Here is a 57,671-nt window from a genome sequence, read left to right on the forward strand (position 1 = left end):
GGCCCGGGGGTGCGAGTCGGCTGACGCTCGGCGGAAGGCCCAGGGCGTGGCGGCTTCGCGGACGCGGCAGGCAGGGGGCGGGGCGGCTGACGCCGGCCGGAGTGCGCGGGGGGGGGCGGCGGGTTGGCTGCCGCCAGGCGGAAGGCCCGGGGGTGCGAGTCGGCTGACGCTCGGCGGAAGGCCCAGGGCGTGGCGGCTTCGCGGACGCGGCAGGCAGGGGGCGGGTCGGCTGACGCCTGGCGGAACGCCGGGGGCCGGCGAGGCCGATGACGCGGGGCGGTTGAGGAAGATACGCCGGATGACTGCCCCTGGGCGGAACACCTGAGGGCGGGCGACCTCTCAGACGCAGCGACCGGGGACGGCAGGGCGGCAGGCGGAACACCCCAGGGGGCAGACGAGGCCGATGACGCAAGGCAGCTGAGCGAGATACGCCGGACGACTGCCCCTGGGCGGAGGACCTGAGGGTCGGGCGACTTCGCAGACGCAGCGGGCGGGGACAGCAAGCGGAACGCCGGGCAGGCGAGGTGAAGGCGGCTGCGCCGGACGGCTGGCGTCATGCGGCACGCTGGACAGCGGCGAGGTGCGCAACGCCGGTGACGGCTGGGCAAGTTGGCTCGCATCGGCCGCCCGACCACAGCTGGGCGAGTTGAACAGCATCGGCCGCCCGACCACAGCTGGACAAGTTGGCCCGCATCGGATACCCGGCCGCAGCTGGGTGAGTTGGCCCGCGCCGGCCGCCCCGCAGCTCGGGGTTCAGCCCTCGACCTCCCGGGGCTTCACCTGCACCTCGCGCAGCGCGTCGTCGCGTGTCTCGGCTCTGGCCTCTGTGCGGTGGCCGCGTTGGATGTAGTCGCGGACGACGAGTTCGACGGCGTCCTGCGGGTTGCCCACGCCCGCGAGCACCATGACTTCCACGACGAGCGCTGCGTCGAGCGAGACGGTCACCTTGGCCATGCGCGGGACGCTAGCACCCACCGGCGCACGCCCGATATCCGTTCGCCGCCCCGAGCCCACCCACCTACCCTCGACCGCATGAGCAAGCCTCTCGTCGCCATCCTCAGCGGTGCCGGTATCTCCACCGACTCCGGCATCCCCGACTACCGCGGCCCCAACGGCCTCTGGCGTCGCGACCCCGAGGCCGAGAAGCTCGTGACGTACGAGTACTACATGGGCGACCCGGAGATCCGGCGCCGGTCCTGGCAGATGCGGCGGAAGAACCACACCCTCCAGGCCGAGCCGAACGCCGCGCACCGGGCCGTCGTCGAGCTGGAGACGTCCGGCGTGCCCGTGCGGGTCATCACGCAGAACGTCGACGGGCTGCACCAACTCGCCGGGTTGCCCGCCCGCAAGGTGCTCGAACTGCACGGCACCGCACGGGAGTTCAGGTGCACCGGGTGCCATGCGCGCGGGCCGATGGAAGATGCCATCGCCCGAGTCGAGGCCGGGGAGGACGATCCCGCCTGCCTGGAGTGCGGCGGGATTCTGAAGTCGGCGACCGTCTTCTTCGGCGAGCGGCTCGACCCCGTCGTCCTCGGCGAGGCCGCCGCCATCACCAAGGCCTGCCAGGTGTTCATCGCCGTCGGCACCAGTCTCCAGGTCCACCCCGCCGCCGGGCTCGCCGGTGTCGCCGCCGATCACGGAGCACGGCTGATCATCGTCAACGCCGAGCCCACGCCGTACGACGACCGGGCGGACGAGGTCGTACGGGAGCCGATCGGCACCGCTCTGCCCAAGCTGGTACATGGGCTGAGCTCGGAGCACGCCCCCTAGGCTCTGGCGGGGCTCACCTGCGTCACGACCACGCCTGCCTCCTCCAACGCCGTCCAGGCCGCAGCGCCGGACGCCGCGTTGGTCACGACGACATCCAGGTCTTCCGGACCGCAGATCTTCACCATGCCGGTTCCGGGGAACTTGGTGTCGTCCACGAGAAGAGCCACCTTGTCGCTGGCGGCGATCATGGCACGTCTGGCCGGCACTTCGGCGACCGTGGTGTCCATGACCTGCGCACCCGCGCGGACGCCGCAGGCTCCCATGAAGAGCCAGTCGGCGTGTACCTGGCGAAGGTTGTCCTCCGCCATGAATCCGTCCAGCATGCGCGACTCGCGTATGACCATGCCGCCGAGCAGCATGAGTTCGACGTGCTCGTCCTGGACCAGCTCGTCATACACCGCCAGGTTGTTGGTGATCACAGTGATCCGGCGCCCGTGCAACCGGCGGGCGAGCCGGAAGACAGTCGAGCCGGAGTCAAGGATGATCGACTGGCCGTCCTCGATCATCGTCGCTGCCTTGGCAGCTATGGCGTCCTTCGCGTCCACTTGGGATTCGGCAGCCTCGGTGAATGGCGCGGGATCCTCCTCGATGACCGCTCCGCCATGCACGCGCGTGAGCAACCCGTCCTCTTCCAGCTTGAGGAGATCACGACGCACTGTCGCGGCACTGGCCTCCAGGCGACCGGCAAGATCCGTCACGGTGACAGTGCCGCCGGATCTCAATGCCTGCAGGATGAGTTGATGTCGTTGTTCAGCCAGCACGCGACAAAACACTACACGGCCCCTGCCGCACAACTCCCGTGCCCTCAAAGCACTTTGAGCCGGGCCACCCACGTCCCCGGACGAGAACGGGATATGCGCGGCAGCTGTCCGCGTTGCCCGCAGGCGACGGACCTCACATGAAATCCAGCACGCTCGGACGGAAGGCCGTGACCCCACTCCTTAAAGAAGTAACGAGGTTTCGGCAAAGCCCCTCCCAATGGCATGATCGACTGGCTGTTCGAGACAACGAGCTGGAGGGGGAACGGAGTTGTCTTTCGATGAGGAGTGGGCCCAGCTGAAGGCCGACGCCTTGGCGCGCCGGTCGACGGGCATGCAGATCGACCAGCTGCCTGCGGATGGTGGCGGCTCCGTGGCCCCGGCCGCAGGGTCCCTCGTGGCCAAGACCGACTCGATCAACGGCAACGCGAACTTGCTGATCGAGATAGCGGGCTTCCTCCAGGAGGGCCGACCGGACGCCGAACTCACCACCATGGCCCGAGAGCCCAGGGCTCACGAGGACGTGGCCACGCAGGTGGCCCGGTTCGCAGAGTTCGCGGATGACCAGTACCGGGACGCGGTCGCTCTCTTCGCCGCACTCTCCACTCGCCTGCGAACAGCAGGCAGCGATTTCGTGAAGATCGACGACGGCACGGCGCAGCACTTCCTCGACGACGTCCTGCGCTACGGCCAGTACGTCGCCCCGGAGGCACGATGAGCGGCGGTATCAGTCACCGCAAGGACGTCGACTATCTGGAGGGCTGCAACCCTCCCCTCGTCGAGCGGAACGCAGCCGAGTTCAAGCGCCTTCACGGCATGCTCGTGGCGGTCGATCCGTCCGCCGAGCGGGCCGAGAAGCACACGCAGTGGAAGAGCGAAGGCAGCCGGCACTACGAAGCTCGGCTCACCGAGGCACGCAAACTGCTCACCCAGCTCGCCGAGGGCTACGACAAGGCCGCCGGCGCCCTGACCGACTACGCGTTCGCGCTGCAGGTCGCCAAGGCGCACTATTCCAACGGCAAGGCGAATGAACAGAACCTCGCGAACCTGATCCACACCAAAGGTACGGCGATCACCCGCGAAGCCCAGGAGGCGGAGCCGATGCGCCAGTGGGAGGACATGCGGGCCACCACCGGCGTCATGGACTTCTTCGCCGAACTCACCATGGATGTCGACGACATCCGCGACGACGCGAACCGACTGCACGACGCCGCCGGTGGCGACTTCCACCTGGCGAAGACCACAGAGCAAGAGGCACGGGAGATCTGCGTCCACCAGCTCAAGCAGGCGTACGACCTGCTGCCGGACTTCCGCATGGGCTTCATCCAACGCGTCGACATCGTCTCGGCAATCGCGGACTTGCGACGAGAGTCTGCCGAGGCTCGGACGAACCCGCTGACGCATCTGCCCGGCAGCGGTCCCAAGCAGGACTACTACCCCATCGCCGGGAACGCCATCGTCTCCCCGGCCCTGCGCGACATTCGCCTCCAGATCGCCAACCTTCCTGGAGCAAAGGACAGTTACTGGGACCCACCCGCCAACGCCCAGCAACGCACCGACTGGATCGCGGCAAACAAGGACATCATCAAGGCGGCGGCACAGAACTCGGGGCTCCCACCGGACATGGTCGCCGGTATTGCCTGGCAGGAGATCGGCGGACAGCCCGGCATCCTGGACGACATCACCGACACCATCCGGGAACAGGCCGACTCACCGCTCAGCCCGATCGCTCCCGAGAGCCTCCCCTGGCGCCTCGGAGGCGATCCCGACAACACGTCCATGGGGCCTATCGCGATCCAGGTACGACGCGGCGCCGAAGTCCTCGGCTACGACCCCGACCACCTCACCGATCAGCAGCGCAGCATGGTGGAGGAGTCCCTCCAAGACCCTGCGCAGAACATCTTCGTCGCCTCGGAGTACCTGGCTCAGCTCAAATCGGAGAGCGAGTTCGCCGACGTGCCGGCCGAGGAGATGACCGCGGCCCAGTACCAGGAGCTCGCCGCGCGCTACAACGGCGGCCCGTACTGGCAGACCGACGATGCCCAGGCTTACGGGCGTGGCTTCACGAACAATCTGGCCGACGCAAGGAACGCACTGCGCTGATGACTCAACCCGCTCTTCCGAACGACGACCGCGGCTGCCTCCGCCTGGTCCTCGCGGTACCACTGGCCCTGCTCACCCTCGTCGCCGCGTACTTCTGCTGGACAGCGCTGACCATCCGTCCATCGGGCTCTTGGGACGACGACGCATACGCCGGCATCGTTCTGTCCTGCGTCCTCACCATCGGGGCTGCCGGTACGGCGGCGGTGCTGTGGCTGCTTCCGCCCGTGCGACGGATCATGGGGTGGTGGTGGGTGGGTCCGGCCGTGCTGTTGGGTGTGATCGCAGTGATCCGCTGGGTGACGGGCGGCTGAGGCCTGAGGAGTAACCGGGCCATGGTGATCAGGACACGCCCGCCGCGGAACTCGGCGTCCCGACAGAAGATCCAGCCCGCGGTGAAGGCAGCGTCACGGAAGATCAGTCGCTGGTTCCTGGCATTTACGCATAGCGGTTTTGGATGGCATCGCGAGCAGTAACGACCGCTGCAATGCGAGGGGAAAGTAGGGTGCAATCCTGACCTACGGACTGCAACAGATCGTTCAGAGTAACGCACAGCCGAGCGAGGACGTCCCAGCGGCAAGGCCGCATTAGTAGCCGATGTAGGTTGAGATCGAGCGCCGACCACTGCCCGAGCGCTGCGTGCATCACACTGTCTCTGAATTCTTGCATTTCAATGGATAAGTCCGCAGAGTAAGTTGCACGTTCCGAGGCATACCAAAGCGGGCGCGCCGCCCAAGCGCTCTGGCAGGTTTGCGCAGTGAGAGCCAGATTGAACAGTCCAGCGGCATCGTCACTGGTACGCAACCGCTCGGCCGCGCGACGGGCGGCAGATTCTCTCCGGGCCAGCCGAAAGGCCAAACACGCGCTCTCAAGAACGCCACATTCTTCCATGCTTGCAACCAGCAACTGCTCAAGATCCGCCACCGCTTGCCCGACGCGCCCTTTGAGTAACTGAATCACAGCGAGCACATGCCGCGCATGAATCACCGATCCATGTTGCCCGCGGTCCACGAAGAATTGAAGGTCGACCCGGGCCTGCTCAAGACTGCCGATCGACAGGCAGAAGTCCGCTCGACACCAGGGCGACCAGGTGTCAGCATGGCCGAATCCTTGATCAATGGTCGCCTCCAGATCGGTACGCGCCTCCTCGAAACGACCCATGCCGTGCAGCGCTTGGGCTCGATGCATGAGTGTGCTTGCGTCACCTGGACCCAGGGCGAGTGCCTGGTCAGCATCGTTGAGCGCATGGTCATAGTTGCCCAGCATGCAGTGCACCCACGAGCGACGGGCCAACGTCCATTCGTCCAATGGAAACATCTCCAGCGCCCGGTCCAAATCTGCAAGGGCTGCCGAATATCGCCGCAGGATACCAAGAGCGGCTCCCCGCCCCGCATAGGCCCGCGAATACGAACTATCGAGTTCGATAGCCCGATCGAAGTCATCCATCGCTCTTTCGGAATTTCCAAGTATACGAAGGGTTTCACCTCGCCGAAAATACACCCAGGGAGAATCTGGATTCAATTCGACAGCGCGATTCAGGTCAGAAAGAGCAAGGTCACGTTCTTCGCGACGGTAAGTGCGAGCCCTGGCACGGTAAACTAGCGCTCGCACCGAGTCAGGTTTCAGTTCTAGTGCACGGTTGATGTCTGCAAGTGCAGCTTCGACATCACCAATACGGTCGAGTGTGGCACCTCTCGAAGTCCACGATGCATGATCCGATGGATCGATCTCAAGAGCACGGTCAAGATCTGTCAGCGATTCCTGGAACTGGCCCAATATTCGATAATAGTCACCACGCATTCGGATTGTGCGAATTTTGTCGGGGATCAACTGATCGGCACGGTTCAGATCGTCGATAGCTGCGTGGTAATCACCTAGTTCCGCGCGGGTAAGGGCTCTTCCGATGTATGCCGGCTCATAGTCAGGGACCAGAAAAAGGGCCGTACTGTAATCGGTCAGTGCTCCTCGGAATTCCCCGTCTTTGCGCCTGTTGCGTGCCCGTTCCGCCAGCGCTGCCACTCGCTCTTGTATTGAGAAGGGCGCTCGATCCAACAAGACGCTGATCAGGCCGACCAGGCCCACCGTATCGAGCGCAGCGAGGAGATCGTCTCCCCAAGTCTGGATTGTCGACGCCTCCGCATCTACGCCGACGTCACGAAGCATTTGAGCCCACTGCCGTGCGACACCCTCACCCGCCTCACAGGCGGACACAATGTTATGCAGTACGGCTGGCAGTGCCGAGGAAGGTCGAGCGCAGAGCCTGTGGTAAGACTCGGCGAGTCGCAGGTCGCGCCATTCTTCGACGGTCCACAAGACATCCGGCGCCAGATCTAGTTCGCAGTGTGCCGCCCACCGGCCAACAGCGTCGGCGATTTGCGTGTGTCGGTCCACCCAATTCCGCGGGGCGTGACGTCGCTGCAACCTCAGCATTTGGCTGCGTACGACATCATGATAGTGAACTCCGTCGCGGTGATCCCGAACAAACGGCAGGCATCGAAGCCACCCGAACAACGTCGCCGCCTCGGCGTCCGAGCAGCCCACGGCAACCTGGAGCATGTCGGCATCCAGTCGGCGTGGCAGTGCTCCTGACAGCGCTGCTGCCCGCCGTATCGGCTCCTGTTCCCACTTGAGGAATCGCTCCACGGCCGTAACAGTTGGGTCCTCCACAGTGTCGGGATCCGTGGGGCAGCTCGCGGCCAGGGTAGAGACCAGCACGGGCAGACGACCAGTCAGACGCAGTACCTCCGCTACCACTGGTTCCGAGACCACTCCTTTGCTTGCGAGCAACCGCCGTGCCTCGGACTCCGTGAAAGGCCCCAGTGGCACGTCCTCCACGAAGTCCGAAACGTCACCCCAACGAGCCCTGTCCAGAGCCCGCTGACCGGCCGTCACCAGTACGACACGGGCGGGGAGCAGGCCGTACCGAGTGGTGGTCACCACATCGTGCAACCATCCGTCCAGGAAGGGGGCAGTCTGTTCGTAGGTATCGAAGAACAGCACGACCCACGGCACGCGATCTGCCGCATCCACTAGTCCCTGGAGGAACAACGGGGTCAATACGCGGTCGGGCGACAGTACTAGCTGCACGTCCTCGTGACTGCGTAGCCTCGCAAGCCCGTCGCGTAACCGGTCGGCTCCCGCGGCCAGAGCAGTCGGGTCGAAAGCCCCGGCGAAGCACCCTATTCCGGGAACGAGCCCGAGCGCCATCAAGCTGGCACGCGCCGCCACCATACTGCCCGGGGATGGCTGGCCAGGGCCAACGGTGTCCGGAAGAGGATTGGGAGAGCCCAACTCCGCCTGATGCCGACGTTCCTGATAAGTAGCCAGCAGGCGGTCCAGTTCGCGAAAATGTTGTCCCTGCAGGGCGAATGAGGTACTCAAGGAGCCGAGAGCCTCCGGCAGGCTGGAGACGGATTCATCGAGGCGGCCAGTCAAGGCGCCTTGCTCACGCGCTATCCGTTCGAGTTCCCCGACCAGAAATGTCTTCCCGACTCCGGCATTGCCGTGAACGTGGAATAGAAAGCGGTGCCTCTCATCGGTCGGCGACCGACGCAGGTTCTCTTGAAATTCAGCGCATTCCGCTTCCCTGCCGATGAAGCCCCTCCGTCGGCGCTTGAGGAGGATGTCTTGCACAGACTCACCCGATGGCTGCCTGCGCCCCATGCGCCTCACCCTCCCCCAAGAATCGCGTCGACAATATTTTGCCCTACCCACCATGAGACGCACAGAGGTTGTTTCAACGCCCTCGGAATGTCAGACGGGCGAAACAGGCAACGATTCCGGCTCGGGGCAGAGTCATCATGAACGGCTGCAGGCACTGGTTCAACACACGGCCCGAGGACCGACTCGTCACAGACTGCCGACGAAGGCCTAGTAGCACAGGTGCACGAGGGGCCTGGGACCTCCATGTCTCCGGGATGTGCGGTCTCAGGAGTCGGTCACCGTGATCTGCAACGGTCTGCGGGGTGCCGGGGAACCTCCGTGGGGGTATCCGTACTACGCGTGGAGACCGCCCACGGTTCAGGCCTCGGTAGACGGAGGTGTTTCCCGCGTTGTCGGTCAGCCTGATGCGTGAGACGGCCCACGTCCGGCTGCGGCTCCGGCCGGGATGGTGACCGAGACGCCGCAGATGATGTCGTTGCTGCCCCAGCCACCGCTGTTGGGGCCGCAGGTGCTGGTGCCGTCGCCGGCCGTCACCACCTTGAATTTGCTGGACGCCGTCTGCCCACCCGGCCCGGCGACGGTGACCTCACCCTTGTAGAAGCCGGACTCGGCATCGGTGACGTCGATGGAGTACGCCACGGTGACGGGCTCTGCCGCGTTGTAGAGATAGGTCGCCCCGTCGGGCGGCAGGGAGACGTCCTCGTAGGTCGGTCCGGTGGAGTCGACCGGCTCCTCGGCCGTGACGGTGCCCGCGAACTCCGAGAGCCGGTTCTTGCCGACCGTCAGGGTGTCCCCTTGGTCGTCCGAGGCGGTGACCTTGACGACCGCCCAGGTGGCGCTGTCCTGCGCCGTGTACTGCGGTACGTCGAAGTCGTAACTGTATGTGGACCACTGAGCGTTCCTGGACGCGGAGTTGACCATCGCCGTGCCGTTCGGCTGCAGCGAGTAGCTGATGTCGAATGCGGGCCCCACGCCGCCGCCGTCCGCGGTCACCTGTCGGACGTAGACGTCGCCCGAGACAGTCGCGGCGCTCGTGTTGCCGTCCGTCACACTTCAGTTGAGCGTCGCGACCGCGCCACCGGCCGTGACGTCGACGGTCGACGGGCTGAACGAGAGAGCGCTGAGCTCCAGTCCTCCTCCGTTCTCCACCGCCTGCGCCGGCCCCACCGAGACCGCGCCCAGCAGAGCCGCCGTCACCAGGTACGAGACGCCGTCGTCTTCCGACCAGGTTCTCCGCACCCTGGAGACCGCTCAGAAAAGCGCCGCCCCGCTCTCGAAGTCCAGCAGTCGTTGCTTGCGTTCGAGGCCGCCGCCGTAGCCCGTGAGGCTGCCGTTCGCGCCGACGACTCGGTGGCAGGGGACGATGATCCCGATGGGGTTCTTGCCGTTGGCGAGGCCCACCGCGCGGGAGGCGCCCGGGTTGCCGAGGGCGTCGGCGAGGTCGCCGTAGGAGCGGGTCTCGCCGTAGGGGATGCGGCGGAGTTGGTCCCAGACCGTGCGTTGGAACGGGGTGCCGTGCAGGCGTAGTTGGAGGGTGAACTCCTTCAACTCGCCCGCGAAATAGGCCTGTAGTTGGTCGGTCGCTTCGGTGAAGGGTGTGTCGTCGGGGGTGCCGAAGTTCTCCTCCGGGGGGCGGTGGCGCTGGTCGACCATGTAGAGACCGCACAGGGCGCCGTCGTCGTCGGCGACCAGGGTCAGGGGGCCGTACGGGCTGTCGATCACCGTGTGGTGTTTCATCGCTTCTGTTTTCCTTTTTTCCTTTTTCCCTTACACCGGCAGGAAGTTGATCGGGTGGCTGTCCGTCGCCCAGAGATACTGGACCGCGTACGCCCGCCAGGGCCGCCAGGCCGCCGCGCGTGCGGTGAGGGCGGCCGGGGTCGACGGGAGCCCCAACTCCTGGGCGGCGCGGCGGATTCCGAGGTCGGTGGGGAGGAAGGCGTCGGGGTCGCCGAGGGCGCGCATGGCGATGACGTCGACCGTCCAGGGGCCGAAGCCGGGGAGGGTCAGGAGTCGCGCTCGCGTCTCCGCCCAGTCGCTTTCCACGCCCAAGTGGAGGGTTCCATCTGCCAGTTGGGCCACCAGGGTGGTGAAGGTGGTGCGGCGGGTGTGCGGCATCGCCAGGGAATCGGGGGCCACCTCCGCCAGTGACTCGGGGGACGGGAACAGGTGGGTCAGGCCGCCCTCGGGGTCGGCGACCGGTTCGCCGTGCGCGGTGACCAGGCGGGCCGCGTGGGTGCGGGCCGCCGCCGTGGAGACCTGTTGGCCGAGGACGGCCCGTACGGCGAACTCCGCCTCGTCGACCGTGCGCGGGACGCGTCGGCCGGGGGCCTTGTCCACCAGCGGTGCCAGTACCGGGTCCGTACGCAACTGGTCGTCCACCGCGACCGGATCGGCGTCCAGGTCGAGCATGCGGCGGCAGCGGCTGATGGCCACCGGCAGGTCGCGCAGGTCGCTGAGGGTGAGGCGGCAGGCGATGTGGTCGGACTTGGGAGTGAGGGACGCGATGCCGTGGCCGTAGGGGAGGCGGAGGGTTCGGCGGTAGGCGCCGTCGCGCCACTCCTCCACGCCCGGTACGGCGGTCGCCGCGAGGTGGCCGAAGAGGTTGTCGGGGTTGAGGGGGGCGCGGAACGGCAGGCGGAGGGTGAGTGTGCCGGGGGTCAACACGGTTGTCTTCGGGCGCCTGTTGCGCAGTTCGCTCGGGGAGAGAGCGAAGACCTCGCGCACGGTGTCGTTGAAGGTGCGGATCGAGGAGAAGCCGGCGGCGAAGGCGATCTCCGCCATCGGGAGCGCCGTCGTCTCGATCAACAGCCTTGCCGTCTGGGCGCGTTGGGCGCGGGCCAAGGCCAAGGGGCCGGCGCCCAGTTCGGCGAGGAGCTGGCGTTCGATCTGCCGGGTGCTGTAGCCGAGGCGGGCGGCGAGGCCGGGGACGCCTTCGCGGTCCACGGTTCCGTCGGCGATCAGGCGCATCGCGCGGGCGACGAGGTCGGCCCGCTGGTTCCACTCCGGGGAGCCGGGGCTGGTGTCGGGGCGGCAGCGCTTGCAGGCCCGGAACCCCGCCTGCTGGCAGGCCGCCGCGCTCGGGTAGAACGTCATGTTCTCCGGCTTGGGCGGGACGACCGGGCAGCTGGGCCGGCAGTAGATGCGGGTGGTCGTGACGGCCGTGAAGAACCAGCCGTCGAAACGCGCGTCCTTGGACTGGACCGCGCGCACGCAACGCTCCGTGTCGGTGTGCATCCCGTTCTGCATACGTCCAGCATCCGATACGGGGTGGGTCGGGGCTGGCGGAAATCCGACGTCAACCTCGCGTGGCCAGGTCACCGCCCAGATCACCACGCTTCTGCGGGAAGTATGACGCGAGGTACGACGGGACGTATGGCGGGAGGCGTAAGGGGCGTCGGCGCTTATGCGTTTGTGGTGCGACCCCCGGCTTTGTAGCGTCGACCTCCGTGAACCCTCCCTCACCTGTGCACAGCGCCGACTCCCTCCCGGCCCGCCTCGACGCGGCCCGGAGCGACTACGAAGCCCTCCTCGCGAAGAAGCTGTCGCTCGACCTGACCCGTGGCAAGCCCTCGTCGCGGCAGCTCGACCTGTCCGCCGAACTGCTCTCGCTGCCCGGCGACCGCTACACCTCCGCCGACGGCACGGACTGCCGCAACTACGGTGGCGCGGAAGGGCTGTTGGAGCTCCGGGAGATCTTCGCCGGGTTCCTCCAGGTACCGGCGGAGCAGCTGCTCGCCGTGGGCAACTCCAGCCTGGAGCTGATGCACGACTGCCTCGTGCACGCACTGCTCGGCACGCTGCCCGGAGCCGCGCGCCGCTGGGCGGACGAGGAGCGGGTCGCGTTCCTGTGCCCGGTCCCCGGGTACGACCGGCACTTCGCGCTGTGCGAGCGGTTCGGCATCGAGATGATCCCCGTGCCGATGACCGCCGAGGGCCCCGACATGGATGTGGTGGAGCGGCTGGTCGCCGAGGACCCCGCCGTCAAGGGCATCTGGTGCGTGCCCAAGTACAGCAATCCGGACGGGACTTGCTACAGCGACGAGGTCGTACGGCGACTCGCCGCCATGCCGACGGCCGCGCCCGACTTCCGGATCTTCTGGGACAACGCCTACGCCGTGCACCACCTCACCGACGAGGAGGTGCAGATCGCCGACATGCTCGCGGCCTGCGCCGACAGCGGGCACCCGGACCGGGTCTTCGTCTTCGGGTCCACCTCGAAGATCACGCTGGGCGGTGCGGGCGTGGCGTTCTTCGGCTCGTCCCCGGCCAACGTGGCCTGGCTGCGCGGCTACAGCGCCAAGCGCTCCATCGGCCCGGACAAGGTCAACCAGCTGCGGCACGCGATGTTCCTGCGCGACGCCGACGGGGTCCGCGCCCATATGCGCAAGCACCGCGAGCTGTTGGAGCCCAAGTTCGACACCGTGCTGCGCATCCTCGCCGAGCGGCTCGGCGACACCGGCCTCGCCACCTGGTCCACGCCCAAGGGCGGTTACTTCATCACCCTCGACGTCCTCGACGGCTGCGCCCGCGAGGTGGTCCGCCGCGCGGCCGACGCGGGTCTCGCCCTGACACCGGCCGGCGCCACGCATCCGTACGGCGACGACCCCAGGGACCGTACGATCCGGATCGCCCCCTCCTTCCCGGACCTCTCGGAGATCAAGGAGATCATCGACGGGGTGGCCACCTGCGTACGGCTGGTGGGCTACGAAAAGCTCGTGGCCGACGGGAGTTGACCCGGCGCGGATCGGGAGTTGACTCGGGACAGATACCGCACACATGACGCTCCAGAGGTGTGCGGTACCTCACGCCCCGGTTACAAATCGCTCAACCTCTGGTTGCGAAGCGGTGAGCAGTACACGATGGGGACATGACCCTGGCCGAGCGAGCCATGCAGCGACTGGAAGGCTGGCGCGACCTCAGCGCGGTCCCGGCCAGTTGCGGCACGGGGCGGGCACTGCGGTCCGCCCACAGTGAGATCGTGCATTTCCACTCCGACCACGATGTGGACCTGCATCTCACGGTCGGGGCGATCCTGCGGTTCCACCACGATCTCAGCGAGTCGACGGCGATCCGGATCATCCCGGGCTCCCGCTGGGTGACCGTCCACCTGGACTGCGAGACGGACGTCGACCTGCTGCTCAGCCTGGTCAGCGTCGCCCTCAAGGCACACGCGGGCGGGCCCCCGTCCGGGAGCCCGCCCATGACCGGCTGCAATTTCCACCGGGTGACACTGGTGCCGCGAGACGGCGACTAGGACCGGCCCTAAGGGACCCTGCCCCCTAGAACACCGCCGCCGTGTCGTCCTCCCCCGCCTCCAGCAGCGTTGCCGCCGCGCCGACGACGCGTGGATCAGGGCTGCCGACGACCTCCTCGTCCTTGTCGGCGTAGTCGAAGCGGGCCAGGACGCTGCGCATGGCCTCGACGCGGGCCCGCTTCTTGTCGTTGCTCTTCACCACGGTCCAGGGGGCCTGCTCGGTGTCGGTCTCCCGGAACATGGCGACCTTGGCGGCGGTGTAGTCGTCCCAGCGGTCCAGGGACTCCAGGTCCATCGCGCTGAGCTTCCACTGCCGTACGGGATCGACCTGGCGGATCGTGAAACGGGTGCGCTGTTCACCTTGTGAGACGGAGAACCAGAACTTGATCAGGTCGATGCCGTCGTCCGCCAGCATCCGCTCGAACAGCGGGGCCTGCCGCATGAAACGGCGGTACTCGTCGTCCGAGCAGAAACCCATCACGCGCTCCACGCCCGCCCGGTTGTACCAGGAGCGGTCGAACAGCACGATCTCACCGGCGGTCGGCAGGTGCTGGACGTAGCGCTGGAAGTACCACTGACCGCTCTCGCGCTCGCTCGGCTTCTCCAGTGCGACCACGCGGGCGCCACGCGGGTTCAGGTGCTCGGTGAACCGTTTGATCGTGCCGCCCTTGCCGGCCGCGTCGCGCCCCTCGCAGACGATGACGAGACGCCGGCCGGTCTCCTTGACCCAGCGTTGCAGCTTCAGCAGTTCTATCTGCTGGAGCCGCTTGTGCCAGTCGTACTCCTTGCGCTCCATGCGGTGTTCGTACGGGTAGTTCTCGCGCCAGGTGTCCACCGGGCTGCCGTCGGGCCGGATCAGCACCGGGTCGTCCTGGTCGGTGTAGTCGACGCGCAGCCCCGACAACAGCTCAGTCATCCCGGCCTCCTTCTCGATGGTGTTCGGTTGATCAGTGGCGTTCATCAATGACGTTCATCCAGTGGCACTCAGTGGAACTGCGGCACGATGAGATATATGCCGTATGCCACGACAGCCGCACAGGCGAGAAAGCACAAGCCCGCCTGTGCGATCCCGAGGGCATGCGTGCCGCCGTCCTGTTCGCGGGCGGTCTCGACCTGGGCGATGCCGAGCACACCCAGCGCGAAGACGGCGACCACGCCGACGGTCACTCCGACACTCACCGCCGCGACCTCGCCGAGGGCGTTCCAGTCCAGACTCATCAGTCAACTCCCTTGACTCAGGCGGCCGTACGGACGTCGGTGGACGCCCCGCTGCGGATGGTGACCTCGTGGGTCTCGTTGACGTTGTCCGCGTGCACGGGGTTGCGGCGCGAGGCGATCACGATGAATCCGGCCACGGCGGCGGCGATCAGGGCGATCAGGGCCGTGCCGAGGTTGCCGCCGTGCTTGACGACGGTGGCGGAGAGACCGCCGACCAGAGCCGCGGCCGGCAGGGTGACCAGCCAGGCGATGACCATGCGGCCCGCGGTCCCCCAACGTACCTCGGCCAGTCGCCTGCCCAGTCCCGCGCCCAGGATGCCGCCGGAGCAGACCTGCGTGGTGGAGAGCGCGAAACCCAGGTGGGCGGAGGTGAGGATGACGGTCGTGGAGGCGGCCTCGGCCGCGAAGCCCTGCGGGGACTGGATGTCGGTGAGGCCCTTGCCCATCGTGCGGATGATGCGCCAGCCGCCGATGTAGGTGCCCAGGCCGATGGCGAGTCCCGCCGCGGTGATGACCCACACCGGCGGACCGGCGTCATGGCCGAGCGCGCCCACCGAGATCAGGGTCAGGGTGATGACGCCCATCGTCTTCTGGGCGTCGTTCGTGCCGTGCGCGAGGGAGACCAGCGAGGCCGAGGCGATCTGGCCGAGCCGGAAGCCCTTGGTGACCGAGTCCTTGCGGGCCCGGGCGGTGATCTTGTAGGCGAGGTAGGTGGCGAGGAGAGCGGCGATTCCGGCCACGAGCGGGGAGGCCACCGCGGGGATCAGGATCTTCGCCACGACCTTGTCGAAGTGGACCCCGTTGGAACCCGCGCCGACCCAGACCGCGCCGATCAGGCCACCGAACAGGGCGTGCGAAGAACTGGACGGCAGTCCCAGCAACCAGGTCAGGAGATTCCAGAGGATCGCTCCGACCAGCCCCGCGAAGATCATTCCTGGGGTCACGAGGGTGTCGTCGACGATGCCGCCGGAGATCGTCTTGGCGACTTCCGTGGACAGGAAGGCGCCGACGAGGTTGAGGGCCCCACTGATCAGGACCGCCGTTTTGGGCTTCAGCGCCCCGGTGGCGATGGACGTCGCCATCGCGTTGGCGGTGTCGTGGAATCCGTTGGTGAAGTCGAAGGCCAAGGCCGTGACGATGACGACCGCCACGAGGAACGTGATGTGGTCCATCGCTCGATGGAAGCAATCGAAGGCGTACATTCGGCCAACCGGAGGCCAAATCCAGGCATGGCCCGGTCAACGTAGGCATACGCCACGGCACCCTCCGGCCCTCGTTCGCACCTTCCTCCTCTTCATGCGCACACTTCCTCCTTTTTATGGCATGGCCCGGTCAAATCTGCGAAGCTTCCCCCGCGATCACGCAATCGCGACGCGCACCCCGCGGCCGCCCACCGGCACACCCAGTCCGGCCGGGCGGCCACCGAGCAGGCCGGTATCCCGGCCGCCGTAGAAGGAGTTCCGTGTGAGATCGACCCCCCACAAGGCTCTCGCAGCCGGCGTTTTCGCCGTCGCCGCGGTGGCCGCCCTCTCGCTCCCCGTCACCCCGGCCGCCGCGGCACCGTCCGCGGCTCCCGTGGCCGCCGCCTGCACCCCGGCGCAGGTGGTCACCAACGGCGACTTCGAGAGCGGTACTTCGTCCTGGACCCAGTCCTCGACGACCGTCATCACCAGCCGCACCGGGCAGAGCGCCCACGGCGGCACCAGCTTCGCCTGGCTCGACGGCACCGGCGGCACGCACACCGACACGCTCTCCCAGAGCGTGACGATCCCGTCCGGCTGCAGCAGCGCGACCCTGACCTTCTGGCTGCACATCGACACCGCCGAGACGACCTCGTCCACCGCGTACGACAAGCTCACGGCGAAGATCGGCAGCACGACCCTCGCGACCTACTCGAACCTGAACAAGGCCACCGGCTACGTCCAGAAGTCGTTCGACGTGTCGTCGTTCGCGGGCCAGACCGTGAGCCTCGCCTTCTCCGGCGTCGAGGACTCCAGCCTCCAGACGAGCTTCGTCCTGGACGACATCGCCCTCAACACCTCCGGTGACACCGCCCCGCCGGCCGACTCGACGCGCACGCCGGCCGCCCCGGCGTACACCGTCAGTCTGAGCAGCAACACCGCCGGCACGGTCTGGACCGGCCACGAGAGCACGACCTTCACCAACGCCTCGGCCACCCCGCTCACCGAGGTGTACCTGCGGCTGTGGGACAACTACCACGGCACCTGCTCCGCGCCGCCGATCACGGTCACCAATGTCACCGGCGGCACCGCGGGCGCCCTCTCGGTCGCCTGCACGGCCCTCCAGATCGCGCTGCCGGCCCCGCTCGCGCAGGGTCAATCCACCACGATCGGCTTCGACTTGGGGATCACCGTCCCCAGCGGCGCCGACCGGTTCGGCTACGACGGCGCGTTCAGCATGATCGGCAACGCGCTGCCGGTCCTCGCGATCAAGGACGGCTCGGGCTGGCACCTGGACCCGTACACGAACAACGGCGAGTCCTTCTACTCCCTGGCCGCCGACTTCAAGGTGACCCTGGACCACCCGACCACCCTGCTGGTCCCGGCCACGGGCGCCTCGGTCGACACCGCGGGCACCAGCGGGCGCACGATCACCACGGCCACCGCGTCCAAGGTCCGCGACTTCGCGTGGGCGGCGGGCCCGTTCACGAAGATCTCGGGTACGTCGACGGCGGGCACCCCGATCAACATCTACTCGGTCACGGGCATCAGTTCGGCCAACGCCCAGTCGATGCTCACCACCGCCAAGTCCGCGGTCGACGCCCACGCGGGACGCTTCGGCGCCTACCCGTACGGCGAGTTGGACGCCGTCATCGACAACAACTTCTGGTTCGGCGGCATGGAGTACCCCGGCTTCGTCCTCGACCTGGTCAGCACCACGGCACTCACCCATGAGATCGGCCACCAGTGGTTCTACGGCATCGTCGGCGACGACGAGTACAACAGCCCCTGGCTGGACGAGGCGTTCACCGACTACGCCACCGACCTGGCGCAGGGACTGACCGGCACCAACTGCTGGAACAACGTCTCCTGGGCGTCCTCCGCGGAGAACATCACCAACTCGATGGCGTACTGGGACGCCCACTCGTCCCGCTACTCCACCGTCGTCTACGGCTACGGAAAGTGCGCCCTGCACGACCTGCGCCGCACCCTGGGTGACACCGTGATGGCCAAACTCCTGAAGGACTACGCCACTTCGCACTGGTACGGCGTCTCGACCACGGCCGAGTTCAAGGCGGCCGCACAGGCCGCGACGACCACGGACCTGACGTCGTTCTGGACGACGCACCGCATTATCGGCTGATGCAGGACGGTTCGCCGCGGGGGGCGTTTTCCGGCGTCATCCGCGGCGAACCTCCGACGCCTACTGGCGGCTAGCGGTATCGGTGATGGCCCGCCCGAGCCAGCAACGGCGTCAACGCATCGACGCCCACGGCGAAACCCCCGCGAGTGGCCGGTGCCCCGTCGCTGACGCAGAGCAGGCCTATGACCTCGCCGAGGTCATTGAGGAGCGGCGCCCCGGCCTGCTCCGGGGACGGCCGCAAGGTGGTCCTGACAAGGCTGAGTTGTCGTTCCGGAACATTTTCGAGGCTGTCGACAGACGCAGACAGAAGTGAGCCGGACGTATCGGCGACGTCCGCCGAGGCGGAGACGGTGACCATCGGCGCCCACACCGGGTCACCGAGACGGATGAGCGCGGGGTGGCCGAGGCGCAGGGAAGCGGGCGGGGCGGGAGCGGAGAGTCGTAGGACTGCCACGAAGGCGGACTTCGGGCCGTGGGGAACGATCTCGGCGACGGTGGTCTCGAACCCTTCGCCCTGCACGGTGATCCGGCCTGCCGACACGGGGTGTCGCAAGGTGGTGGCGACCAGTCCGTCGGCCATGAGGAAGCCGCTCCTTACGGTCCGGACGACGTCCTTCCCTGTGATGAGAACCCTGACCAGGGCCGACCGGATCTGAGGCGGACACTCGTCGGGACGTGCCGGAGGCAAGGGACAGACCTGCAGGCGGCCGGCGAAGCCGTGGAGCATGGTGCGGTAGCTGTCGGACCGGGTGCGGACGTCATCGGTTTCGGCGATGCAGTGGAGCAGGCGCTCCATGTCGTTCGTCTGGTCGAGGCGTAGCGACAGCCCGTCGAGCACTGACAGCGCACCCGCGAAGTCGCTTTCGTCATGGCGGTCCCGGAAGCGGGTGAGTACGTCCTGGCGGCTGACGGCCGAGCGGATGAGCACGCTGTTCCAGGCCGCCACCCGGTCTCGCAGGTCGGTGAGTTCGCCGTGGGCACGTTCCAGGCGCGTGCCGAAGTCCTGGGCAGCTCGCACCGACTCGGCGGTTGGTCCCCCGTTCGAGAGTTCGTCGAAGAGGGCACGCACGGTCTCGCTCAGTCGGCGCAACGCACCGCGGGCCGCGACGAGTTCGAGCTCCACCGATCCGGCCTCGGTGTGCATCGTCGCGAGCGCTTCCTGGGTGGCCGGGTCCAGCAACTCCGACGGGGTTCGGAACGTCTCCAGCCGGTGCCGGAACTCGTCCCACTCCGCGCTGCTGTCACCGTCATCGACAGCGGCAAGCAGGCGACGGAGCCGCTCACGCACCTCGTCGCGCTCCCGGCGCAGCCGCTCGCGGGTGTCGAACTGCCGGAGGTGTTCCGCCATCCGGTCAACCTGGTCGGGGGTGAGCAGGGTGGCATCGAGCACCTGGATCGACTTCCTGCGGCCGGTGTCGAGGTCGTGGGCCGTGACCTCCAGCACAGAACTGGCATTCAAGTCGAACGACACCTCGATGCGGGGCTTGCCCCTTTCGGCGGGCCTGATTTCGTCGAGTTTGAACTCACCGATCTTGGTGTCGGGGCTGAGCACTCCGCTGAAGACCTCGATCAGGACGTCGGTCTGGTTGTCCTCTCCCGTGGTGAAGATCTGCGAACGGCTGGTGGGAATGTTGGAGTTGGGCCCGATCAGAACCTCGAGCCCGTCGTCCTCCGCCTGCCCGTGAGCCCTGATCCCCAGGGCGAACGGCGTGACGTCGACGATCAGAGTCTCGGGCAGCTTCTTGTCGAGTTGGGCGGCGTGCAGCGCGGCTCCGAGCGACACGGCGGTACGCGGATCGCCTGGCGCGGTCCTTGTCCGGCCGAAGGCCCGCTCGAAGACATCCGTCACGAGCGGTGCCAGCATGGGGCCGCCGATGAGGACGAGATGATCCGGCTTGCCGGGGAGGCTGCCACACTTCTCCGCACAGAATCGGCGCAGGGCGTCCAGGGGCTCGGCCACGATGTCGGCCAACTGCTCCCGGGTCAGTGACACCCGCACGTCCTGGCCGTCGACGAAGGACCGGAGGTGGTGCTCGGCCTCCAGCCGTGTGGACAGGGCGATCTTGATCTCCTCGGCGGCCGCCTCCAGACGCCGGCGGGCCGCGGCGGTCGGCGGCACCCGGAGGCCGAGATCCTCGATCTGCCGGGCGAGGGCTTGGCAGATCAGGGGGTCGAAGTCCCGGCTCCCGCAGGCGTTGTCCCCGATGACCTGCTCCACGTGGTAGATGCCGCCACCGATGTCCATGCCACTGACATCGAGGGTGCCCGCCCCAAGGTCGACGACGATCACCGAGTCCTCCAGCGCGCCCTGTCGCTGGAAGTTCACCGCGACGCAGGCCGCGGTAGGCTCGTGGATCATCCGTACCAGTTCCACTCCCGCGATGGTGCAGGCGTCACGTGTCGCGCTGCGGGCCTTGCTGGGAAAGTTGGCCGGCACGGTGACGACCGCCCTGGGTCGTGACACGCGGTAACTGTGCTGCTGCTCGGCCCAGTTGAGCCAGTCGGGGACTACGTGGTCCACCTCGGCGCGGGCCAGTTCGGCGACGCGCTCCCGTACGTGGGCTGCGAGGAAGTTCTCCACCGTCTGGCGCGCATGGCGGACCAGGTGTGCGGCGACCTCCTCCGGCCGGTAGCTGTAACGGCCCGAGAAAGCCCGGTAGTTGACGACCGTTCCCATCTTGCGCTTGGTATCGCGGATCAGGGCCATGGCCTTGCCGGTCTGGATCTCCTCCATGGTCAGGCCGACCAGTTCGGCGCCCTCCGCGTCCACGCACAGGGTCGAGGGGAAGTGGGCCCGGCCCTTCCAGGAGCAGGCGACGGGCTGCTGGGCGACGGCGTCGTAGATGGCGACGGCGCACTGCGAGGTGCCGAGGTCCAGCCCCCAGATGCGCGCAAACCGCTCGTCGGTCTCGCGGCGGGCCTGAGCGACCCAGACCGACACCCGCTCCTCGAACCCCCTGCGCGCCACGGCGTCCAGTGCGTCGAGCGCTTCGCGAATCCGGGCGACCAGCTTCGGGGCCAGGCCCGACCTGCCCACGAGGTCACGTAGTTCGGCGGCGGCGCGGGTACGGCTCCCCTTGCGTTCCACCGTCGCCAAGCAGAGCCGTACCAGTTCCTCGATCTCCCCGGTGGCCCGCAACCACTCGGCGAGCCGGGGGTCCTCCAGTGCCTCGGCACCCAGCTTCCGGCGCAGACACCGCACGGCACCGACCAGGTCCTTCTCTCCGACCCAGAGAGCGATGGCCTCCTCCCATTCCTCCGCCTCCTCACGCAGTTGGGCGGCGCGAGGCAGATCACCGCCGGCGGTGAGGGCGGCGGCCCGGGCGTTCTTCCCTCTGCCCGTCCGGTCGCCGTGCAGCACTCGGTCGGCCTCGCCGTACCGTGCGGCGCGCCGATACAACTCGTGGGCGTGGTAAACCTTGCCGGCTGCCTCCGCACAGCGCGCGGCCTCGGACAGTTCTCCGGCCGCTTCCTCGAAGTCGCTCCAGTCGACGAGAACTTTCTGCCGATCGTTCTCGGCCGCGACGCGCAGCCGCCGTTCGAAGTCGGTCCGGGCCTCCTTCAGTACGGCATTGCGGCGGGCCGCGATCTCCTCCCGACAGGCCGCCACCGCCGGTGTCCCGTCCCTCAACCTCCGGATGGCTTCGGCCAGTTGCTGTGCCTGTCGCGCCGCATCAGCGTAGCTGCGCCGGGCGACCAGGTCACCGAGGGGAAGGAGACAGGCGTCGACCAACCTGAGCAGGCGGTCGGGTTCGTCGTCCGGGCAGTTGGCGAGTGCCTCGAAGGGGCGGCCCAGCAGTTCATGGCATTCGCCTGCCTGCTTCAGCAAGCCTCTGTCCTGGAAGTGCGGCAGTGCCTCGCGGTAGCGGCCCGCCCTGAACAGCAGTTCACCGAGGCGCTGTTGCAGATCGTGCGCCGCCAGGTCGTCGCCCAGCGCACGGGCCAGGCCGAGGCCCTCACGCAGTCCGCGCTCGTCGTGCAACGTCAAACAGCACTCGAGAGCCCGTCGTTGCTCCTCCCGAGTGCCGGCGAGTGCGGCGGCGTCGGCTCCCCGGCCGAGGAGGAGGTGGACGCTGAACATCCTGGGCAGGAGATCCTGCGGCAGTTCGCCGAGGAACCCGGCCCACAGCTGCGGATGATGCTCCAACGGCACCCGGGTCGCGTGCTGCTCCAGTGCCCAGCCCCAGCCTCCGCCTTCCAGAAGGCCCCGTGCCCGCCAGTGCACGAAGTGCCGTACCAACGACTCCGCGTCGTAGCTCTGTGCGAGGTGCCGGATCAACACGTCCCGCGCGAGCTGTTGCAGGCCGGACAGCCGCAGTCGGCCGGCCAGTTTGATCAGCACGGTCAGCGCGTCGTCGTCTCCGCGTGCGGCGAAGGAGGTCAGCCATGGTTCGTCCTGCGGCCGGAAGGCCCCCGCGTAGTGGGCGTCGGGGATGCGCCGGTCGTAGGTGTCGAAGAGCCTGTCCGCTTCGGCGGGCGCATGACGCAGCGCGAGGCGGAGTGCCTGGCGGTAGTACCGTGCGGCTCGGTCGAATTCCACGGCGCTCAACGTCGAGAAGTCCAGGGTTGCGGCCAGTCGGTCGGCAGCCCGGCGCCTTCGCCGCCCGCCTCCGCCCCGCAGCCAGTCGGCGAGCACGGCGGTACCCCGAGTCATCGGGCCGGTCCGCCGGACGCGACCGGGTGTCGGCGCCATCAGTGCCACCGGCTCAGGTTCATGGCGTCGTGGGACCCGCGCCTGGGCTTTTCCCGGGAAGCCGGGGAACGGGGGTAGTTCGTCGTCTCCGGGGAGTTCGGCGGTGGGCGGGATGAAGCCCTCGAGCCACATGAGTCTCGTTGTCGGCGCCCCTGCCTCGGCCTCCCTGACCCCCTCGAGAAGCGCCTCGCGTGCCTCTTCCACGGCGAGGTCACGCAGGTCCACCGTCCGTACCGGACCCAGCTCCGACGGCGGCTCATGGCCGTCCGTACGCACCGGAATCACCTTGCTCACGAGTCCCTGCGCGTCCGCCTGCTTGGCGACCTGCCATTCTCCCTGTCCGTACGCGGAACGCGCGTACTCGTCCGACATGACGGCCAGAATCCGGTCGGCTCTGGCCACTCCGTCCCACAGATGGAACGCGCGGTACTCGTTCTCCGTGCTCGGACACGGCCGGAGCAACACACGGCACGCGCGGCCCTCGGCCCTTCGCAGTTCCCATGCGATCCACTCGGCCCAGGAGCGGTCGCGCGGCGCATAGGAGACGCAATAGCTCGATCGATGCACTTCGTTGGCGAGAACCCGCAGCATGGACATCGCGGCCCGCGCCGCGTTCCGTGCCGCGGTCCGCTGCGAACCAGCCGCGTCGGCAGCGCCCTTGTGTCCGTCGGCCCGGTCGCTGATGCCACGGACAACAAGTGCGGGCCGCCCTCCTGCAAGGTGTGCCGCGTGAGCGAGGCCGGCCCCCTCCATCTCGATGGCCACGGCGTCGTTGTAGTTCTTCCGCAGCGCTTGCCGGAGCGGGTTGTCGTCGGCGGCGTCGAGGACCACGTCGCCTGCCGCGACCGGCTTGAAGTGGATGGTGTCCAGGCGCGAACCGAGCGCCAGGCGAGCGGCCTCAAGGAGTCCATGGTCCGCCTGCCAGCTTTCGGGCCGGGCCAACAGTCCGTCGTCGGTCTGCCGTCCGCCCTGGAAAGCGTGCACCCAGGTGGCGACCACGACGTGCCCGAGCGCCACATCGGACTTGAGACTGCCGGCAATGCCGACGAACAGCATTGCGCGTGGCCGGAACATGCCTCCGGCTCGCTCCGCGATGACCGCGGCGCTGTCGCTGCCCCGACCCACCGCGGCGATGATGATCCGCCAGGGCGTGCCCTTGAGGAATCCCTCTTCGAACAGGGTGCCGCTGTCGTGTCTGAAGGTCCGGACACAGACGAGTTCGGCCTTCACCGCCTCGTATTCCACCTGTAGTGCGGTGAGGATGACGATGATGGCGCTGCTGTCTGGCATCGACCCGCATCCGAACGCGTAGGCACCGAGAACGAATTGCCACAGTAGAGCGCCGATTGACTCGTTGTGACCCGTAAGTTCGAAAATCGTCACATCGCACACAAGTGGAATGCATCGTCCGCGGAACCAGTCCGCACGCGGCTCCGGCCCGGACGGCTTCGCGCTGCACGGTCTTCCGCCCCGGAAGCCGCCGCCCAGACCGCCGTCAGACCCGTCGCGTAGGCGCCGCCGCGGTCGGCGGTACGGCGGTCCCGCCGGCCTCCGTGCGCCAGGCGTCCGCGAGTTCGGCGGGGAAACGCCGGCCGCTGCGGGTGAGGACGACACCGGGGGCGAGTTCGACCTCGTCACCGGGACGGAAGGACCGGTCGGTCCCCGGCGGCAGCACCTCCCACGGGCCGGGCACACCCCTGCGGCCTGCCCTGCGCATCCGCGTTCCATAGGTGCTGACATCACGGACCAGGACCGTCCCGCCCCGCGCCGAGACCGCCACATGCCGACGGCTGACCTGCGCGGCGACCTCCGGCGACAGGAGGCTGTGCAGGGCGATGCCCTCCGGTCCCGGCAGCCGTCCGACATGCGCCTCGGAGCCCTCGTCGAGGGTGTAACGGGCCACGCAGGTACGGTCGATGACCACCTTGAGCTGTGCTGCGGCGGGCCTCGGCCCCTCGTCAGTCAGCGGGGTGCCGTGCAACTCGCAGGTGGGGACGCCGCGTCGCATGCGGGGCAGCAGGACGCGGTCGCCCCGGTGGACGTCGTAGAGCGTGCAACGGGGTTCCGGGCAGCGCCAGTTCCGCATGATGACCTCGGTCAACGGGGTGCGGGCCGGACCGAGCAGGCCCTGTTTCTTGAGGGCGGCGAGTTCCATGCGGTAGGAGATCTCGGCCTCCGTGCGTACGCCCATGTCCATGGGGACGAGAGCGACCGAGCCGTCGGGGCGGGGTTCCGGTCTGAGGAACTGCCAGGTGTTCCCCTGGATCCACGGGTGTTCGACACGGTGGTCGACGTACTGGTCGCCCGTGACGACCCTGGTGCCGGTCATCCGGGCCAGGTCCAGGATGCGTTCGTCGGCGTCGTCGACCTCCTCGACCAGCCCGTCGGCGACCCATCGGCGCAGCCTTTGGACCTCGGCCGGATCGCCGAACTCGCGGTGCCCGCCCAGCAGACTGGTGTCGGCGACGAGGTAGACGGAGACGTCGGGGTCCCCGGTGAGTTCCGTCAACGCCCGCAGGACCAGCCCGAGTCGGCGCAGGGAGCGCGGTCCCCGGGGGCCGATGGAGGTCTGGCGTACGACGTTGGAGAGTTCCACCAGATAGTCGGCACCCTCCGCCGAGGGGACCAGATGTTGTTCCATGCACGCCTCACAGTCCGACGAGACCCGTCAACTGCCTTGATTCTCCTGGACCTTCGCCACTTTTCCTTGATCTCCTCGGATACTTCCGGATGACCGGGTTGCACCGGTACGATCACTCGCCTGGCGAGGGGGGACGAACATCTTGAACAACGCTGGAAACGCTGGGCACTTGAGACCTCTGGGCCCCGACGACCCGCGGGAGGTGGCAGGTTACCGGCTGCTCGCCCAGATCGGCGAGGGCGGCATGGGGTCGGTCTACCTCTCGCGCACACGCGGCAACCAGCCGGTCGCCCTGAAGGTGATCCGCAGGGAGTACGCCCAGGACGAGGAGTTCCGCCGCCGCTTCGAGCAGGAGGCGACCTCCGCCCGCCGGGTGCAGGGCTATCACATCGTCCCGGTCGTCGACCACGACACCACCGGCCCACAGCCCTGGCTCGCCACCGTCTACGTACCCGGCCTCGCCCTGGACCGGGTCCTCGCCCTGCACGGGCCGCTCCCGCTGCCCACGGTGCTCCAGCTGACGGGCTGCGCGGCGGAGGCGCTGCACGCCGTGCACAAGGCCGGTGTGATCCACCGGGACCTGAAGCCGAGCAACATCCTCATCGGCTCCGACGGCCCCTGGATCATCGACTTCGGCATCGCACGGGCCGCCGACGCCACCCAACTCACGCGCAGCGGCGGGCTGATCGGGACCCCGCAGTTCATGTCGCCGGAGCACGCCAACGGCCAGGAACAGACCCCGGCCGCCGACGTCTTCTCCCTCGGCCTGATCGCCGCCGTGGCCGCTACCGGCCGCCATCCGTACGGCGACGCCGGGGCCATCACGCTGGCCACGAAAATCGCCAACACCGAGTTCCGCCCACCGGACTTGACCTCGTACCCCGAGCCGCTGCGCGCGGTCCTGGAGCGCACGCTGGCCGCCGACCCGGCCGCCCGCCCCGCGCCCTCAGAACTGGCCGCTCTGTGCCAGGAGTTGGGCGAACGCCCATTGCGGGACTTCACCGACTGGTTGCCGGCGTCGGTTGCGGCGGACATCGCCCGGCAGGAGCAACTCGCGGGTGAGCAAGGGGCGTTGGATCGGGGAGCGGGGGTGGCGGGGGCTACTGCGGGAGCCGGCGCGGCTTCGGCGAGCGCCGACGAGCCCGTGGCGGGTGCGGGTGACTCCGCGAGCGCGACGACCGTGCCTCCCGGCGATGCAGCGACCGTGCCTCCCGGCGGTCCGGCGAGTGCGGCAACCTTGCCTCCTGGTGGCGGGGCACATGGTTTCGGGCCACATGGTGCCGGGGCGCCCAACTCCCCCGCGCCCGGCGGCTACACGCCCACCCAAGCGTCGGGGCCCGGCGAGCCGACGCGGCAGCCGCAGCCGCCCTCCGGCCCCGCACCCTCGTTCCCGCCGGGGGCACCACCCTCCTCCCCGCCCTCGACCACCCCACCGGCCCACAACCGGACCCCGTTGGCGGTCGGCGCCGCCGCGCTCGCCGTGGTGGTCGTAGCAGCGGCGGCCTGGGTCTTCACCCGCGACGACAACAAGGACACCGGCGCGAAGGGGAGCACCGGGCAGACACCCTCGTCGGCGCCCACCGGCACCTCCGCATCCCCCTCCACGAGTGCGACGGCACCCGGCTACACCGCGATCTTCAAGGACAAGCCCCTCACCCTGCGCGCACAGTTCACGACGGGTCGCAGCTCGTACACCAACGTCGACCTGGACTCGCCGCGGATCGACACGCACGCCTCCAGCTCGACGACCGGAGCCGAGCTGCAGTACGCGGAGTGGGGCACCGCCCACAATCTGAACCTCGTGACGACCGCGGGAAAGAGCGCGGGCCCCACCCCCGAGGAGTGCGCCGAGGGTGCGTCGGCGAACGCTCTGCCCTCCCAACTCGCCGACGCCGACCAGGGCAAGGAGCTGACCAAGGGCACACTGCTGTGCACCGTCACCGACGAGAAGAACCTGGCGATGCTCAAGATCAAGGACGTCGTCGTCCAGACGGACGCCTCCGGCATCAAGGCCCGCGACTACGTCACCGAGCTGACGCTCTGGAAGACGGCCTGACAGTCGGGTCGGGCAGCGGCTCACCGGGCTCGCGGGCGGTGCCTTCCCCTCGATTACCCTTCCGCCATGACCAGCAGCGGAAGCCGCCCACGTGATCACTCGGTGCAGTCCGTCGACCGGGCGGTGTCGATCCTGCAGGTGCTGGCCACACGGGGTCCCAGCGGTGTGACCGAGATCGCCGACGAACTGGGCATCCACAAGTCGACCGTGTTCCGGCTGCTGGCGACCCTGGAGTCACGGGGCCTGGTCGAGCAGGACACCGAGCGCGGGCGGTACCGCATCGGATACACGATGGTCGAACTCGCCGCAGGGGCGAGCAAGGTGAACGACCTGTCCCTGCTGAGCCGTCCCGTCTGCCAGGAACTGGCCGCGGCCGTGGGCGACACCGTGAACGTGGCGATCCACGACGGGCACGACGTGATCACCATCGACCAGGCGATCGGCGCGGCGGCGATCACGAGCATCGACTGGGTCGGCCGGCGCGCCCCGCTGCACGCCACCGCGGCCGGCAAGCTCTTCCTGGCGCACATGACCCCCGACCGGGTCGCGGAGGTCTTCGCCAGGGGCGCGGAGAAGTACACCCCGCACACCATCGTCGACCCGACGACCCTCGCGGCGGCGCTGGAGACGATCCGCGAGCGGGGCTACGCCACCACGAGCGAGGAGCACGAGATCGGACTGGCGGCCATCGCCGCCCCGATCCGCGCCCTGGACGGCAAGGTCATCGGGGCCGTGACCCTGTCCGGACCGACCTTCCGCATCGACGAGGACACCGTGCCCGGTCTCGCGGAACAGCTGCTGGCGGCCGCCGCGAAGATCTCCTGGCGCCGGGGGTACGTGAAACGCGGATGAGCACCGTGGGCACGTGAAACGCGGATGAGCGCTGCGCGCACGGCGAGTTAACACGGCGGGCTCTTGACGGCCGGGGATTCCCAGCTCCACCATTTGTCTCGTATGGCGATGCTGTTTTGCATCGCGAAACAGACGCGCCACAGCATCCTTCGAGGAGCAGCCGTGCCCTCAGCCATCCTTGACCCCTTGCTCCAGCCCTTCCGGCTAAAACACCTCACCCTGCGCAACCGCGTGGTCAGCACCTCCCACGAACCGGCGTTCGGCGAGGACGGCATGCCCAAGGACCGCTACCGGGCCTACCACCTGGAGAAGGCGCGGGGCGGGGTCGGTCTCACGATGATCGGCGGCTCGGCGGTCGTCTCGCCGGACAGCCCGCCGGCGTTCGGCAATCTGCTCCTGTACCGCGACGACATCGTCCCGTGGCTGCGCCGGCTCGCCGCCGACGTGCACGAGGCCGGGGCCGCCGTCATGTGCCAAGTCACCCATCTCGGCCGCCGCACCAGCAACTTCACCGGCGACTGGCTACCGGTGGTGTCCGCCTCACCGCTGCGCGAACCCGCGCACCGCGCCTTCCCGAAGGCCGCCGAGTCCTGGGACCTGGACCGGATCGTCGCCGACTACGCTTCCGCGGCGGTCCGTTGCCGCGAGGGCGGCCTCGACGGCATCGAACTGGAGGCGTACGGCCACCTGTTGGACAGCTTCCTCTCCCCCGCGACCAACCACCGCGACGACGAGTGGGGCGGCGCTCTGGAGAAACGCATGGCGTTTCCGCGCCGGGTGATCCGCGCGGTGCGCGAAGCCGTCGGCCCGGATTTCATCGTCGGGATCCGGATGTCGCTGGACGAGGCACAACCCGGCGGCCTCACTTTTGACGAGGCGATCACCGCCGCCCAGCAATACGCCGCCGGCGGCATCGACTTCATCAGCACCATCCACGGCTCCATCGAGCGGGACGCGTCCCTGGCGAAGGCCATCCCGTCCATCGGCACCCCGCTCGGTCCGTACCTGGACTTCACCGGCGAGATCAAGCGACGCCTCCCCATACCCGTGATGCACGCGGCCCGCATCGCCGACGTCGCCACCGCGCGGCACGCCCTGCGCGAAGGACTGCTCGACCTGGTCGGCATGACCCGTGCGCAGATCGCCGATCCGCACCTGGTCGCCAAGGTGAAGTCCGGCCAGGAGGACCGCATCCGGCCCTGCGTCGGGGCGAGTTACTGTCTCGACGCGATCTACGACTCCGGCGACACCAAGTGCGTCCACAACCCGTCCGTCGGCCGCGAACTCCACCTGCCTCACCTCGTCCCCCTCACAACTGGCCGCCGCAGAAGGGCAGTTGTCGTCGGAGCGGGACCGGCCGGCCTGGAGGCGGCGCGGGTGCTGGGCGAACGCGGCCACGACGTCGTCCTGTTCGAGGCGAGCGACCAGCCCGGCGGGCAGATCAGGCTCGCCGCGTCGAACCCGCGCCGGGCCGACCTGATCCAGATCGTCGACTGGCGCCTCGCCGAGTGCAAGATTCTCGGCGTCGACCTACGCCTGGGCGCGTACGCCGAGGCCGACGACGTCCTCGCCGAACAACCCGACCTGGTGATCGTCGCCACCGGAGGCATGCCCAACCGCAGCTTCCTCACCGCCGGCGAGGACCTGGTCTCCGACACCTGGGACGTGATGACGGGCTCGCTGCGGCGTCCGAAGGGCGACATCCTGGTCTACGACGACCACGGCGGCTACCCGGCCATGGACGCCGTGGAGGTCCTCACCGCCTCGCCCGACCTCCGGATCGAGTACGTCACCCCGGAGCGCGCCCTCGCCCCCGACGTCGGAAGCATGAACTCCCCTGCTTACCTAAGGGCGTTCACCGCGCACGGTGTCACCATCACGCTCGCCCAGCGGCTGCGCTCCGTGCGCCGTACCGGGGACGGACGGCTGGCCGCGACCCTCTACAGCGAGTACACCGAGGCCGAGACCGAGCGGATCGTGGACCACGTGATCGTGGAGCACGGGACCCTGCCTGCGGACGAGTTGTACGTCGAACTCCTCCCCGGATCGCGCAACTTGGGCGAGGTCGACCACCGCGCCCTGCTGGCCAACGAGCAGCAGTCCGTGGTCCGCAACGAGGCGGGCCGCTACCAGCTCTTCCGCATCGGCGACGCCGTCGCCTCCCGCAACATCCACGCCGCGATCCACGACGCGCTGCGGTTGTGCCTGCCGGTCTGAGCGCCACCCCCGTCCGCACGTCAACTCCCCAGTCGTACCGGAGAGATGACCACTCGTACCGGAGAGATGAGATGAAGCAAGCGACCTCCGACGTCGGCGACCTCGTTGCCCGCCGTCCCGCCGGTCAGAGCCTCGAAGCCCCCTTCTACGTCGGCGAGGAGTTCTTCGACCTCGACATCGAGGCCGTGTTCGCCCGGAGTTGGCTGTTCGTGGCCGCCGAGGCGGAGCTTCCCGAGCCCGGCGACTATGTGACGGTCGACCTCGGGTCGTACTCGATCATCGTCGTGCGCGACGACGACGAGGACGTCCGGGCCTTCCACAACGTGTGCCGCCACCGCGGGGCGCGCATCCTCAACGAAGAGCGCGGCTCGGTGGGCAACATCGTCTGCGGATACCACCGTTGGACATACGGCGTGGACGGCAAGCTGCTGTACGCCGAGTCCCAGGCCCCCGGCTTCGACCCGTCCTGCTTCGGGCTGCGGTCGGTGCACGCGCGCACGGTGGCCGGGCTGGTCTTCATCTGCCTCGCCGAGGAGCCGCCGGAGGACTTCGACGAGGTCGCCGCCCGCATCGCGCCGTACCTCGCACCGCACCGCCTGGCCGAGGCGAAGGTCGCCACACAGATCGACCTGGTCGAGAACGGCAACTGGAAGCTGACCATGGAGAACAACCGGGAGTGCTACCACTGCGTGGGCCACCCCGAGCTCCAGGCCTGCTACTTCCCCATCTACGGCTACCAGGAGAAGGACCTCCCGCCCGCGCTGCGCCCCGCCTACGAGCGCTTCCTCGTGGCCGACGCCGAGGCCCGCGAGACCTACGACTCCCTGGGCCTTCCCTACGCCGAGATCGAGGAACTGGACACCCGGCCCACCGGTTTCCGCATCCAGCGCGAACCCCTCGACCTCGCCGGGGAGTCGTACACCCCGGACGGCACGGCCGCGTGCAAACGCCTCCTGGCGGACTTCCCCACCGCCCGCCTGGGCCGCCTGTCCATGCACATCCAGCCCAACTCGTGGTTCCACTTCATGGCCGACCACGCGATCACGTTCTCCGTGATCCCGCTCGGCCCGGACCGCACCCTCGTCCGCACCACCTGGCTCGTGCACGCCGACGCCGTCGAGGGGATCGACTACGACCTCGACACCCTCACGAAGGTGTGGAAGGCCACGAACGACCAGGACGCGGTGCTGGTCGCCCGCGCCCACCAGGGCATCAGCAGCCCGGCCTATCTGCCGGGCCCGTACGGCCCGACGGAGGAACAGGTCGAGGCGTTCGTCAACTGGTACGTGACCAGGCTCAAGGCGCACCTGGAGCTCCAGCCATGAGCGAGGACGAGGAGTTGCTGGTCTGCCGTCAGGTGCAGCCGGTCACGCACGACGTCTCCACGTTCGTGTTCGAGTACGCCGAACCCCGGCTGTTCCGGCACGACCCGGGCCAGTTCCTGACCCTGACCCTCGACATCGACGGCCGGCCGGTGCAGCGCTGCTACACCATCTCCTCGCCGCCCACCCGCCCCTTCCTGCTCTCGATCACGGTGAAGCGCATACCGGGCGGGCTCGTGTCGAACTGGCTGCACGACCACCTCGGGCCGGGCGACACCGTACGGGCACACGGACCGCTCGGCGACTTCTCCACGGCCCGGCATCCGGCGCCCAAGTACCTCTTCCTGTCCGGGGGTGTCGGGGTGACGCCGTCGATGTCGATGACCAGGACGCTGTACGACCTCGCGGACCCCGCCGACGTGGTGTTCGTGCACAGCGCGCGCACCCCGGCGGACATCGTCTTCCGCCACGAACTCGACCTCATCGCCGCGACCGCGCCCAACATCCGGATCGTCCACATCTGCGAGGAGGACCGCCCGTACGCTCCCTGGGGCGGACATCGCGGCCGGTTGACGATCGAGACGCTCCGGCAGATCGCGCCGGACTTCCTCGAACGGGAGGTCTTCACCTGCGGCCCCGCCCCCTACATGGCCGCCGTACGGCAGATGCTGTCGGACGCGGGCCTCGACATGGACCGCTACCACGAGGAGAGCTTCACCTTCGAGACACCGACCGCACAGGTCGCCGTCCTGCCCGCCACCGCTACGGAGACCGGTTTCAAGGTCGAGTTCACCCGCAGCGGACGCACCGTCGAGTGCGACGCCGACACCTCGCTCCTCGCCGCCGCGTCCAGAGCCGGCCTGAGCCTGCCGGCCTCCTGCGCGCAGGGCATGTGCGGCACCTGCAAGACGACCCTGCTCTCAGGCTCCGTCGACATGCGGCACAACGGGGGCATCCGTCCACGCGAGATCGCCCAGAACAAGATCCTGCTCTGCTGCTCGAAGCCGCTGGAGGACGTCGTGATCGACGCGTAAGGACCATCCCACCAGGTTCGGTCAGCGGACCTGCCGACCGAACGCCTCGTACGCCGCCTCGTCGAAGAGCACGAACGTGACCTCCTCGACCGATGTCTACGCCGCCCGCACGGTTTCTACGGCGATGCGCGCGGCGTCATCCATCGGCCAGCCGTAGATACCGGCGGACACGGCGGGGAACGCGACCGTACGGGCGCCGAGTTCGTCGGCGACGCGCAGCGACTCCCGGTAGCAGGAGGCGAGTTGCTCCGAGCGGTTCTCCTCGCGGGAGTACACGGGTCCTACGGTGTGGATCACCCACTGGGCGTCCAGTTCGCCCGCCGTCGTCGCGACCGCCTGGCCGGTGTGCAGCCCCTTGCCGTAGTGGGAAGCACGGAGTTTTCGGCAGGCCTCCAGGATCGCGGGGCCGCCCCGGCGGTGAATCGCCCCGTCGACTCCTCCGCCGCCCAGGAGGGAGGAGTTGGCCGCGTTGACGATCGCGTCGGCGGTCTGCCGGGTGATGTCGCCCCGGACGAGGGTGATGGTGACGGCGGTCATGACTGCCTCAGTCGTCGCCAGACGGCCTTCGCCGCGTTGTGTCCCGACATGCCGTGCACACCGGGGCCGGGCGGGGTGGCCGAGGAGCAGATGAAGACGGCCGGGTGCGGGGTGCTGTACGGGGAGAGGGAGAGTTTGGGGCGGAGGAGGATCTGGAGTCCGGAGACCGCGCCGGAGCCGATGTCGCCGCCCACGTAGTTGGCGTTGCGGGCGGCGAGTTCGGGTGGGCCCGCGGTCGCCCGGGCGAGGACGCGGTCGCGGAAATCCGGGGCGAAGCGCTCCAGTTGGCGTTCCAGGGCGTCCGTGAGGTCGCCGGTCCAGCCGCTCGGGACATGGCCGTAGGCCCAGAAGACGTGTTTGCCGGCCGGGGCCCGGGTGGGGTCCACGACGCTGGGCTGCACGGTGATCATGAACGGCTTGTCGGGGGCGCGGTTCTCGCGGGACGCGGCGCGCAGGGCGTTGCCGATCTCCGTGCTGTCGGCGCCGATCTGTACGGTGCCGGCGGTGCGCGCCTCCTTGGCGGTCCAGGGGACCGGGCCGTCCAGGGCGTAGTCGATCTTGAAGACGCCGGGGCCGTAGCGGAAGTTCTCGTAGTAGTTGCCGAAGCCGGCGATCTTCGCCAGGGCGGTGGGTGAGGTGTCGAAGACGTAGGCGCGGGCCGGGGGGAGGTCGTCGAGGCGCTTGACCTCGTAGTCGGTGTGGATCTCGCCGCCGAGGTCCTTCAGGTAGGCGGCCAGGGCGTCCGAGATGGACTGGGAGCCGCCGCGGGCCACCGGCCAGCCACGCGCGTGTGCCGCCAGTGCGAAGACCAGGCCGACGGCGCCGGTGGCGAAGCCGCTGAGCGGGGCCATGACATGGGCGACCAGTCCGGCGAACAGGGTCTTGGCGCGCTCGTCCCGGAAGCGGCTGGTCAGCCAGGTCGACGGGAGCAGGCCGGCCATACCGAAGCGGGCGAGGGTGACCGGGTCGCGCGGCAGCGCGGTGAGCGGCAGGGACATGAAGTCGCGGACCAGGGTGTCCCACTTGGGGAGGAAGGGCTCGACCAGCCTGCGGTACGTGCCCGCGTCGCGCGGTCCGAACGAGGCGGCCGTCTCCGCGACCGACCGCGACAGCACGGCGGCGCTGCCGTCGGTGAACGGATGCGCCATGGGCAGTTCGGCGTGCAGCCACTCCAGGCCGTAGCGCTCCAGGGGCAGGGCGCGGAACGCGGGCGAGCTGATGCCCAGCGGGTGCGCCGCCGCACAGGGGTCGTGGCGGAAGCCGGGGAGGGTCAGCTCCTCGGTGCGGGCGCCTCCGCCCACGGTGTCCCGTGCCTCGAACACGGCCACGGAGAAGCCGCGCCGGGCCAGCTCCACGGCAGCCGTCAGTCCGTTCGGCCCCGCACCCACCACGACCGCATCGAGCATCGACGGCACCTTCGGACCCCTTCGTCAGCCGATGGCAACTCGGGGTCAGGATATGCCGCGGGACTGACACTCCCGGGGTCAGCCCGTCAGTCGAGCGGAACCCGTGACCCTACGACGCCCTCAGCAGCTCCATGACGCGCCTGGCCGTCGCCGCGTCCCGGGCCGCCGTGAACGGCAGCGCGTTGCCGCCCGTGATGCGGAACGGCTCTCCGGTGAGGGTGAGGTGGGCACCGCCCGCCTCCTCGACGAGGAGCAGGCCCGCGGCATGATCCCAGGCCGCTTCCCAACTGAAGGCGGTGGCGTCCAACTCGCCCCGGGCGATGGCGAGATACTCCAGGCCGGCCGAGCCGCACGGGCGCGTGCGCACGCCGTCCGCCCACAGGCCGAGCAGGGCGCGCTTCTGGGCGTCCGTCGTGTAGTCCGGGTGGGAGGTGGCCACTTCGAGGTCCCGGCCGGGGTCCGGGGCACCGGAGCGCAGCCGTACGCCGTCGAGGAAGGCGCCGCCGCCCCGCACTGCCGTGGCGAGCTGGTCGCGGGCGGGCGCGTAGGTCCAGGACGCGAGCAGTTCGCCGTGCCGGGCGAGGGCGATCAGTGTGCAGAAGCCGGTCTCGCCGCGCACGAACTGCCGTGTCCCGTCGACCGGGTCGACTATCCAGACCGGGGCGTCGCCCTGTATCGCCTCGTACGTCTCCGGGTCGGCGTGCACCGCTTCCTCGCCGACGACGACGGAGCCGGGCAGGAGGTCGCCGAGCACCTGCGTGAGATACCGCTCGGCGTTGCGGTCGGCGTCCGTGACCAGGTCGTGCGGGCCGCTCTTCTGGTCGACCTCGTGCGCGGCGAGCTGCCGGAAGCGGGGCATGATCTCGGTCGCCGCCGCCTTGCGGATCGCTTCTTCGACGTCGGCCGTGTGCTGTACGAGAAACTCGTCGATGGTTTCGGTGTCTTCGATCATGCCTCCATGAGAGCACGCGTCACTGACAATCCCCACCCGCCCGGTGCACTCCGGGTGGAATCACCATGAACACCCGGATCCGGGGATCGGCGCTTTCGCGGGGGCCTCAGCGTCCCACCGCGTACCCCTGCATGCCCCGCGGATTCGCCGCCGCCGACAGGATTCCGGCCTCGGGGTCCCGGGCGACCGCGCACAGCCGCCCCTCGGACCAGGCGTCCCCGACGGTCACGTCGTGGCCGCGCCGACGGAGTTCCTCCACCACGGCCGCGTCCATGCGGGACTCGACCGTCACGCTCCCCGGTCGCATGCCGCGCGGGTAGAAGGAGCCGGGGAAGCTGTCGTTGTGCCAGTTCGGGGCGTCGATCGCACCCTGGAGGTCGAGGCCGCCGCGTACCTTCGCGCGCGTGGCGACCGCGAGGAAGAAGTGCAGCTGCCACTGGTCCTGCTGGTCCCCGCCGGGTGTGCCGAACGCCAGGACCGGCACTCCGTCGCGCAGGGCGAGCGACGGGGTGAGCGTGGTGCGTGGACGGCGGCCCGGGGCAAGGGAGTTGGGCAGGCCGGGTTCCAGCCAGGCCATCTGGAGCCGGGTGCCGAGGGGGAAGCCCAGCTCGGGCACCACCGGGTTGGACTGCAGCCAGCCGCCGCTGGGCGTGGCCGCGATCATGTTGCCCCAGCGGTCGACGACGTCGAGATGACAGGTGTCGCCACGGGTACCGCCGTCGGCGGCGACCCGCGCGACGGTCGGCTCCCCCGCCCCCATCGGGTCGAAGCCGGACTCCGGGGGCGCCACCACGCGCGCGTGCCCGCTCAGTCGCGGCGCGCGCCCTCCGGGGCTGCCCGGCCGCAGCTCGTACGACGCCTTCTCACCGATCAACTCCCGCCGCGCCGCGTTGTACTTCGCCGACAGCAACTCCCCCAGCGGTACGGCGTCCTCGCCCGCGTCCCCGTACCAGGCCTCCCGGTCGGCCATCGCGAGCTTGCAGCCCTCGATCAGCAGATGGACGTAGTCGGCCGATCCGTAGGCGGGCAACTCGGGCGGGAGCAGCGCGAGTTGCTGGAGGAAGGCCGGGCCCTGGCTCCAGGGGCCGGCCTTGCAGAGCGTCCAGCCGTTCCAGTCGTACGTCGCCGGCGCCTCGTAGGACGCGGACCAGGAGGCCAGGTCGGCGGCCGTGAGTGTGCCGGTGTGGCGCTCGCCGCTGGTGTCCATCGTGGGCCGCCCGGACTGCCGTACGAGGGCCTCGGCGATGAACCCGGACCGCCACACTTCCCGCGCCGCCTCGATCTGGGCCTCCCGGTCCCCCGCGTCGGCGATCTCGGCGAGCAGTCGCTTCCAGGTGGCGGCGAGGGCGGGGTTGCGGAACAGCTCGCCGGGCCGGGGCGCCTTCCCGCCGGGCAGGTACACGTCCGCCGACGAGGTCCACTCCTTCTCGAACAGCGCCCGTACGGTCTCGACGGTCGCTCCGACGTTGTCCACGCACGCGTGCCCGTCCTCGGCGTACCCGATGGCGTACTTCAGGACGTCGGCCAGGGACTTCGTGCCGTGGTCGCGGAGGAGCAGCAGCCAGGCGTCGAAGGCGCCGGGGACGGCCGCCGCGAGGGGTCCCGTGCCGGGTACGAGATCCAGACCGAGTCCCCTGTAGTGGTCGATCGTCGCTCCGGCGGGTGCGACGCCCTGTCCGCACAGCACCCGCACCTCCCCGCCCGCCGGGGCCAGCAGGATGGGCACCTCACCGGCGGGTCCGTTGAGGTGCGGCTCCACGACGTGCAGCACGAAGGCCCCCGCGACGGCGGCGTCGTACGCGTTGCCGCCGTCCTCCAGGACGGCCATCGCCGACTGCGAGGCGAGCCAATGGGTGGAGGACACCATTCCGAAGGTTCCTTGAAGAATGGGTCGGGTGGTGAACTGCATCCCTCACCTCGGCGTTCGCGTTGGCCGGTTCGTCGAATTATTCCGGACCGTACCCTCAGACCTCCTCCGCGACACCCGGCGACATCCCATGACGAATAAGCCAACGCGCGGCTACTAATTTATGTCCCATCAATGTATCCGTCACATTTCGGTCATGACCTCGCCACCGATGAGGCCTTGATGCCGTCGAAACCCATGGCGGCAGCGTTTTTTTCGTCAAATTTACAGGCGGCGCACCCCTGTACGCCTTCATGTGACGTGCCACACACGAGGTCGACGCGTGTTGTGACAAACGGCGGACTCTGGGTAATGTGGCGACGTACTTAAGGGGGAGTGCTTTTTGCTGCGCGAAAGACAGGTCAGGCTTTGAGTAATTTCACAGCCATAGCCCTGACGGGGGCTGCTCGAAAGAGCAGGGAGACTTCGTGATACTGGAAAACGCTTACGAAGCCATCACCGACAACGTCTATTTACGGCTCGGCGATATCATTCCCGAAAGCGATGTCTTTCTGAAACTGGAGGGGCTGAATCCGGGAGGCTCCATCAAGCTGAAGTCGGCCATCGGGATGGTCGAGGACGCCGAGCGAAACGGTCGATTATATTCGGGCGCGAGTCTCATCGAGTCGTCGTCCGGAAGCCTGGGGGTCGCCCTGGCCCTGGTGGCCGCGGGCAAGGGATATTCCTTCACCTGTGTCACCGACCCCAACGCGTCCACCTACAGCGTCAGCGTGATGCGCGCCCTGGGCGCGGACGTGGTGGAGGTGAACGGCCGGGACGCGAACGGAGGTTTCCTCGGTTCGAGGATCTCCTACATCCATGAGCGGATCGCCGCGGACCCGGGCCTGGTCTGGCTGAACCAGTACGCCAACCCCGCGAACCTCCGGGCGCACGCGAGACTCACCGCGACAGCGATCCTCGACGAGATCGCGTCCGTGGACCATCTGTTCGTCGGCGTCGGCACCTCGGGCACGCTCATGGGCTGCCTGGAGCACTTCCGCAGACACTCGCCGGCGACCCGCATCATCGCGGTGGACTCCGAGGGGTCGGTCACCTTCGGATTCCCGCCCGGACCGCGCCTCGTGCCCGGACTCGGGACCAGCAGAAAACCTGAGATATGCCAGGTGGCAGCACCTGATGACATCGTTATTGTCTCCGAGTCGGACGCGATCCGTGCCTGCCGTTCCTTCGCCCGGAAGGGCATCTTCCTGGGCGGATCCTCGGGGGCGGTACTGGCGGCCGTGTCGCGGATGTCCGGGCAGATTCCGCCGGGTTCGCGCGTGGTGGCCATCTCCCCGGATCTGGGGGACCGCTACGCGGACACCGTGTACAGCGACGACTGGGTCGTACGACATTTCGGGGCCGGGGTCCTGGAGACCCCCGAGTTGGCCCATCAGACGGGGGGTTGAGGTCAGTGTTCTCATTTCATGTGGTGGGCGGGCGGGACGCCCGGCAGGTCATTGCCCGGTCCCGCGGCGACATCATCGAGCAGGTACGGACGACCTATCTCCTGCACCACGACGGGCAGACCCTCAACCCGAACAGCTACTTCCTCCGTTTTCCGGAGAAGCCGAACTCCCGCATCATCGCCCTGCCCGCCTTTCTGGGCGGGGAGACGGGCGTGGCCGGCATCAAGTGGATCGCCAGTTTCCCCGACAACGTCTCCCGCAACGTGCCCCGCGCGTCGGCGGCACTGCTGCTGAACGACTACGACACCGGCTACCCCTTCGCCTGCCTGGAGGCGTCACAGATCAGCGCCGCCCGTACCGCCGCGTCGGCCGTGGTCGGCGCCGAGGCCCTGCACCGGGGCACCACGGCGGGGAAGATCGCGATCGTGGGTGCGGGGGTCATCGCCCGCAACATCGTCGAGTTCTTCCAGGCCGCCGGCTGGGAGGTCGGCCTCTACGCCGTGCACGACACCGTCCCCGACTACGCCGCGAAGCTGGTCCGGCACATCGGGACACACGGCGGAAAGGCGAGCGCCGAGCCGGAGTTGAGGGCCGCGGTGGACGGCGCGGACCTCGTGGTGTTCGCGACGACCGCGGGGGAACCGTACGTGCTCGAGGAGTCCTTCTTCGCCCCCGGGCAGAGCGTGCTCAACATCTCGCTGCGGGACATCGGGCCGGACATCGTCGCGAGCGCGCACAACATCCTGGACGACGTCGACCACTGCCTCACCGCGAACACGTCACCGCACCTGGCCCAACAGAAGTTCGGGCACCACGACTTCGTCGACGGAACCCTCGCCCAGCTGCTGACCGGCGAGATCTCCCTCGGCGACGGCAAGCCGCGCATCTTCTCGCCCTTCGGCCTGGGGGTTCTCGATCTCGCCGTCGGCATGCACGTCTACCGGTCGGCCCTGGAGGACGGTTCGGCGGTCGCGATCCCCGGATTCTTCGGCGAGACCGAACGCTGGTGATCCCAGGGGTACCCGCACCGACTCCGGTCGCGCCCCCCATCGACATCGCCCCACCCACAGACTCGGCGTGCCCCGTGCGGTTCCGGCACGCCCCGAAGACGGGACAGGTCTTGGCCATCGACATCACCTCCGCCGGGCGGGACGACACCACCGCCGCACCACTCGAAGAACTCGTACGACAGCACGCCGGGAACTTCCCCTGGTACGCGGAACTCCTCGCCGAGCGCGGGTTACGGCCCGACGCGTCGCTGGAGAAGCTGCCGATCATCGATGAACACCTGCTGCTGACGCGCTACTACACGCAGACCCACGAGCAGTTTCCCGACGCCTCCGGATATCTGACGTCCGGGACCTCCGGCGGACAGCGCAAACGTGTCCTGTACTCCCCCGCCGACGACGACGCCTACGCCGCCCAACGCCGCGCGCTCTTCGCGGACTTCCTCGGACCGGTCGGCCCCGGCGCGGTGGCGGTGGCCGATCTCGGGACCGGGCACGCGGCGGCGCTCGCCCGGCGCATCTTCCGTTCCCTGGGCTACGACACCTACGACATCGACTTCACCCGGCCGGTCGACGAGCACGTCGAACTGCTCAACAAGTGGCAGCCGGACGTGCTGTTCACCATGCCGATGATCCTCGACCAACTCGTCGCGGCACCCGCGGGACTGGACATCCACCCGCGGAAGATCATGGTGGTCGGCGACCTCGCCCCCGCGCCCTGGCGGCGCCGGATGGCCGAGCGTTTCGGGATCGGTTTCGAGGACGTACTCGATGTGTTCGGAAGCATCGAGATCGGGGCGATCGGCCACTACTGCGCGGAGACCGGCCTCTATCACTTCCATGATCACATCCTCCCCGAGGTGATCGCCCCCGGAGATCTCTACAAGGAACTCCCGGCGGCGACACAGGCGGCGGACGGCTCCGGAATCCTGCTGCTGACCTCCTTCACCCGCCGGTACTTTCCCGCCCTCCGGTTCGCCACGAACGATCTCGTCACCGGGCTGCGGACCATCGAGTGGCAGGGGCGCCGCGTGCACGCCTTCGAACGCATCGACGGGCGGTTCGGAGGCGAGGCCAAGCACGGCGAGAGAATCAGCCATCACGACATCTGCACGGCCGTCGACGAGGTCTTCCCCGGCGCCGCGTTCGAAGTCGTCGACGACGGGCTGATGGAAATACGGGTGGCGGTCCCCGACCTGACCCCCGAACGGTCCGCGACCCTGCGCGGCCTGCTGCGGGCCGCCGCCCCGGATGTGGCTCAGATGATCGACTCGGGCATCGTCGCGGACATCGCCATCCGCGGCGTACGGCCGGAAGAGCTGCGTCCCACCCGCGCCAAGCGGCTGTTCACCCTCAGGGAGAGCTGAGCCATGTGCGGAATCGCGGGAGTCCTCACCCCCACCGCGGCCACGGACGGGACGGCCTTTCTCCGTGCCGCGTGCGCCCGCATGACCCACAGGGGCCCCGACGCGGTCGGCGGCCACTCCGCGCCGGGGATCGCCCTGGGCATGGCACGGCTCAAGATCGTGGGTATTCACGACGAGGGCCAGCCCGTCTACAACGCGGACCGGTCCGTCGTCTGCGTCTTCAACGGCGAGATCTACAACCACACGGCACTGCGACGACGGCTCGCACAGGCAGGTCACCAGGTCGGCGGGGCCAGTGACGCCCAGGTGATCCCGGCGCTGTACGACGCCATGGGGCTCGACTTCGTCGACGAACTCCAGGGCATGTTCGCCATCGCGCTGTACGACTTCCGCAGCCGGCGGCTGCACCTGGTGACGGACCGGGTGGGCAAGAAACCCCTCTTCTACAGCGCGCGTCCCGACGGCAGCGTCGTCTTCGCCTCGGAACTGCCCGCGCTGATGACCTTCCCCGGGCTGAACCGGGAGACCGACCCGGTCGCCGTGGACCAGTATCTGAGCCACCGGGTCGTCCCGGCGCCGCACACCATCTACCGGGACGTCCGCAAGGTGCTGCCCGCGACCGTGCTCACCTTCGAGGCCGGCACGGCACCCCTGGAGCGGCGGTACTGGCGCTTCGACTTCTCCGGCACCGAGGAGCCGCCGCAGGACGTGGCCGCCGACACCGTCGACGCGCTGCTGGGCGAGGCGGTCGAGGACCGGCTGGCGGCGGAGGTGCCGCTGGGCGCGATGCTCAGCGGCGGGCTGGACTCCAGCCTGGTCGTCGCGTTCGCGGCCCGGCGGACCGCACACCCGCTGCACACGTTCTCCGTGGGCTTCGAGCAGAAGTCGTTCGACGAGTCCGGCTACGCCCGGCTGGTCGCCCGGCACTGCGGCACACGGCACCACACGTACCGGATCGACGTCGACGACGCCCGCGCGGCGATCGACCCGATCCTCCTGCACATGGGCGAGCCGTACGCCTTCCCCTCCGCCATCGCGAGCTACTACATGTACCGCCTGGCCCGGCAGCACGTCACGGTCACCCTCACCGGCGACGGCTCCGACGAGATCTTCTGCGGCTACCGCCGCTACAGCGTCTTCGACCGGCTGCCGTCCGTGGACCCCGCCGACGCCCACCGGGTGGACCCCGACCTGCTCGGCAGCCCGGACATCGCCGACCGCTACCGGGCCGTGCTGGTCGACGGGGTACGGGACGGGCTGAAACGGCGGCTCTACAGCCCCGCCTTCCTGGACCGGCTGCCCCGGGACCACCCCACCAACCCGCTGCGCGAGCGCTTCCGGGAGAGCGCCGGACACGCCAGCGAACTCGACCGCGTCATGCAGGTGGACAGCGGATTCTGGCTGCCCGACGCCCAGTTGGTGAAGATCGACCGGATGGCGATGGCCCACTCGGTGGAGCCCCGCAGCCCGTTCCTCGACCACCGGCTCATCGACTACGTCGGTGCGCTCGCCCCCTCGCTGAAACTGGTCGGCGGAGAGGAGAAGGTGCTGCTCAAGCGGGTCGCCCGGCGTCATCTTCCGACCGAGATCATCGACCGCCGCAAGCAGGAGCTCGCCGTACCGCTCGAAGCATGGCTCGGCGGCCAACTGCGTACGGTGATCCAGTCGACGCTGCTGTCCGAAGCAGCCCTGGAGCGCGGCTACTTCGACCCGGACGTCCTGCGGACCCTGGTGGGTGCCTTCAGGCCCGAGCACGTGTACGCGCTGTGGACCCTGTTCATGCTCGAACGCTGGCATCTGCTGTTCACCGACGGGCACACCTCCCCCGAACCCGTGGCGGCGGGGGTGGGACGGCGATGAACCGGCCCACCTCGTCCGGGTCCGCCCCGGGCGCCGACGATCTGGTGAACCGGCTGGTCGGCGGGCTCTCGGCCGACCGGCTCAGGCAACTCGCCGCGGCCCGCAGGGCGAACGCCCCGGCCGGGCCGACGGCTCCCCCACCGGCCCCCGGCCCGGGCCCGGTCGACGTCACCCGCCCGCACGCGCTGTCCTTCGCCCAGCGGCGGCTGTGGTTCCTCGACCGGATGCACCCCGGTGCGGTGACGTACAACATGCCGGTCGCGTACGACATCACCGGCGAGCTGGACACCGCGGCACTGCGCGACGCGCTCCAGCTGATCCAGGACCGGCATGCCGCGCTGCGCACCCGTTTCCTCGAACAGGACGGCGAGGGCGTGGCGACGGTGACCGCGCCCGCGTACCTCGCGCTCCCGCAGCACGATCTGAGCCGGCTGCCCGTCGACCGGCGCGAGGAAGCCGCGCGTGACGTGCTGCGCACGGCCGCACAGGAGCCGTTCGACCTGCGGGAAGGCCCCGTGTTCCGGGTGCTGTTGGTGCGGCTGGACCGGACACGTCATGTGCTGCTGTCGATGATGCACCACATCGTGTCCGACGGCTGGTCCATGGCCGTCTTCGAGCGGGAACTCGTCGCCAACTACGCGGCTCTGCAGGCGGGTTCGGGCCCCGAATCGGCCGCGCCGCCCCTCGCGTACGCCGACCACGCCGCCCGGCAACTGGAGCGGAGCCGCGGCGCGGACTTCCGGGCGCGGGTCGAGGAGTGGCGGGCCCGGCTGTCCCCGCTGCCCGAGCCCCTCGAACTCCCCATCGACCTGCCGCGGCCCGAGCACCCCACCGGACGCGGCGGCCTCGTCGAACTGACCGTCCCCGCCGACCTGCGCGACGCCCTGCGGCAGTACGCGAGCAGCCGGGGTGCCAGCCTCGCCATGATCATGCTGGGCCTGTTGCAGTACGTGCTGGCCCGTCAGTCCGGGCAGGACCACGTCTGCGTCGGCATGCCCGTCGCGGGGCGTGAGGACCGGCGGAGCGAAGCCGTCATCGGCCTCTTCATCAACCTGCTGCCCATCGGCGCCCGCATCGGACCCGACACGAGTCTGCGGACCCTCGTCGACCAGGTGCGGGACGAGGCGCTGTACGCCTACGCCCACCAGGACGTGCCCTTCGACGTGCTGACGGAGGCGCTGGACCTGCCGCGTCGGCTCGACCGTTCCCCGGTGTTCCAGGTGCTCTTCGCGATGCAGAACACGCCGCGGCAGCGGACGGCGGACGATCCGGCGCAGCCGTCCTTCCGGCGCCGTGAAGTGCCCGTCGGGCAGGCGAAGTTCGAGCTGTCCTTCGAGTTCGGCGACGACGACGGCGGCGGGCTGTGGGGCGCCGTCGAGTACAGCACCGACCTGTTCACCCGGGACACGGTGTTCGACCTGGCCGACCGCTATCTGACGCTCCTGCGGGAAGCCCTGGCGGCACCGGACACCGTCGCCCTGGACTCCCTGCCGTTCGTGGCCCGTGACCGGCTGCCGGGCGCACTCGGTCTCACGGACGCGCCTGACGACCTCGCGGTGCTGCCCGCCACGGCCGGGATCTGCACGGCAGTGGTGGAGCTGGAGGGGCCGTGGTCGCCGGATGCCTGGCGGGAGGCGGTGGGCGAGGCCCGGCGGCGGCATCGCGGTCTGCGCGTACGGGCGCGGTCGTTGACCCGGCTGCGCGAGTCCGCGCTGTACACGTGGACGGAGCCGGGCGAGCCGCACGTGTCCGTCGTACCGGACGGGCGGGCCGCGGTCGCCGACGGCCCGGCCGCGCTGCTGCGGGGCACGGCGGTCACCGCGCCCGCGGACGCCGACGGGGACCTCGCGGTCGGGATCACTCTGCTGCGCGGACCCGGCGAGGGGATGTATGCCGTCCTGTCGGGGCCCGCGACGGTGTGGGACGAGGGAACAGCACGGCAGGTCGCCGAGGAACTGGGGCCTCGCTACCGGGAGTTGCGCGACGGCGGGTCCTCCCCCGGCGCCGGGCCGGGCCCCGTCGTCGCCGTGCTCCCCGCCGCGACGGTGCCCCCGGCGGCCCCCGTCGCCGCCGCCTTCCTGCCGCTTCCCCCGGACGCCGGGCGCTCGGGTCGGGCCCTGAGCCACTGTGTGCTCACCGCCCGCCAATGGCAGGACCTCCAACACCACTGCGCGGATGAGGACATCACGCCCGCCCGCTTCCTGAGCGGCCTCTTCGGCTACCTGGCCGGGGTCTGCTCCCGGGCGACCGCGTCCTTCGCCGTGTACGGCACCGGGACGGACGCCTCGCTCCCGGACGGGCCGATCGCCGACGGACCGGCGGCCGACGGTGTGGTCCTGCCCTGGTCCGACGACGGTGTCCGCGGCGGTGTCGCCGACACCCTCCGCGCCTGGCCGGCCCCGACGCCGGACCACCACCGCGCCCCGGACGCGGAAGAGCACGCCGTACGGCTGGAGTTCGCCCTGGTGCCCGGGGCGACCGCGCCCTCCGTGTGGGTGACGCCTCCGCAGGCACCGGGAACCGCGCGGCTGCGCGGCGAGCCGCTGTCCGACGGCGGGCTGCGGCTGCTGCTCGACGACGCCACCGGGTTCCTCGCCGGACTCCGGCTGCCGGAGCGGCTGCGCGGGCTGACCGAAGCGCTCGTCACGGGGGGCCTGACCGCCTGGGAGGAACTGCCCCTCGTCCTGCCCGACGAGGAGCGCCTGTGGCACGACGTGCTCAACCGTCCGGAGATCCCCGCCGGGGCGACGGCCTCCGCGTCCTCGCTGAGCCGGCTGTTCGCCGAACGGGCCGCCGCCCGTCCGCACGCGACCGCCGTGAGCCACGGCCCACGCTCTCTCACCTACGGCGAACTCGCCGCCCGGGTGGACGCCGTGGCCGGTGCCCTGCGGCCCGCACTCGACCGGCACAAGGGTCCGCGCCGGGTCGCCGTGTGTGCGGAGCGCGGACTCGATCTGATCGTCTCGCTGCTGGCCGTACTGCGCGCGGGCGCGGCCTATGTGCCGCTCGACCCGCTCTTCCCGGCCGCCCGTACGGCCCTGATCGTCGAGGACGCCGAACCGGCTCTGGTCATCACCGAGGGCGCCCTCCGGGAGCGCTTCGCGCAGGCCGGTGTTCCGGTGCGCACCCTCGCCGAACTGGAATCGGGCGCCGCCCCGGCGCCGGGGCCCCTGCCGACCGGCCAGGACCCGGCGTACGTCATCTACACCTCGGGGACCACCGGGAAGCCCAAGGGCGTGGCGGTCGCGCATGCCCATGTCGTACGGCTCTTCGGAGCCACCCACCACTGGTTCGGTTTCGGTTCCGACGACGTCTGGACGCTCTTCCACTCCTACGCCTTCGACTTCTCCGTCTGGGAGATCTGGGGTGCGCTGCTGCACGGCGGGCGGCTGGTCGTGGTGGACGCGACGACAGCGCGGGACCCGGCGCGTTTCCTGGACCTGCTCGCGGCCGAGAAGGTGACGTTCCTCAACCAGACGCCGTCGGCGTTCGCCCAGCTCGTCCGTGAGGAGGCAGGTCGCGTCGAGCCGCCCCAACTCGCCCTGCGGACCGTCGTGTTCGGCGGTGAGGCGCTGGACTTCGCGGCCCTGCGCACCTGGACGGACCGGCACGGCCTGGCGGCGCCGGAACTCGTCAACATGTACGGCATCACCGAGACCACCGTGCACGTCACCCACCACCGGGTGACCGCCGCCGACCTCACCGGTGGGCGGAGCATCGTGGGCGTCCCCCTTCCCGATCTGCAGACCTGGGTCGTCGACCCGCACGGCCGGCTGCTGCCGCCGGGCGTGGCCGGCGAGCTGTGGGTGGGCGGGCGGGGCGTGGCCCTCGGGTACGTCCGCAGGCCCGAGTTGACCGCCGAACGGTTCGTGCCGGACCAGCTGGCCCGCGAGCCGCTGCCCGGCGCCCGGCTGTACCGGTCGGGAGACCTGGCGCGGCTGCTGCCCCGGGGGCACCTGGAGTATCTGGGGCGGATCGACCACCAGGTCAAGATCCGGGGCTATCGCATCGAGCTGGGCGAGATCGAGGCATGCCTCTCGGCACAGCCGGGCGTGGCCGAGCGCATCGTCCTGGCCGTCGGGGAGAGCGCGGAGACCCGGCGGCTCGTCGCCTGGGTGGTGCCGACCCCGGGGGCGGTACTCGACGGTGACCGGCTGCGGGAAGCGCTGGCGGACCTGCTGCCCGGCTACATGGTCCCGGCCCGTTTCGTGGTCCTGGACGCCCTGCCGCTGACGTCCAACGGCAAGACCGACCGGCGGCGGCTGCCGCTGCCGGAGGAGACCGTGTCGGACGGTCACCGGGAGCCCCGCACCGCCACCGAGCGGGTGCTGCTCGGCCTGTGGGCAGAGGTGCTCGGCCGTACCGCCGTCGCCCCGGACGCCAACTTCTTCCACCTGGGCGGCCATTCGATGCTCGCGGTACGGCTGGCCGCACGCGTCCGTGCCTCCTTCGGCGTCGATCTGCCGCTGTCGGTGCTCTTCACCCACCAGACCCCCGCCGCGCTGGCGTCCTGGCTGGAGCGGGAGACACAGGCGGAACAGGGCGCACGGGCGTCGTCCGAGCCGGTCCTGGTGCCCGTACGACGGGCGTCGGACAGCGCGGCCGTGCCCTTGTTCGCCGTCCATCCGGGGGCGGGCGGCGTGCTGTGCTACCAACCGCTGGCGGAGGCACTCGGGGCGGACCACTCCTTCTACGGCATCCGCTGCTACGGCCACCAGCCGGGCGAACGCCCCTTCGAGACCCTGGCCGCCATGGCGGACCACTACTGCGCCCTGGTCCGCAGGGCCCACCCCACGGGCCCGTACCGTCTGGTCGGGCATTCCCTCGGCGGTGTCATCGCCTGGGAGATGGCCCGCCGGCTGCAGGCCGAGGGGCACGAGGTGTCGCTCCTCGCGCTGCTGGACACCTATCTGCCGGGCGCGCTCGGGGAGACCCGGGCCAGTCCCGCGCTGATCGTGGAGAACCTGCTCGGGCGGCCGGTGGACCTGGCCGACGAGGATCTCGTGCACCTGTCGGACGAGGAACAGGTCGCCATCGCCCTCGACCGGCTCACGCCCGAGTCCCGTGGCGGGCCCGGCGGGGCGGGGCTCGACCGGCCCCTGCTGCTGCGGCATCTGCGCATGCTCAAGGACAACCTGCGGCTGTGCGCCGAGCACCCGATGGACGACGGACCGCCCTTCCGGGGCCCGGTCCTCTACGCGGCCGCGCGCGGCAACGCCGCCGTCGCCTCCGTGCCCGAACTGTGGGGGCCCTACGTGGACGGGGCCGTGCACGTGGTGCCGGTCGCCGGGAGTCACGAGGGCATGCTCCGCGCCGAGGGGGCCCGGGACGTGGCCGCGGCGCTGCTGCGCGGGCCAATCGTCCATGGCGCAAAGGCAGTCGACGCTCAGGCAATCACCCCTACTCACCCCGAGGACGCCCGATGACCGCACCCGATTTCCGCTCCTTCAAGCCGCGGACCGCGCCCACGGCACCGGCCGCCGCCGACGCCGTACGACTCGGCGCTCCCGCCGGTGGGGGGCCGCTGCCGCTGGTGGTCGAGGCCGCGGCGCCGCGGCTCCAGGCCGCCGAGTGGGTCGAGCGCGAGCGCGGCCGGGTGGACACGTTGCTCGCGGAGCACGGCGCCCTGCTCTTCCGGGGGTTCGCGGTGGATCCCGCCGACGGTTTCCCGCGGTTCGCGGCGGCCGTGGGCAGCGGTGCGCTCCCGTACACGCAGCGCTCCACCAAACGCACGCTGGAGAAGAAGGGCGTCTACACGTCCACCGAGTACCCGGCCACCCACTCCATCGCGCTGCACAGCGAGAACGCGTTCCAGTACCAGTGGCCGCAGCGCATCATGTTCCACTCCGTGATCCCGGCCGAGACCGGCGGTGCCACCCCGATCGCCGACAACGCGGCCGTCTTCGAGGCGATCGACCCGGCGGTACGGGAGGAGTTCGTGCGGCGGGGCATCAGCTACGTGCGCAACTTCGGGGCCGGACTCGAACTGCCCTGGCAGGAGGCGTTCCAGACGGAGCGCCGGGAGGAGGTGGAGGCGTACTGCGCCGAGCACCGTATCCACTGGGAGTGGAAGGACGGTGATCGGCTGCTGACCCGTGAGGTGCTGCCCGCGACGCTGCTGCTGCCGTCGACGCGGCGGCGGGTCTGGTTCAACCAGGTCCATCTCTTCCACGTCAGCAATCTCGCCACCGACGTCCGCCGGGCCCTGCTGGAGGCGATGCCCGAGGAGGACCTGCCCCGGCACGCCTACTTCGGCGACGGCGGTGTCATCCCCGACGCCCACCTGGACGACGTACGGGCGGCGTACGCGGCCGAGACCGTCGCGTTCCCCTGGCGGCGGGACGACATCCTGCTCGTCGACAACCTGCGCGTGTGCCACGGACGGGAGCCGTTCACCGGTGACCGGAAGGTGCTGGTCTCCATGTCGGATCCGGCGGACTACGGGCAGTTCGCGGGCGCGTCCCCGGTGCCGAGCGACGAGCAAGGAGGACGGACAGTATGAGCAGCACCCCCACCCCCACGGTCAGCCGTCACATCGTCACCGCGCAGCAGGCGGAACGCCGACCGGACGCGCCCCCCGCCGAACTCTCCCTGCGTCTGTTCTCCGCACCGGACGCGGACGCCGTCTCCCGTGCCGTGCAGCGGGTCGTCGCCGCGCACGAGACGCTGCGCGCGCGGATCGTCCCGGCCGCCGAGGGGCACGACGACGTCGTCAGCGAGGTCCGGGAGCAGGCGGAGCTGGTGTGGCGCACGCCGGAGGGCAACGCCCCTGACGGTTCCTTGAACGGGGACGTGGAGGGGTTGCCGCTGCGGGTGGAGTTCCGGCCCGGCCGAGCCGACGAGCCGGGCGCCCTCACCCTGAGCCTCCCGTCCCGTGCCGTCGACGAGGCGGGGCTGGCCGCGCTGGGCGCCCATCTGCTGGCACTGCTCACCGGAGAGGCACCGCCGGAACCGGTGCAGAGCAGCCAGTACGCGGCCTGGCAGTACGAGACACGCGCCGCCGCCGAGCCCGAGGACCGGGCCGTAGGGGTGCTTCCCGAACGGCTGCCGTCGCCCTTGTCGGACGTCGGCAGGGACACGGACGCGGGTGCGAGCGGTGCGGAAGGGCCGCGGAGAATCGGGGTCGTCGTCGACGGAGCGCTCGGCGGGCGGATCCGGTCCCTGTCCGAGGAGTTGGGCACCGATCCGGGTGCGGTCGTGCTCGGCGCCTGGCTGGTGTGTCTGTGGCGGCACAATGCCGACCGGGACTTCGTGTCCGGCGTCTGCTCCGACCAGCGGCGCCGTTACCCCGAACTCGCCGACACCGTCGGCGTGTTGGCCACGCACCTGCCCCTCGCGTTCGGCGTCACGGACACGGACACGACGGCGTCGCTGGTGGCCCGGCTGTCCGGGCAGCTGGCCCAACTCCTCGCCGCGACCGACCTGTTCAGCTGGGACGACGTCCGGCCGGGCGGGTACGACTGCGACAGCCGGGCGCCCCGGCGGCCCGTGCTCTTCACGGACCTCCCCTTCGACTCGGACACCGTGGTCGCCGCCGTGACCCCGACCGACCCGTCCCTCTCTCCCCGCCTCGCCCTGCAGGTGCTGCGCGGCCTGGGCAGCACCCGACTGGAGCTGCTCCACGACGCCGGGTTCGACCGGGCGAGGGCCGCCGCCCTCCTGGACGGTGTCGTCACCCTGCTCGACGGGATGACCGGTGCCCCGCACACCCCGGTCACCGAGTTGGCACTGCTGTCGCCGGAGGCCACGGCACAGGTCCTCGCCCAGTACGGGCACGCACCGGAGGACCTCCGGCGCGACCACGACGACTCACCCGAGGACACCCAACTCCCCAACGCCTACGACCTGTTCGCCCGGCAGGCCCGCCGCACCCCCGACCGGGTCGCCGTCCAAGCCGGTGACACGGCCCACTCGTACGCCGAACTGGACCGGCACGCCACGGCCGTCGCCGCCTCGCTCGCCCGGCGCGGGCTGCGGCCCGGTGACCGGGTCGGGCTGCTCCTCGACCGGGGCGTCGGCATGGTCGCCGCCGTCCTCGGGGCGTGGCGGGCCGGGCTCGCCTACGTGCCGGTGGATCCCGCGACGCCCGCCGACCGGGTCGCCCTGCTCCTCGCCGACAGCGGTGCCGCGCTCCTGGTCACCGAGGCCGCCCTGCGGCATCTGACCCCCGCGGCCGGTCCGCCCGCCGCCGAACTGCGCGAACTCCTGGCCGAGACCGCCACGGACACGGATCTGCCGGAGCGGGACCCGTCCGATCCGGCGTACGTCATCTACACATCGGGGACCACCGGGCGGCCCAAGGGCGTCATGATCGAGCAGCGTTCCGTCGTCGCCTTCGCCCATGCGCACCGGGAACGGATCTACCGCCACCACGCGCCCTCGGACGGGGGGCTGCGGGTCAGTTTCAACGCCTCGCTGGCCTTCGACGGGTCCGTCGAGCGCATTCTGACGCTGCTGCACGGCGCCGGCCTGTACATCTTCGACGACGCGGCCCGCCGCGACCCGGACCTCTTCCTGGCGCAGACCCGGCGGCACCGCCTGCACGTGCTCGACGTGACCCCCACCTTCCTGACCCTGCTGGTGCAGCGTGGCCTGCTCGACCACCCGGAGCACCGGCCCGACGTGGTGCTCGTCGGCGGCGAGGCGATCGGCCCCGCGCTGTGGCGACAACTGACCGACAGCGCCATCGCCTTCTACAACGTGTACGGGCCCACGGAAGCCACCGTCAACGCGGCCGTCGGACCGGTCACGGGCGTCGAACCGCACCTCGGCCGGGCGCTTCCCGGGGCCCGGCTGTACATCCTGGACAACCGACTGCGGCCGGTTCCGGTGGGGGTGGTCGGCGAGATACACATCTCCGGCGCCGGTCTCGCCCGCGGGTACCTGGGCCGGGACGACCTGACCGCCTCCGCGTTCGTGCCCAGTCCGTTCGCCGCGGGCGACTCCGCGCACGGGCGGCTGTACCGCACGGGGGACCGCGGGCGGTTCCGGCCCGACGGGGGTGTCGAGTTCCTGGGGCGCGGGGACGGCCAGGTGAAGCTGCGCGGCTACCGGATCGAGACCGCCGAGATCTCCACCGTCCTGGCCCTCGAACCGGGCGTCGACGAGGCGTTGGTGCGGCTGCACACCTCGGCCGCGGGCGAACCGTCCCTGGTGGCGTACGTGGTGGCCGATCCGGCGCCCGCGGACCTGCTCCCCCGGCTGCGGGACCGGCTCGCCAAAGCACTGCCCGACTACATGGTCCCGGGTGAGATCATCATCCTGGCCCGGCTGCCGCTGACGGTGAACGGCAAGGTGGACACCGCCGCACTGCCCGCCCCCGGCACGGTCCGCCAGGCCACGCTGTCCACCGAGTACGTCGAGCCGGCGGGGGAACTGGAGACGTTCATCGCCGGGATCTGGAGCGAGGTGCTGGGCATCACGGGGATCGGTTCGCGGGACAACTTCTTCGAACTCGGCGGCCACTCCCTGCTCGCGGCGAGCATGATTGCCAGGGTGAACGAGACGTTCGGGGTGGAACTCTCGCTCGCCACGGCGTTCGCGCGCCGCACGGTCACCGGTCTCGCCGTGGCGGTGGCGCAGGAACTGACGGGGGCACGGACGCCGGAGGAACTCGCGGCGATCCTGGCCGGGACCGACACCGGGACCATCGAGGAGAACTGATCGTGTTGCACGAGGTGGCCTCGTTCGCCATCGTCGCCGGGCTGTTGACCATCACACCGGGGCTGGACACCGCCCTGGTGCTCCGCTCCGCCGTACGCCACGGCTCACGTGGTGGTTTCGCCACGGCCCTCGGGATCAACACCGGTGCGCTGGCCTGGGGCGTCGTGGCGTCCGCGGGCGGTTCGGTGGTACTCGACGCGTCCGAGACGGCGTACACGATGCTGCGCCTGGCCGGGGCGGTGTATCTGCTGTGGCTGGGGGGCCGGATGCTGTGGCGCGCCCGGCGGTCCGCCGACGGTGACGAGGGTCCGTCGCTGCTGCCCGCGGACGGTGAGCCCTGGGGCGACGAGTCCACCCTGCGGCTGTGGTGGCGGGGGGTGGTCACCAACGCGCTCAACCCGAAGATCGGCGTGTTCTACATGGCGGTTCTGCCGCAGTTCATTCCGGAGGGCACGTCGCCGTTGCTGGCCGGGATCGTGCTCGCGGTCGTGCACGACATCGAGGGACTGCTCTGGTTCACGTTGCTGATCTTCGGTGTGCGGACGTTCCGGGCCTGGCTGTCGCGGGACGCCGTCAAGCGGTGGATGGACCGGGTCACGGGCGCGGTGCTGATCGGGTTCAGCGTGCGTCTGGCGGCGCAGGGCTGAGCGGCCGCGGTGATGAACAGGTGCGGACAACTCCCTTCCCGGGAGCCCAAGGAGGAGAGCAGAGGATGACTGCCGAGAGCGACACCGCCCGTCCGGAACCCGGGAGCCGGGTTCCGGAGGAGACGACACGGCGTGGGCCCGCCGTGCTGCTCGGTTCCAAGCCCGCCGAGGGGTACGAGACGCTGGCCCGGCTGGGCGTCCCGTTCATCTGGGTCGTCGATCCGGTGGACGAGCCGCCGACCACCGTGCCCGGCGCGGTGCGGGTGGTGTCCGCGCCCTTCAAGAGCGATCCCCTGAGCGTGCTGCGGCTGCCGCTGCCGCCGGACGTCTGCGGTGTTCTCTCGTTCACCGAGATGGGGTCGCTGCCCGCCGCGCTGCTCGCCGAAGCCCTCGGCCTGCCGACGGTGCCGGTGCGCGCGGTGCTGCGGGCGCGGAACAAGCTCCTGATGCGACGGACCCTGGCGGCCGTGTTCGACGGACCGGCCTTCGGTGTCGTCGGCCTGGACGAGCCTGCGGCCGACGACTTCCCCCTCATCGCCAAACCCGCCGAGGGCACCGGCAGTCAGGGAGTGGAGTTCCTCGCCGACCCCGCCGCCTTTGCCGCACGCAGCGCCGAGTTGGCGGGCGCGCTGTGGGAACACTACGTGGACGGTCCCGAGTACAGCATCGAGGCGGTGTCGTCCGGCGGTGTGCACCACATCCTGGGCATCACCGCCAAGCGGACCACGGGAGCTCCGTACTTCGTGGAGACCGGCCACGAGGTGCCCGCCGTGCTGACCGAGGACGCGGACCGCGCGATACGGGGGTGTGTGGAACGCTGCCTGGATGTACTGGAGTTGACCGCCGGGGCGTCCCACACCGAGGTGAAGCTGGAGCACGGCCGCGCTGTCGTGATCGAGACGCACACGCGCGCGGGCGGCGACCGCATCCCGCTGCTGACCCGCCTGGTGAGCGGCGTCGACCAGTACGAACTGGCGGTACGGTCCGTGCTGCCGCGGGTGGAACCCCTCACCCGCGCGCCGCGGTTCAAGCACGCGGCCGTGCACTACTTCCCCTGGCAGGACGTCACCGTCGACGGGGTGGAGGGGCTGGACGCCTGCCGGGCCTCGGACGGCGTCGTCGAGGCCGAACTGCGGGCCGTGGACGGGGAGTCGGTGCCGGTGTGGCGCTACAGCCATGAGCGCCCCGGACATGTCGTGGCGGGCGCGGACGACCGCGACGAACTGCGCCGCAGGATCGCCGCGGCGGAGAACCTGGTGCGTCCCCGGCTGAGTTGAGCGCTTTGCCTACGCCGTGATCCGCCTACGTCATTGTCCGGATCGCCCGTGTCCGTGCACATGCCCGCGCCCGTGAACAAGGGGAGAAACCACAGCCATGTCAGACACCCAGCGAGCGGGGGTCCTGCGGACGGTCCGCGAATTACCCCGCGGGGTGGCCGTGTTGGTCTTCGGCATCGCCGTCAACCGGATGGGCAACTTCGTCCAGATCTTCCTCATGCTGTACCTGACCCGCGACGGCGGGTACTCGGCCGCGCAGTCCGGAACGGCTCTCACCGCGTACGGTGCCGGAGCGATCGCCGGGGTCTTCGTGGGCGGTTCGGCGATCGACCGGATCGGCGCCCGCAGGGCCATCGTCGTGTCGATGGCGGCGTCGGGGCTGTTCGTTGCGGCGATTCCGGCGGTTGCCGGCCGACCGCTGTGGCTGCTGCTCGCGGTGGCCTGCGGGGCGGGCGCGACGGGCCAGTTGTACCGCCCGGCGGCGACCGCGCTGCTCGCCGATCTCACCCCGACCGACCAGTTGCTGATGGCCTCGGCGGCGATGCGGCTCGGGCTGAACACGGGCGCGGCGGTGGGTCCGCTGCTGGGCAGCCTGCTGGCCCGGCAGTCGTACACGCTGGTCTTCCTCACCAACGCGGCGACGTCGCTGGCGTTCGCGGCGGTGATCCTGTGGCTGCTGCCACGGGACGTGGGCCGCGGAAAGACGGTCACCGCGCGGGCGGGGGCGGCAGCGGAGGCCGGGGAACTGTCGCAGACCGGTACCGGCTATCTGCCGGTGCTGCGCGACCGCCGCTATCTGCTGGTCGTCTCGGGGACGTTCCTGGTGGCCGTCGCCGAGGTGCAGTACCAGACGGTACTGCCCCTGGTGGTGACGGACCGGGGGCATTCCGACTTCGTCTACACGGCGTTGGTGGCGCTGAACGCCGTACTCGTCATCGTGACCGAACTCCCGTTGACCCGCAGGCTGGAGAGGGTTCCCGTGCGGGTGACGATGTCCCTGGGCAGTGCGCTGATCGGCGTGGGGATCGCGATGTTCGGGCTGCCGACGGGCCTGTGGATTCTGGTGGTGGGCACGCTGGTGTGGACGTTCGGCGAGGTGGTGAGCGCACCGCCGGTCAGCGCCTATCCGGCGCTGACGGCGCCGACCAACCTGCGGGGCCGCTACATCGGCCTGATGACGACCAGTCAGTCGATCGGCTACGCCCTGGGTCCCGCGCTGGGTGCGGCCCTGTTCGAGGTGCGGGGCGGCGCGGTGTGGATCATGTGCGCGGGGCTGGGCCTCGGGGCGGGGGCTCTGCTCTGGACGGGCGCGGGGCGACAGAAGGCTGCGGGGAGTCCGCGGGACACTACGGCGGAGGGCGCGCGGGCGACACCGGAGGGGGACGGAACAGCGGCGGCCGGTTCGGCCTGAACAGCGCCCCGCCCCCGGGGTCTCCGCGAAACCTAGGCGTTCATGAACTGGTCAGGCCGCAGCGCCCGGTCGGTGATCCGGACGTCTCCGATGGTGCCGTGGAAGACCTGGCTGACCGCGCCCGCCCACTGGTAACCGCCAAGAAGGAACGGCATGTTGAGGGTGGTCAGGCCGACGGCCGTGCTGGTCGGGTTGCGGCCCTCCTCGCAGCCGTTGACGTAGAGCTTGCTGATCCGGCCGTCGTTGGCGACGGCGACGTGCCACCACTCCTCCTGCTGGAGGAGGTGGCTCCACGCGGTCGTGGCGCCGTTCTGGTTGAGCGGGTAGGCGTTCCACTGCAGCTCGATGGAGCTGGACAGGCTGAGGGTCAGCACGGGTTCGTCGGCGGTGGCGGAGGGGCCGTTCTTGCCGGCCTGGGCCGCCGTGCCCGCGCGGCTGAGCATCGAGGACCAGCCGTTGCGGCCACCGTCCCAGTCGGCGGGCACCTTGAAGAAGACCTCGAAGGTGTAACCGCGGGCGAAGGTCTCGCGGTTGAGCGGTGCCCTGTCGACGGTCTGGAGGTAGGAGCCGGCGACCGGGTTGCCCTGACCCGCGAACACCAGCCCCGCGTGGGCGGGTTGGTCGGGGTGATGGTCGGCGGTCCAAGTGAGCGCGTGCGGCGGGGAGTTCGGGACGCTCTTCAGGATCAGGTCGTTGCCGTTGCCCGCCTGGTCCCTGACGACCGTGCCGGAGGCGACGTCGGAACCCGCCGTACCGCCCTCGTCGAACCGCCAGTAGGCCAGCGTGCCCGGCAGCAGCATCCGGCGCGCGGGGCGGGACGTGCGCGGCGGGACCGGGGCGAAGCCGGCGAAGCGCTGCTCGAAGTCGATCGCCATCGAGAAGTAGTCGACCTTCGACGTCAGTTCGAGTTCCTTCGCCGCGAGGGCGTTCAACTCGCCCTTCTCCGCCAGTTCACGGATCCACGGCGAGAAGGTCGCGACGTCGATCATCCCGCGGTCGAGGTCGAAACGGTAGGAGCGGATCATGCCCGCGCCGCCGTAGTAGCGGTCCTGGTAGTTGGTGATGTGCAGATGTACGTCGTTGCCCGCGCTGTTCTTCAGCACCGTGCTTCCGGGCGGCCAGTAGTGGCCGTTGAGGGTGAGGAAGATCTGGTCGTTGTCCTTGATCAGGCCGTCCCACAACTGCCGCCCGTAGTCGGACAGTTCGGCCGCTCCGTCCTCGTCCGAGCCGACGATCTCGTGCGTGGTGACGATCACCGGCAGCGTCGGGTTCGCGGCGATGACCGCGTTGGCCCACGCGAAACCCTTCGCCGACATACGCCAGTCCA

General features: G+C 69.7%; 38 protein-coding genes and 1 pseudogene (1 of these 39 running past the window's edge). 22 read left to right on the plus strand and 17 right to left on the minus strand.

Annotation, left to right across the window (positions count from 1 at the left end; all coding sequences use genetic code 11):
* Positions 1 to 753 precede the first annotated feature (753 nt).
* Complete coding sequence (locus tag OO70_RS31605) at positions 754 to 954, minus strand: type II toxin-antitoxin system VapB family antitoxin (protein ID WP_043678658.1); 201 nt, start codon at positions 952 to 954, stop codon at positions 754 to 756.
* Between the two features lie 78 nt (positions 955 to 1,032).
* Here OO70_RS31605 and OO70_RS31610 point away from each other — a divergent pair, with 78 nt between their 5' ends.
* Entirely contained in the window at positions 1,033 to 1,770 is a 738-nt protein-coding gene (locus OO70_RS31610; RefSeq protein WP_043678660.1) for an SIR2 family NAD-dependent protein deacylase, read from the plus strand.
* On the opposite strand, the gene OO70_RS31615 is transcribed toward OO70_RS31610, so the two are convergent.
* A complete protein-coding gene (locus OO70_RS31615; RefSeq protein WP_043678662.1) occupies positions 1,767 to 2,531 on the minus strand; it encodes a DeoR/GlpR family DNA-binding transcription regulator in 765 nt (254 codons plus the stop codon). The genes OO70_RS31610 and OO70_RS31615 overlap by 4 nt on opposite strands.
* 268 nt (positions 2,532 to 2,799) lie before the next feature.
* Between OO70_RS31615 and OO70_RS31620 the strand changes: the two genes are divergently transcribed.
* From OO70_RS31620 to OO70_RS31630, 3 genes are read left to right on the plus strand one after another with little or no spacing between them, the layout of a single operon-like run.
* Entirely contained in the window at positions 2,800 to 3,246 is a 447-nt protein-coding gene (locus OO70_RS31620; protein ID WP_234336994.1) for a hypothetical protein, read from the plus strand.
* Positions 3,243 to 4,631 carry a hypothetical protein gene (locus OO70_RS31625; protein WP_043678664.1) on the plus strand — a complete coding sequence of 463 codons (1,389 nt, stop codon included), beginning with the start codon at positions 3,243 to 3,245 and terminating at the stop codon, positions 4,629 to 4,631. Before OO70_RS31620 ends, OO70_RS31625 begins: the two co-directional genes overlap by 4 nt.
* The gene (locus tag OO70_RS31630; RefSeq protein ID WP_043678665.1) at positions 4,631 to 4,942 is read left to right on the plus strand and encodes a hypothetical protein; all 312 of its coding nucleotides are present in this window, start codon (positions 4,631 to 4,633) and stop codon (positions 4,940 to 4,942) included. Before OO70_RS31625 ends, OO70_RS31630 begins: the two co-directional genes overlap by 1 nt.
* 124 nt (positions 4,943 to 5,066) lie before the next feature.
* On the opposite strand, the gene OO70_RS52855 is transcribed toward OO70_RS31630, so the two are convergent.
* The 5 genes from OO70_RS52855 to OO70_RS31650 all read right to left on the minus strand — a co-directional run bounded on the left by OO70_RS52855 (position 5,067) and on the right by OO70_RS31650 (position 11,537).
* Complete coding sequence (locus tag OO70_RS52855) at positions 5,067 to 8,261, minus strand: tetratricopeptide repeat protein (protein ID WP_158711539.1); 3,195 nt, start codon at positions 8,259 to 8,261, stop codon at positions 5,067 to 5,069.
* 426 nt (positions 8,262 to 8,687) lie between these two features.
* Complete coding sequence (locus OO70_RS31635) at positions 8,688 to 9,341, minus strand: hypothetical protein (RefSeq protein WP_043678666.1); 654 nt, start codon at positions 9,339 to 9,341, stop codon at positions 8,688 to 8,690.
* A gap of 3 nt (positions 9,342 to 9,344) precedes the next feature.
* Positions 9,345 to 9,530: a hypothetical protein gene (locus tag OO70_RS31640; RefSeq protein WP_043678669.1), complete on the minus strand. Its 186-nt coding sequence runs from the start codon at positions 9,528 to 9,530 to the stop codon at positions 9,345 to 9,347.
* A 12-nt stretch (positions 9,531 to 9,542) separates the two neighbouring features.
* A complete protein-coding gene (locus OO70_RS31645; RefSeq protein ID WP_043678671.1) occupies positions 9,543 to 10,028 on the minus strand; it encodes a methylated-DNA--[protein]-cysteine S-methyltransferase in 486 nt (161 codons plus the stop codon).
* Between the two features lie 30 nt (positions 10,029 to 10,058).
* The gene (locus OO70_RS31650; RefSeq protein ID WP_043678672.1) at positions 10,059 to 11,537 is read right to left on the minus strand and encodes an AlkA N-terminal domain-containing protein; all 1,479 of its coding nucleotides are present in this window, start codon (positions 11,535 to 11,537) and stop codon (positions 10,059 to 10,061) included.
* Positions 11,538 to 11,737: 200 nt separating this feature from the next.
* Between OO70_RS31650 and OO70_RS31655 the strand changes: the two genes are divergently transcribed.
* Positions 11,738 to 13,024, plus strand: a complete 1,287-nt coding sequence (locus OO70_RS31655; RefSeq protein ID WP_043678674.1) for an aminotransferase class I/II-fold pyridoxal phosphate-dependent enzyme — start codon at positions 11,738 to 11,740, stop codon at positions 13,022 to 13,024.
* 134 nt (positions 13,025 to 13,158) lie between these two features.
* Complete coding sequence (locus tag OO70_RS31660; RefSeq protein ID WP_043678676.1) at positions 13,159 to 13,545, plus strand: luciferase domain-containing protein; 387 nt, start codon at positions 13,159 to 13,161, stop codon at positions 13,543 to 13,545.
* 25 nt (positions 13,546 to 13,570) lie between these two features.
* Here the strand turns inward: OO70_RS31660 and ppk2 are convergent, their stop codons facing one another.
* The 3 genes from ppk2 to OO70_RS31675 form a co-directional block, all read right to left on the minus strand.
* Complete coding sequence (gene ppk2, locus OO70_RS31665) at positions 13,571 to 14,461, minus strand: polyphosphate kinase 2 (RefSeq protein WP_043679085.1); 891 nt, start codon at positions 14,459 to 14,461, stop codon at positions 13,571 to 13,573.
* Positions 14,462 to 14,529: 68 nt separating this feature from the next.
* Entirely contained in the window at positions 14,530 to 14,763 is a 234-nt protein-coding gene (locus OO70_RS31670; protein ID WP_043678678.1) for a hypothetical protein, read from the minus strand.
* Between the two features lie 17 nt (positions 14,764 to 14,780).
* Positions 14,781 to 15,935, minus strand: coding sequence for an inorganic phosphate transporter (locus OO70_RS31675; protein ID WP_043678680.1), 1,155 nt, complete (start codon positions 15,933 to 15,935; stop codon positions 14,781 to 14,783).
* Positions 15,936 to 16,227: 292 nt separating this feature from the next.
* Here OO70_RS31675 and OO70_RS31680 point away from each other — a divergent pair, with 292 nt between their 5' ends.
* Complete coding sequence (locus OO70_RS31680) at positions 16,228 to 18,087, plus strand: M1 family aminopeptidase (RefSeq protein WP_043678682.1); 1,860 nt, start codon at positions 16,228 to 16,230, stop codon at positions 18,085 to 18,087.
* Between the two features lie 70 nt (positions 18,088 to 18,157).
* Here the strand turns inward: OO70_RS31680 and OO70_RS31685 are convergent, their stop codons facing one another.
* On the minus strand, positions 18,158 to 24,070 hold the full coding sequence (locus tag OO70_RS31685) for an Hsp70 family protein (protein WP_043678684.1): 5,913 nt from the start codon (positions 24,068 to 24,070) through the stop codon (positions 18,158 to 18,160).
* A 205-nt stretch (positions 24,071 to 24,275) separates the two neighbouring features.
* On the minus strand, positions 24,276 to 25,421 hold the full coding sequence (locus OO70_RS31690; protein ID WP_043678686.1) for an FHA domain-containing protein: 1,146 nt from the start codon (positions 25,419 to 25,421) through the stop codon (positions 24,276 to 24,278).
* Between the two features lie 244 nt (positions 25,422 to 25,665).
* Here OO70_RS31690 and OO70_RS31695 point away from each other — a divergent pair, with 244 nt between their 5' ends.
* From OO70_RS31695 to OO70_RS31715, 5 genes are all read left to right on the plus strand, one after another.
* Positions 25,666 to 27,477, plus strand: a complete 1,812-nt coding sequence (locus OO70_RS31695) for a protein kinase domain-containing protein (RefSeq protein ID WP_407702849.1) — start codon at positions 25,666 to 25,668, stop codon at positions 27,475 to 27,477.
* Positions 27,478 to 27,579: 102 nt separating this feature from the next.
* The gene (locus tag OO70_RS31700) at positions 27,580 to 28,329 is read left to right on the plus strand and encodes an IclR family transcriptional regulator (protein WP_043678691.1); all 750 of its coding nucleotides are present in this window, start codon (positions 27,580 to 27,582) and stop codon (positions 28,327 to 28,329) included.
* A 162-nt stretch (positions 28,330 to 28,491) separates the two neighbouring features.
* Positions 28,492 to 30,546: an NADH:flavin oxidoreductase gene (locus OO70_RS31705; protein ID WP_043678693.1), complete on the plus strand. Its 2,055-nt coding sequence runs from the start codon at positions 28,492 to 28,494 to the stop codon at positions 30,544 to 30,546.
* A gap of 71 nt (positions 30,547 to 30,617) precedes the next feature.
* The gene (locus OO70_RS31710) at positions 30,618 to 31,871 is read left to right on the plus strand and encodes an aromatic ring-hydroxylating oxygenase subunit alpha (protein WP_043678695.1); all 1,254 of its coding nucleotides are present in this window, start codon (positions 30,618 to 30,620) and stop codon (positions 31,869 to 31,871) included.
* Positions 31,868 to 32,902 (plus strand): hybrid-cluster NAD(P)-dependent oxidoreductase, encoded by a 1,035-nt coding sequence (locus OO70_RS31715; protein WP_043678697.1) that lies wholly within the window; start codon positions 31,868 to 31,870, stop codon positions 32,900 to 32,902. The genes OO70_RS31710 and OO70_RS31715 overlap by 4 nt, the downstream gene beginning before the upstream one ends.
* A 21-nt stretch (positions 32,903 to 32,923) precedes the next feature.
* Here OO70_RS31715 and OO70_RS31720 read toward each other — a convergent pair.
* From OO70_RS31720 to OO70_RS31735, 4 genes and pseudogenes are all read right to left on the minus strand, one after another.
* A pseudogene (locus tag OO70_RS31720) lies at positions 32,924 to 33,439 on the minus strand (O-acetyl-ADP-ribose deacetylase).
* Positions 33,436 to 34,845, minus strand: a complete 1,410-nt coding sequence (locus OO70_RS31725) for a phytoene desaturase family protein (RefSeq protein ID WP_043678699.1) — start codon at positions 34,843 to 34,845, stop codon at positions 33,436 to 33,438. The pseudogene OO70_RS31720 and the gene OO70_RS31725 overlap by 4 nt, the downstream one beginning before the upstream one ends.
* A gap of 109 nt (positions 34,846 to 34,954) precedes the next feature.
* Positions 34,955 to 35,797: an inositol monophosphatase family protein gene (locus tag OO70_RS31730; protein ID WP_043678701.1), complete on the minus strand. Its 843-nt coding sequence runs from the start codon at positions 35,795 to 35,797 to the stop codon at positions 34,955 to 34,957.
* 106 nt (positions 35,798 to 35,903) lie between these two features.
* On the minus strand, positions 35,904 to 37,706 hold the full coding sequence (locus tag OO70_RS31735; protein ID WP_043678703.1) for a gamma-glutamyltransferase family protein: 1,803 nt from the start codon (positions 37,704 to 37,706) through the stop codon (positions 35,904 to 35,906).
* Positions 37,707 to 38,131: 425 nt separating this feature from the next.
* Here OO70_RS31735 and sbnA point away from each other — a divergent pair, with 425 nt between their 5' ends.
* The 10 genes from sbnA to OO70_RS31785 all read left to right on the plus strand — a co-directional run bounded on the left by sbnA (position 38,132) and on the right by OO70_RS31785 (position 56,344).
* Entirely contained in the window at positions 38,132 to 39,112 is a 981-nt protein-coding gene (gene sbnA, locus OO70_RS31740; RefSeq protein ID WP_051741810.1) for a 2,3-diaminopropionate biosynthesis protein SbnA, read from the plus strand.
* A gap of 5 nt (positions 39,113 to 39,117) precedes the next feature.
* Positions 39,118 to 40,122, plus strand: a complete 1,005-nt coding sequence (gene sbnB / locus OO70_RS31745; protein WP_043678705.1) for a 2,3-diaminopropionate biosynthesis protein SbnB — start codon at positions 39,118 to 39,120, stop codon at positions 40,120 to 40,122.
* A gap of 110 nt (positions 40,123 to 40,232) precedes the next feature.
* Positions 40,233 to 41,486, plus strand: coding sequence for a phenylacetate--CoA ligase family protein (locus OO70_RS31750; protein WP_158711540.1), 1,254 nt, complete (start codon positions 40,233 to 40,235; stop codon positions 41,484 to 41,486).
* 3 nt (positions 41,487 to 41,489) lie between these two features.
* On the plus strand, positions 41,490 to 43,346 hold the full coding sequence (gene asnB / locus OO70_RS31755; RefSeq protein ID WP_078651638.1) for an asparagine synthase (glutamine-hydrolyzing): 1,857 nt from the start codon (positions 41,490 to 41,492) through the stop codon (positions 43,344 to 43,346).
* On the plus strand, positions 43,343 to 48,772 hold the full coding sequence (locus OO70_RS51380) for a non-ribosomal peptide synthetase (RefSeq protein WP_051741813.1): 5,430 nt from the start codon (positions 43,343 to 43,345) through the stop codon (positions 48,770 to 48,772). The genes asnB and OO70_RS51380 overlap by 4 nt, the downstream gene beginning before the upstream one ends.
* Positions 48,769 to 49,848, plus strand: a complete 1,080-nt coding sequence (locus tag OO70_RS31765; protein WP_051741815.1) for a TauD/TfdA family dioxygenase — start codon at positions 48,769 to 48,771, stop codon at positions 49,846 to 49,848. The genes OO70_RS51380 and OO70_RS31765 overlap by 4 nt, the downstream gene beginning before the upstream one ends.
* Positions 49,845 to 53,009, plus strand: coding sequence for a non-ribosomal peptide synthetase (locus tag OO70_RS51385; protein WP_051741817.1), 3,165 nt, complete (start codon positions 49,845 to 49,847; stop codon positions 53,007 to 53,009). Before OO70_RS31765 ends, OO70_RS51385 begins: the two co-directional genes overlap by 4 nt.
* Before the next feature lie 2 nt (positions 53,010 to 53,011).
* On the plus strand, positions 53,012 to 53,656 hold the full coding sequence (locus OO70_RS31775) for a LysE family translocator (protein WP_106971796.1): 645 nt from the start codon (positions 53,012 to 53,014) through the stop codon (positions 53,654 to 53,656).
* A gap of 65 nt (positions 53,657 to 53,721) precedes the next feature.
* The gene (locus OO70_RS51390; protein ID WP_051741818.1) at positions 53,722 to 54,933 is read left to right on the plus strand and encodes an ATP-grasp domain-containing protein; all 1,212 of its coding nucleotides are present in this window, start codon (positions 53,722 to 53,724) and stop codon (positions 54,931 to 54,933) included.
* A 97-nt stretch (positions 54,934 to 55,030) separates the two neighbouring features.
* Complete coding sequence (locus tag OO70_RS31785) at positions 55,031 to 56,344, plus strand: MFS transporter (protein ID WP_078651639.1); 1,314 nt, start codon at positions 55,031 to 55,033, stop codon at positions 56,342 to 56,344.
* A gap of 32 nt (positions 56,345 to 56,376) precedes the next feature.
* Here OO70_RS31785 and OO70_RS31790 read toward each other — a convergent pair whose 3' ends face one another.
* A protein-coding gene (locus OO70_RS31790) for a LamG-like jellyroll fold domain-containing protein (RefSeq protein WP_078651640.1) crosses the window boundary here: on the minus strand, positions 56,377 to 57,671 show its 3' portion. 718 nt of this gene lie beyond the right edge of the window; the window shows 1,295 of its 2,013 coding nt (coding positions 719-2,013); its start codon lies beyond the right edge, outside the window; its stop codon occupies positions 56,377 to 56,379.

Origin of the sequence: Streptomyces xylophagus, from assembly GCF_000716435.1 — a bacterium.
In the GTDB taxonomy this organism is placed as follows: Bacteria; Actinomycetota; Actinomycetes; order Streptomycetales; family Streptomycetaceae; genus Streptomyces; species Streptomyces xylophagus.

Excerpts from the sequence above, each read along its gene's own strand:
- OO70_RS31605 (WP_043678658.1), bottom strand. The coding sequence starts at position 954 with ATGGCCAAGGTGACCGTCTCGCTCGACGCAGCGCTCGTCGTGGAAGTC.
- OO70_RS31610 (WP_043678660.1), top strand. The coding sequence starts at position 1,033 with ATGAGCAAGCCTCTCGTCGCCATCCTCAGCGGTGCCGGTATCTCCACC.
- OO70_RS31625 (WP_043678664.1), top strand. The coding sequence starts at position 3,243 with ATGAGCGGCGGTATCAGTCACCGCAAGGACGTCGACTATCTGGAGGGC.
- OO70_RS31630 (WP_043678665.1), top strand. The coding sequence starts at position 4,631 with ATGACTCAACCCGCTCTTCCGAACGACGACCGCGGCTGCCTCCGCCTG.
- OO70_RS31645 (WP_043678671.1), bottom strand. The coding sequence starts at position 10,028 with ATGAAACACCACACGGTGATCGACAGCCCGTACGGCCCCCTGACCCTG.
- OO70_RS31650 (WP_043678672.1), bottom strand. The coding sequence starts at position 11,537 with ATGCAGAACGGGATGCACACCGACACGGAGCGTTGCGTGCGCGCGGTC.
- OO70_RS31660 (WP_043678676.1), top strand. The coding sequence starts at position 13,159 with ATGACCCTGGCCGAGCGAGCCATGCAGCGACTGGAAGGCTGGCGCGAC.
- ppk2 (WP_043679085.1), bottom strand. The coding sequence starts at position 14,461 with ATGACTGAGCTGTTGTCGGGGCTGCGCGTCGACTACACCGACCAGGAC.
- OO70_RS31670 (WP_043678678.1), bottom strand. The coding sequence starts at position 14,763 with ATGAGTCTGGACTGGAACGCCCTCGGCGAGGTCGCGGCGGTGAGTGTC.
- OO70_RS31675 (WP_043678680.1), bottom strand. The coding sequence starts at position 15,935 with ATGGACCACATCACGTTCCTCGTGGCGGTCGTCATCGTCACGGCCTTG.
- OO70_RS31685 (WP_043678684.1), bottom strand. The coding sequence starts at position 24,070 with ATGCCAGACAGCAGCGCCATCATCGTCATCCTCACCGCACTACAGGTG.
- OO70_RS31690 (WP_043678686.1), bottom strand. The coding sequence starts at position 25,421 with ATGGAACAACATCTGGTCCCCTCGGCGGAGGGTGCCGACTATCTGGTG.
- OO70_RS31695 (WP_407702849.1), top strand. The coding sequence starts at position 25,666 with ATGGGGTCGGTCTACCTCTCGCGCACACGCGGCAACCAGCCGGTCGCC.
- OO70_RS31710 (WP_043678695.1), top strand. The coding sequence starts at position 30,618 with ATGAAGCAAGCGACCTCCGACGTCGGCGACCTCGTTGCCCGCCGTCCC.
- OO70_RS31715 (WP_043678697.1), top strand. The coding sequence starts at position 31,868 with ATGAGCGAGGACGAGGAGTTGCTGGTCTGCCGTCAGGTGCAGCCGGTC.
- OO70_RS31725 (WP_043678699.1), bottom strand. The coding sequence starts at position 34,845 with ATGCTCGATGCGGTCGTGGTGGGTGCGGGGCCGAACGGACTGACGGCT.
- OO70_RS31730 (WP_043678701.1), bottom strand. The coding sequence starts at position 35,797 with ATGATCGAAGACACCGAAACCATCGACGAGTTTCTCGTACAGCACACG.
- OO70_RS31735 (WP_043678703.1), bottom strand. The coding sequence starts at position 37,706 with ATGCAGTTCACCACCCGACCCATTCTTCAAGGAACCTTCGGAATGGTG.
- asnB (WP_078651638.1), top strand. The coding sequence starts at position 41,490 with ATGTGCGGAATCGCGGGAGTCCTCACCCCCACCGCGGCCACGGACGGG.
- OO70_RS51380 (WP_051741813.1), top strand. The coding sequence starts at position 43,343 with ATGAACCGGCCCACCTCGTCCGGGTCCGCCCCGGGCGCCGACGATCTG.
- OO70_RS31765 (WP_051741815.1), top strand. The coding sequence starts at position 48,769 with ATGACCGCACCCGATTTCCGCTCCTTCAAGCCGCGGACCGCGCCCACG.
- OO70_RS51385 (WP_051741817.1), top strand. The coding sequence starts at position 49,845 with ATGAGCAGCACCCCCACCCCCACGGTCAGCCGTCACATCGTCACCGCG.
- OO70_RS51390 (WP_051741818.1), top strand. The coding sequence starts at position 53,722 with ATGACTGCCGAGAGCGACACCGCCCGTCCGGAACCCGGGAGCCGGGTT.
- OO70_RS31785 (WP_078651639.1), top strand. The coding sequence starts at position 55,031 with ATGTCAGACACCCAGCGAGCGGGGGTCCTGCGGACGGTCCGCGAATTA.